This window comes from Ruminococcus sp. OA3, assembly GCF_022440845.1.
Lineage (GTDB): Bacteria > Bacillota > Clostridia > Lachnospirales > Lachnospiraceae > Ruminococcus_G.
This window is the reverse complement of the sequence record NZ_JAKNTO010000001.1, coordinates 3,688,969-3,745,399: the sequence shown is the minus strand read 5'-3', so window position 1 is coordinate 3,745,399 and position 56,431 is coordinate 3,688,969. Positions and strand designations below refer to the sequence as shown.

The following is a 56,431-nucleotide window of genomic DNA, read 5'->3' as shown; positions in this document are numbered from 1 at the left end:
ATCGATCATCTCCTTGTTGTGACATTTACCAGAGCAGCTGCCGGGGAGATGAAAGAAAGAATCCTGAAGGCGCTGGATGACAGACTGACGGAGGAGCCGGATAACGAACACCTGAAACGGCAGGTAGCCTACATTCACAATGCACAGATCAATACGATTGACGGATTTTGTGCCTATGTGATTCGAAATTATTTTCATCTGATAGATCTGGATCCAGGGTACAGGACTGCGGATGAAGGGGAACTGAAGCTCCTGAAATCTGATGTACTCGGGGAGATTCTGGAAGAGGCGTATGCTCTCGGAAGCGATGATTTTCACCGTCTTGTGGAGTGTTATGCCCCGGGAAAGACAGATGAAGTTCTGGAAGAGCTGATCCTTCAGCTGTATGAGCTCTCGACCAGTCATCCATGGCCGGAGGAATGGCTTGAATACTGCAGAAGCGTCTATGATGTGCAGACCAGGGAGGAGTTATTTGCCTCTCAGTGGATGGAACTTTTCTGGTCGGATGTTCGTCAGAAGATCGAGGAGGCAGTCTGCCAGGCTGCGGAAAATATAAAAACAGCACAGGCTGAGGAGGGGCCGTACGCCTATCTGCCGGCGCTCGAAGCAGACGCGGCATTACTTGACAGATTGATCAATACCGATGATTATGATGAGATTCATGCAGTATTGAAAGAACATAAATGGGAACGGCTTTCCTCAAAAAAAGATGCCGCGGTATCGGATGTGCTCAAAGAGCGCGCCAAGGCTGGCAGAGAGACGGTCAAAGAGATCGTGGGGGAGCTGCAGAGCCAGTACTTTATCATGTCCGGGGAAGACGTTTTTCAGTGCATGAGAAGCTGTTCACCCGTGATGGGCAGCCTCATTGACCTGACACTCGCGTTTTCTGAGAGATTTGCGCTGAAAAAAAGACAGAAGAATCTGCTGGATTTTACCGATATGGAACATCTGGCGCTGCAGATTCTTATTGAGAAAAAGGATGATGGAAGCTGTGTCCGTTCTCAGGCAGCGAGTGAACTTTCACAGCAGTTTGAAGAGATACTAATTGACGAATATCAGGACAGTAATTATGTTCAGGAAATGCTGCTGACGAGCGTGTCGAGGCATGAAGACGGGGTCTGCAACATCTTTATGGTGGGTGATGTCAAGCAGAGTATTTATCGTTTCCGTCTGGCAAATCCTCAGTTATTTCTGGAAAAGTATGAGACATACACCATAAAAGAGAGCAGCAGACAGCGGATAGACCTTCACAGGAATTTCAGAAGCCGTAAAGAAGTCCTTGGTTTTGTCAACCTGCTGTTTGAACAGCTGATGAGCCGTTCTTTTGGAGGGGTTACCTACGATGAGAGTGCGGCGCTGTATCCCGGAGCGGATTATCCGGAGGGGAACGATCCGGAATTCCCCAAAACAGAAGTCCTGATGCTGGAGTCGGACGGCGAGGATGTGAAAAAGGAAGGTATGTCAGGGGAGGCGAGGGAACTGGAGGCGCGTATCATTGGTCAGAGGATCCGCGAGATGGCAGGACGGGAACTGGTTTTTGACAGGCAGGCAAATACATACCGTCCAATGCGCTATTCAGATTGTGTCATACTGCTTAGAACCGTCAGTGGTTGGGGAGAGACCTTTGGGAAGATTCTTCAGGCGATGGGGATTCCTTCCTATGTGACCACGAGAACCGGTTACTTTACGGCAATTGAGATCGTAACGCTGCTTAATTATCTGCATATCTGCGATAATCCGCGGCAGGATATTCCGTTTGCTGCCGTTCTGCATTCGCCTGTCGCTTCGGTGTCTGCCCGGGAACTGGCAGACATTCGCAGAGCATTTCCGGAAGGAAAACTGTACGATGGATGCAGGCGCTATCTGGACCTCGGTGAGGACGACGTGCTCAAGGAGAAGCTGTGCAGGTTTTTCAGCGTGTATTCAGACATGAGAGGGCGTGTGCCGTATACGCCGATCCACGAACTGATTCTGGCGATCCTGAATGAGACGGGGTATGGACAGTATGTGCGGGCTATGCCGGCAGGAGAACAGCGGGCTGCAAATATCAGGATGCTGATAGAAAAAGCCAGGGACTATGAAAAAACAAGCTACCGGGGGTTATTTAATTTTATCCGCTATATCGAATATCTGCAGAAATACAACGTGGATTACGGGGAAGTGAATATTGCGGGGGAAAATGAGAATACCGTCCGCATTATGAGTATTCATAAAAGCAAGGGCCTGGAATTCCCTGTTGTATTTCTGGCTGGAATGGGAAAAAAATTTAATCTGAGAGATATCAATTCCGGGATTATCATACATCCGGACTACGGACTCGGTGTGGACTGTATCGATCCGGAACGGAGGATCAAGATGCCGACTCTTCTCAAAGGCGTTATCAGGCATCAGCTCCTGATGGAGAGTCTGGGAGAGGAAATGCGTGTACTGTATGTGGCTCTGACGAGGGCAAAGGAAAAGCTGATTCTTGTGGGGACCATCAGCCGTCTGGAAAAGAGGGTGAGGGAGTGTGCCGGGGTGCTGACACAGGAAGCACATGAGATATCCATGCGGATGAGGGAAAAAGGACGTGATTACTGGTCATGGGTATTGCCTTCGCTGGTACGGCACAGGGCATTTCTGCCAGTGCTGGAAGCGTATGGACTACCTGTCCATAACAGAAAGGAAATCCGGAAGGAGGATGTGGAGCTGGTTATTCAGATTCTGACGCTTCAGGAGCTGACGAAGAAAGAAGTCTGGCATCAGGCAGGCAGGCAGGCAGAAAAAAGACGTTTCCTGGAATGGAATGCGCAGAAAACTTATGATCCGCAGGTGAAACAGCTGCTGGATGAGAGATTCTCCTTTGTATATCCATATGAAAAACAACAGCATGTTCCAGTAAAGCTTACGGTATCTGAATTGAAGCAGCCGTATACGGAAGAGCCGGCAGAAGAGCTATACTTTCAGCCCGATATCATACCGCTTGTTCCGCAGTTTATTGAAAAGAGAGAAGAGGTTTTAAAAGGGGCAGACCGCGGTACAGCGTACCACCGGGTGTTCCAGCTGCTGGATTACAGCAGCGCAGACAGTGCAGCGGGTGTCAGACGTCAGCTTTCAGCGATGGAAGACGCGGGAAAGATTACAGAGACGATGAAGCTTTGTGTTGAACCGGAAGACATTGTATGTCTGGCCAAAAGTCCCTTGGGCAGTCGGATGAAAGCCGCGCAGCAGGAAGGACGCCTGTTTCTCGAGCAGCCGTTCGCCATGAGCATCCCCGCTTCTGAGAAAGATCCGGATTTTCTGGACAGCGATACCATTGTAGTACAGGGGATCATCGATGCCTTTTTCTATGAGGAGGATGTGATCATCCTGGTAGATTATAAAACAGACCAGGTGCAGTGTGAGCGGGAACTGGCTGATAAATATCACAGACAGCTGGACTATTACGCACAGGCACTTATGAGGACAACCGGAAAAACGGTGAAAGAGAAAATCATATATTCAGTTACGCTTGGCAGAGCAATTGTATGTGAATGAGGGAACGGGATATGATAAAAGACTTGACAAAGGGAAACCCAAACAGGCTGCTGTGGACGTTTACTCTGCCCATGCTGGGCAGCGTAATATTTCAACAGCTGTACAATATTGTGGACAGCGTGGTTGCTGGTAAGTTTATCGGAGATGAGGCGCTGGCAGCGGTCGGTGCGTCCTATCCGGTCACGATGATCTTTATGGCGGTAGCCATAGGAATGAATGTTGGATGCTCCGTGATCATTTCACAGCTGTTCGGTGCAGGACAGTACGGGAAGATGAAGACGGCGATTTTTACGTCGCTGATATCCTCTGCAGCGCTGAGCCTTGTGATGACCGCGGGAGGCATGATGTTCAGCGGTCGTCTGCTGCGTCTGCTGAACACGCCGGATAATATATTCGGGGATTCGGAAGTATATCTTATGATCTATACTGCAGGTCTTCTGTTTGTGTTCCTGTATAATATCTGTACCGGAACCTTTACAGCGCTCGGTGATTCAATGACGCCGCTCTGTTTTCTGATCGCCTCATCACTCGGTAATATTGCGCTGGACCTGTTTTTTGTGGTCGGTCTTGAGATGGGAGTGGGCGGTGTCGCGTGGGCGACCTTCATTGCACAGGGTACTGCAGCTGTTCTTGCTTTTGCCGTTCTGCTCAGAAGACTGGGGAAAATAGAGACTTCAGTGTATGAAAAATTTTCCATGCCGATGCTTGGCAGGATTGCACGTATGGCAGTGCCGAGTATTTTACAGCAGAGTTTTGTATCTGTGGGAAACCTGTTTGTACAGGGGGTTGTGAATGGATATGGTTCTACCGTTATTGCCGGCTATTCTGCTGCGATTAAGCTTAATACATTTACCATCACGTTGTTTACAACGCTGTCAAGCGCATTATCCAGCTTTTCTGCTCAGAACATAGGCGCAGGACTGATCCGGCGTGTCAGGCAGGGGATGCGCTCCGGTGTGAGAATCGCTCTGGCGGTATCGCTGCCGTTTACTGTGCTGTACCTGGTATTCGGCGGAAGTGTAATGCGAATTTTTGTAAGCTCTGAGAGTGCGGATGTAATAGCTGTCGGAAAAATGTTTTTGGGTATCGTAGCCCCGTTTTATTTTCCTGTCAGTATCAAGCTGGTCTGTGATGGAGTGCTGAGAGGCGGAGAGGCGATTGCGTGTTTTATGTTTACAACATTCTCGGATTTGATACTGAGAGTTATACTTGTTTTTATCCTTCCGCTGAAATTTGGGTCCACAGGCATCTGGATGGCATGGCCGCTGGGATGGATCGTCGCGATGATATTCTCGCTGTACTTTTATAAAACAGAAAAATGGAATCATATGAATCGCAACATGTCTGTGTGATAAAGTATTTACCAGCTGACAGGCGAAAAGAACGGCGGGCTGCAGGAAGGCAGGGGAGCATAAAGAAGTATTGCAAAAATACTGACTCATGCCAAATGAACGGGAAATAAGAAAACTCTATGTAAATGGACTAACCATTTGCATAGAGTTTTTCTTTTGCTTTTTCAAATTTTCAGCGTCCGAAGGATGCGTGGCCGTCACCGAAGGTGGCGATCCTGGGGGCTTGGGGGGGGGAATCCCTCAACAAGTATTTTGGACGGTGCGAAGTCAGTATTTCTTTTTTTCTCTCAAAATTGCAGGAATTGAAATCTTATAAATAGACAAAAGACTTTGTAAAATGGTTTCTTTATCCTGTGTCATCCTATTTTTAACCCATTCAATCAGAAGTCCGGCGGAAGCTTCTGTATAAAAAGCCGCTAAAAAGTTTTTGAACTGTGAATCCAAGGTTATCTGTAATTCTTCTTCCCCCTGTTCAACCGCTCCGTAAATAACGGAAAATAAATCATTGTAGAAAAATCGTTTGATTTCTTCATATCCCATAGAATCGAAAGCACCGTTTATAATGTGCTTATTCTCATCTGCATATTCCATAACAAACCGAAGGGCTTCTTCCGTATTGACCACCAAATTAAAATTCTTTACCACTTCAACAGCTTCCTGTTCCAGTGTCCATTTCAAAAGAGAATATATATCCTCAAAATGATAGTAAAATGTCTTTCTGTTTATCCGGCAAACAGCACACAACTCGCTGATGGTGATTTTAGAAAGCTTTTTGTGTTCCATTGCATTTTTCAGCGCCTGGGCAAGCGACTGTTTGGTTTTAAGAGACAATTCTTCATTTGTCATCGCCTTTACATCCTCCCCACATATCTTATAACTTATTATACACTTGCCCGGTAAATCTTTCTACGGACAATTGTGAAACTTTTGTCCGGTATCTTCTTCATCAAGTAACGGGGATTTGTCCCATATCTCTCATTTGACCATACTTTGACCGTTTTTTTCAGAAATCAAATCCTCTATATTAGAGTTTATGATGCAAGAAAGGAGCGAAAGTATATGTGGAATGTCAGCTATGATGTAATTATGCAGACCTCCATCGGGGTCAGATATGGAACGATGTCTGTCACTGTGGATAACAGTAAAATTAACGGGATACTGGATATTCTGAAGAAAGCCAATCCGTTTCACGGAAACATCAATGAAAAGGGCGCCTGCCAGATTAAAGGGGAGTTGACGACGCTGATGCGTACTATCCCCTATGACGCCGTAGGACGGATCACGAAAGAGACACTGGTATTAAGGCTAAACGGGGAACGGGAAAACTTTGAGATTACCGGTACGGCATCTGCTCCTTTCCCCGCAGAGGAAAAGGAGCAGACCACATGAGAAAATTTTATCAGATTATTGTTGACAACCCAAAGAAAATAATTATCTGTTTCCTTCTAATGGCAGCCATAGGCGCTGTCCTTTCGGGAATGGTCGGGGTCAACTACGACATGACGGACTATCTCCCGGAGGATACTGCCTCTACCGTTTCCCTGGAAGTCATGGAGAAAGAATTTGAAGGAGGTATTCCCAATGCCCGTGTGATGGTAAAGGATGTCACCATACCAGAGGCTTTAGACTACAAGGAAAAAATCTCGGCCTGCGAAGGGGTTAGAGATGTTATGTGGCTGGATGACGCCGCCGATATTCTGCGGCCCATCGAAACCATGGACCAGGACACCGTGGAAACCTATTATAAAGACAACGCCGCCCTCTTTACCGTGACCATCGAGGATGGAAAACAGGTGGAAGCCGTGGACGCTATCCGGGGGATCGTGGGAGAAGAAAATGCGCTTACCGGCGACGCAGTATCCACGGCGGTGGCCACCACAGGGACGGTCAGTGAAATCAATAAGATTACGGCATTTGCCATCCTGTTTGTTTTTGTCATGCTGATTCTAACTACCACCTCCTGGCTGGAGCCTGTTTTGGTCATGCTCGGATTAGGTGTGGCTGTCTTGATCAACTCCGGCACCAACCTGATTTTTGGGGAGATTTCCTTTGTGACCAATGCGGCTGGGACTATTTTGCAGGTGGCTGTATCCCTGGATTACTCGGTTTTTCTGATCCACCGCTTTGAAGAATGCAAAAAGGAAATATCGGATTCTAAGGAGGCTATGGTAGAAACTCTGTGCAAGTCCACCAGTTCCATTCTTTCCAGCGGACTGACTACGGTCATAGGTTTTCTGGCGCTGGTATTTATGCAGTTTCGGATTGGTCCTGACCTGGGTCTTGCGCTGGCAAAAGGCGTTGCCATCAGCCTGATTACTGTATTTACTTTTATGCCGGCCTTGATTCTGGAAACGCAGAAGTGGCTGCAAAAATCCCAGCACCGCAGCTTTTTGCCCAGCTTCAAAAGATTTGGCCGGGTTATCTACCGGGTCATGATTCCGTTGGTTTGCGTATTTGTGGTTTTGATCATTCCCAGCTATCTGGCTTCCAATGCCAATGATTTTTACTATGGTTCCTCTCAAATCTACGGAGCGGAAACCCAGCTTGGGCAAGACACGGCAGCCATTGAAGCGCTCTACGGAAAGAGCGACACCTATGTGGCTATGGTACCCCGGGGCGACTTGGCTACGGAACAGGAGCTGTCCAACTCACTCCACGACATCCCACAGGTAAAAAGCATCCTCTCCTATGTGGACACCGTAGGTGCGGAAATCCCCATGGAGTATTTGGATGCTGACACCTTTTCCCAGCTTGTGTCAGAAAATTGCAGCCGGTTTGTCATTACCGTGGATGCCGATTATGAGGGCGAGGAAACCTTTAGGCTGGTAGAAAACATCCGGAATACCGTCAATACCTACTACCCGGATTCCTATTACCTGGCAGGCAGCGGCGTCAGCACCTATGACCTGATGGATACCATTACAGCGGATACGGTAAAGGTCAACCTGATCGCTATTGGCGCGGTGTTCCTTGTACTTCTGCTAACCATGAAATCCCTCTCCCTGCCGGTGATTTTGGTGCTTGCCATTGAGACAGCCGTGTGGATTAACCTGGCAATCCTTTATTTCCAGGGCAGCACAGTTTTCTATATCTCCTACCTGATTATCAGCTCCATTCAGTTGGGGGCTACTGTGGATTACGCGATTTTGTTCACCGAGCGGTATGCCGAGTTCCGGGAACACATGGCCAAAAAGCAGGCGGTGATTGAAACCGTAGCGGCGGTGACGCCCTCTGTCATGACCTCCGGCATGGTTCTGGCAGTAGTGGGGTTCCTGCTGGGGTACCTTTCCAGCCACGGTATTCTGGCCCAGCTGGGACGGTTCTTGGGTATCGGCAGCCTACTCTCCCTGTCCATTGTCCTATTTGTACTGCCGGGGTTGCTGTACCTGCTGGATGGACTTGTCCAGCGCACAACATTACACTTGCATTTTTATAAACAATCCAAGGAGGGAATCACCAAATGAAAATCTTAAAGCGCATTTTACCGATGACGCTTGCGAGCTTGCTGGCCTTAAACTCTGCTGTTCCGGCTTTGGCTGCTGAAGCAACAGATGTGGCGCCGTCAGAAAAAGAAGAGGTCATCTATCTTACATTAGAGACTGATGGGAAACTGAAAAACAGCTATGTAGTCAACAGCTTTCCCGGCGGAAACATTACCGATTATGGCGACTATGCTTCAGTAAAAATGCTGAAAACCAGCGACTCCATTGAGCAGAATGGGGATACCATTACGTTTTCTACCTCTGCACGGAAAGCTTACTATCAAGGGGAATTGACGGATGCAGAAATACCGTGGAACATCTCCCTGCGTTATTATTTGGACGGGAAGGAATGCTCCGCCAATGAGACCGCAGGAAAAAGCGGGAAACTGAAAATTCGTTTCCAAATCACAGAGAACACCGCCTGTTCCGGTACCTTTTTTGATGATTACGCTCTGCAGGCCTCTTTCGCCTTGGACACGGAGCAGTGCAGCAATATTTCAGCCCCGGACGCAACCATTGCAAATGTAGGCAGCGACAAGCAGCTTACCTATACGGTTTTGCCCGGTGAGGGAATTGATACCACTATTACCGCAGATGTGACCGATTTTGAGATGGGTGCTGTTTCCATCAACGGCATTCACCTGAATCTCAATGTGGAAATCGACGATACGGAACTGAAAGATAAGGTAAATGAACTGATTGACGCGGTGGGACAGCTGGACGATGGCGCGGTGGAACTTTCCGATGGCTCCGCGGAGCTGTTGGATGGCGGTTCTGAATTGAAAGACGGGGCCTCTTCTCTGCAAAGCGGGGGCACCTCTTTGGATGAGGGCGTAGTCACGTTGCAAAATGGATTGACCACTGTACAGAGCGGGCTTGATACCTTAAATTCACAATCGGGGGCACTGACCGCTGGTTCTTCGGAATTTAAAGCAGCGCTGATCACAATCCAAACAGCGGTCAACTCTATTTCTGTAACCAATGAAGATTTGACCATGCTCACAGAGGCCTCCGATCAAATTAAGCAGGCCATCAGTGACCTTAATGATGGTGCGGCTACTTTGCAGGCAAACCTTGGTTATGCTCAATACAAGGCGCTGATGGCCCAGAACGGGCTGGATATTGATGCGCTGCCGGCTGGAAATGCCAGTGCGGTGGAGACAATCCAGAGTTATGAACTCCTGCTGGAACAGCTTTCTGCAATTCCGGGTATGGGTGATCTGGTGAACCAGTATAAATCCCAATTATTGACCGACTCGGAACAGATCAAGGGATTGCTGAACGCGAACAGCGCCGCCATTGGCGGGATGGAAAGCTACCTGAATGGTATCTCTGCTGAGTTGCCCGCGTTTACTGAGGGGCTGTCTGCGTTAAATATCCAGTATGAGACTTTTGATGCTTCGATCAGTCAGATTGTAAATACCCTCGGTAATATGACTGGAAATCTTTCTGCTTTGGCAGAGGGAATCAATCAGATTGTGACCAGCTATGAAGAACTGGATTCCGGGATCGATGACTACACCGGCGGTGTGGCCCAGATTGTAGCGGGATACAGCCAGGTAATGGATGGGGTATCTTCTTTGGCAGAAGGCAGCAAGGAATTGGTGTACGGTTCTGGAGAACTGTATGGCGGAACCGTGGAATTGTACGATGGCGTTGTATCCCTTTGCGATGGGGCCCGGGAAATGGCTGACGGAACCGGAGAATTCCGTACCGAAACAGCGGATATGAACGACCAAATTGATGAAGAAATCGACAGCCTGCTGAAATCCATTGGAGGCAGCATGGAGAATCCTGTTTCCTTTGTCTCTGAAAAGAATACCAATGTGGATTCGGTGCAGTTTGTCATTCAAACAGAAGCTATAGAAGTCGAAGAGGTTCGAGAGGTTCAAGAAACGATGGAAGAAGAACTTTCCCTTTGGCAGAAATTACTGCGATTGTTCGGAGTGTATTAATTGGATTTTCATCATTAAAATGCGGGGAGATGAGCAAATGGGAAATTAATCGTACTGGACTTGGTTTGGCAGGAGGATTACAGTTACTACTCCCGCAAGGCTGTTAACAACCCTGAGAAATGCCAGCATGGCTGTTTCAAGCCATGCTGGCATTTTTTGCGAAAACGCCTGTAAAAACACCCCTAAAACGGCCAATCAGGGGTGAAAAAGCTTTGATACTGTGGAACTTATAAATGTCGGTCAACAAGGTAGAGGGATAAATTCCTTATACCCACCCGAATCGAGCTTCTAATTGTCCGCATAGGGTTTTAACCTAAACGGGAATATCCATCTCCGACAGCCCGAATTTAGACGGTAGTTTCAGGGGTGTTCAAAATCTGTCGCCGGAATATTGGAGCGACGAGAATACACCGGCTGTACCGTAAACTTCAAAACCTATACCAAGTCCTTAAAATTCAAAAAGTGGATGGAAAATCTGGTTGAGAACCGGTGAGTTTTTGAGGACACCCAGCCCGTCATCATCGAGAAAGGCCAGTGGGGACGGTTCCTTATGGGACGCTGCCTGAATGTGGTCCGCTTTTTTGGTGCGTGAAAAAAGTCTTGTGTTACAAATAATATTGTTGACATATAATACTATATGACGTATAATATTAATAACAAAACAATATTAAGAAAAATATAATATTATAGAAAGACGGGTGATTGCATGGTCTTTAACACAGGCGCGGCGCTTTTGGATGCGATTGTGCTGGCGGTAGTGTCAACAGAGACGGAGGGAACGTATGGATACAGAATCACACAGGACGTGCGCCAGGTCCTGGAAGTGTCCGAGTCCACACTGTATCCCGTTCTGCGCAGGCTTCAGAAGGATGAATGTCTGATGGTTTATGACCGTGAATTTGCAGGGCGTAACAGGAGATACTATAAAATAACGGAAAAGGGCAGCGTACAGCTGCAGCTTTATCAGCAGGAGTGGAAAAGTTACTCATCAAAGATTACAAAACTTTTTGAAGGGGGAGCAGGTAAATGAGCAGAAAGGAATTTATGCAGCAGCTGAACCGGCTGCTGGCGGATATACCGGAAAGTGACCGGCAGGATGCCATCGCATATTATAATGATTATTTTGACGAAGCCGGCCCGGAGAATGAAGCAGACGTGATTCAGGAACTGGGCAGTCCGGGAAAGGTGGCAGCTACAATCAAGGCGGGTATGGGAACGGCACCCGGCCGCGGAGAATTCACGGAAAACGGATATCAGGACAGCCGGTTTAAAGACCGTACGCAGGTACCTGCTTATAAAGCGGAACAGGAAGGCAGACAGAGGAGAGGAACGGGCAGATGGGCACTGATTATTATTCTGCTGATCTTTGCTTCACCGCTGCTTCTGGGATTTGGAGGCGGGATACTCGGGCTTGTAGCTGGAATCTTTGCCGCCATCCTGGGGATCTATGTGGCGTTTGCCGCTGCGGGAATCGGTCTGGCAGCGGGAGGGATTGCAGCTTTTGCGGCAGGTGTGGCAAAATGTATTGTTTCACCGGCAAACGGGCTGATCTCCATCGGCACGGGTATGGTGCTGCTGGCCGCAGGACTTTTGCTTTTTGCAGTGTTTATCTGGCTGACCTTTAAAGTGACTCCAAGAGTTTTCCGGTCATTGATAAACTGGTTTTCAAGAATCATGCACCGCGGAAGGGGAGGTGAATCCGATGAAAAGGCTGTTTAAAGGGATTTTCATAGCGTGCGGTATCCTTATGATCGCCGGAATAGGGCTTGGACTGGCAGGATTTATCATGGGAGGCACATTTGAGGGAGTTTCTGTCCCGTTTTACTACAGGGGGATCTCGGGGCTAAGCGCCAATATTACGGGGGCAGCCAGCGCAGAGGCTGAAGGTATCCGCCGGATAAGGGTGGATATGAAGGCTGGAAAGTTTGAGATTGAACATGGGAATTTTGAAGAAATTCAGGTCGATGCTGATCAGTCCAGGACCAAAGTCAACGTGAGTACGGAAGGCGATACTCTTGTAGTGAGCAGCAAAGGCCGCTGGGGAAGTAAAGGCGGTGTTGCCAGAATCTATCTTCCTGATAACATGGAACTGAAAAGCGCGGAGCTGAACATCAAGGGCGGCAGCCTGGAAACGGACCGTCTGACCGCACAGGAAGTGACTGTGGATGCAGGCGGCGGAGAATTCGTGTGTGACGGACTCATTAAGGCGGAGGAAGCGAGTTTTGAAGTCGGAGCCGGAGCGATCAGCATTGCTCTGCTTGAGAGCAGTGAATCAGATTTTGACTGTTCAGCCGGACGTATCGAATGTACCATGACGGAAAGTATGGCTGATTATTATTTTTCAGGCGAGTGCAGCCTGGGGCGTCTCTCGTATGGGGACCAGGAATGGCATGTAAATGACGACATAGAGATTGGAAGTGAAGCAGCGAAAAGAACGATCGATGCGAAATGCAGCGTGGGTGATATCACGATTGACTTTGATAAATAGAAAAGGAGGAATCATAATGGAAAATAAGAGATTGTATCGTTCATCAACAAATTATATGCTTGCGGGTGTATGCGGCGGAATTGCAGAATATTTTAACATTGATCCTACACTTGTGAGACTCGGCTGGGTATTGTTCTCGTGCCTTGGCGGTTCCGGGATTCTGGCATATATTATAGCCGCAATTATTATTCCGAAATGAGAATAAAAGTAACCGTTTTGGACGGCGGGGAAATTGGTATGGAAAGTAACGTCAAGCTTACTTGTAAGTCGTTTTGCATATCAATTTCCACATCGGATGAACATCCGATGCTTCTTGACCGGTTTTTTTGATCGAGAAGATGCGCCGTTCTGAACTGTTACGAATAAAATAGAAAAAAAAGGTCATACTCCAAAGAGAAAAGGAGTGTGACTTTTTTATGAAGAAAAATAAGGATATTAACTTACATGAAATATCTCCGGAAGAGCAGCTGAAATATGAGATTGCTGAAGAACTTGGACTGCTGGACCGTGTACTGGAGAACGGCTGGAGGACTCTTTCAGCGAAAGAAACCGGAAGGATTGGCGGGCTGGTCACAAAGCGTAAGCGCGAGATGAATCAGGAGTGATGTGCTACAGAAGCGGTGCAGCACATGATAACCATGATGAGGCAAGCAGCCTGCTGCCCGCTTCTGAAAGATGAATGCCGTCTGTTGTCAGGCTTGTATTGCCGCGGGCATCATTTTGTGCATTCATCCGGTCGTGGAGCGGAAGAAAAACAGCGCCGAAGCGTGAAGCCAGGGACTGGAGGATTTCACTTTCCTGACGGATAAGCGGATGCCAAAGCAGGTACTCTGCCGGTGATGAGAAGATAAAGGGTTCCAGTAAAATGACAGAAGAGATACCGGATGATGTGATGCGTTCCAGAATACTCCGGCAGTACTGTGTGAATTCTGCAGGAATCCGTGGCCTGTCCGTATATAATTCAACAGGGATATCATTTACTCCGATGAGTATGGTGACGAGATCAGGCGTAAGAGCCAGACAGTCCCGCTCAAGACATCGGCATACGTCTTCGGACGTAAAGCCGTCATGGCCTCTGTTGGTGATCTCATATTTGTCTGTGGGCAGCATATCACGAACCATAGACACATATCCATCGCCCAGGTCACAGGAGGATTCTGTAAACAACCGATGGCTGTCTGTGATGCTGTCTCCAATAAAGAGAAAATTTTTCATTGAAATACTTGACGCCTTTCTTAAGTTATGGTAAGATTCACTTGTATAATTCCATATTACCACAGTAAGTGCATCGGAGAAACAAAGTTTTTTTGGTGAAGAGGGAATTGGGTGCGAATCCCAAGCGATCCGGTCACTGTATTTAGGGAGCGATATTTCATAATCCCATTGTACGAGAGTATGAGAAGGGGAAATAGAGTGATGATCTATAAGTCAGGAAACCTGCTTATTGTGTACAAGGTTGAAACTTCCGTGCAAAGTTTAACATCCTAATTTGTCGTGTGACAAATTTCGTGTCTACTTTCATTAACGGAGTAGGCATTTTTTTATGGAATGCCCAAAATAAATAAACGGCGAAAGACCTTAATAATACGGATTATGCAAAATTAAACGGCAGGGTGAATGCTTAGGTGATGTAACAGTTAAATTGAATTATTTTTCCTCCGCAACTAAAATAATTTCAATATTTCCTCTTAACTGTAAACGCTCGTGATTGTGCCGAAGCAGCCTCATCCACTTTAATGACATGCGAAACGCTGTGTGGGATAAAAACCACACAGCGTTTTGTATTGCCATAAAAGGTAAAAGTCATATGATAAACTGAACCGGCAGGTCGGGTGGTCGCGTACCACCCATATACGATTGCAAAGAAACTGATTAACAAGGGAGCTGTGCAGCGCTCAGAGCCGGACTTTATGTGTCACGCGCTGGTCAGTAAAGAGGAGGCACAGCTTAACTATATTCTGTTCCATGAATAAGAAAGCATCAATAACCGCAGTTGCTGCTGCATTGGCACTGGCAGCTGGGATTACCACTGCGTTTGCATCGAGTGCAGCCGCGCCAGAGGCGGTTAAGGCAGACGAAACGGAGATTTCGGGACTGGCTGTTTTCGTCGATGCCATGCCGGAACCGGAGGACAAAGAAGATTCGAAAACTGATCAGGTGGAAAGCGCGGCGGTAATATCTCGATGGACAGGTATTGAGTGGAACGATAACGCGGGATGGTAAAGAAAGAATCGTACACGATCTGCAGGAAACACAGGGGATACAGAAAGCAGAGACTGTACAGTAGGTGATAGCGGAATCTATTTTGCCGGAGGAACTTCCCGGAAAGTGTCAGAATCAGTTTCAACGCTTGACATTTCGCACGGATGATGCGTATACTTATTCCAGAACCGACCGGTCGGTCGGAAAAAAATAAGGGGAGCATCAGTATGTTATCAAAGTTCAGTGTTAAAAAACCGTATACCGTTGTGGTGGGCGTGGTTCTGATCCTGATCCTGGGGTTTGTATCGTTTACGAAAATGACCACGGATCTTCTTCCGAACATCAACCTTCCATACGCGATCGTCCTGACCACCTATCCGGGGGCAAGCCCGTCGGAGGTGGAGGAGACAGTGACAAAGCCGATCGAGGAAGCCATGGCGACGGTCAGCAATATTGAGAATATGCAGTCGGTTTCCAGGGAGAATCTTTCTCTGGTGATCCTCCAGTTTGCGCAGTCCACGAGCATGGACTCTGTCAGTCTGGAGATGCGGGAAAACCTGGATCAGATCGGTTCCTACTGGGACGACACCGTGGGAAGTCCCATCATCATGAAACTGAATCCGGAAATGATGCCGGTGATGGTGGCAGCGGTGGAAAAAGACGGGCTGGACAGCGTGGCGATCTCCGACCTGACGAATCAGCAGATCCTCTCGGATCTGGAGAGCCTGGAAGGAGTGGCTTCTGTTTCCACTTCGGGAACTGTCGAGGAGAGCATTCAGGTGGTGATTCGACAGGAAAAAATCGATGAGGTAAACGACAGAGTCAAAAATGCCGTGAGTGGAGAATTTGCTGAAGCACAGCAGAAACTGGATGATGCCAGAACGGAACTGGAGGAGTCCGAACGGAAAATGTCAGATGCGCAGGCCGAGATCGACAGCGGGCGTTCTCAGCTGGAAGCTGGTAAGGAGGAGCTGCTCAGTCAGCTTCCGCAGGCTCAGAGCCAGCTAAACAGTGCGCAGTCCGAACTCCTGAAAAATGAGACTGATCTGGAGAACGGTCTTACTATGGTGAATACAACTCTGCAGGTGCTGGAGGAATCGCTGAAGGAAGGCGGGCTTTTTGACCAGGCTCAGGACAGGATCGATGAGGCGGCGGCAGCTCTGGCGGCGGAAGAGATGACTGGACAGCTTCAGGCACAGAAAACGGCGCTGCAGGAGGGGATCGAACAGCTGCAGGGAGGTATTGCATCCATCGATGAGCAGCTGGAAGTGCTTCCGGACGGTGACCTGAAGACAGCCCAGAGAGAAGAGCTGGAAACACAGCTGGTCCAGGCGCAGGAAGCGTTGAATGCTGTGGACGGACAGATACTCCTGCTTGAGAGCAGTGCTAAAGAACTGGAAACACAGCGTCAGAATCTGGCGGATGCCAGAGCAAAACTGGAATCACAGAAAGCGGAACTCCTAGATACGAAGACCCTGCTGGAATCTTATCAGGAACAGCTGAATACAGGCAAACTGACGCTGGACGGTGCACTGGCCGAGCTGAACAGCCAGCAGATATCTGCAACGATAGAAATGTCGTCTGCCCAGGCACAGATGATTCTGGGCGAAGCGCAGCTGGAGCAGGGGAAAACCCAGATAACAGCAGGAAAAGAGCAGCTGGAAGACGGACAGGAAGAACTGGACGAACAGAAGAGTAAAGCGCTGAAGAGCGCAGATATAGCAAAAACGATCACTGCGGATATGGTATCACAGATACTTGCAGCGCAGAACTTCAGTATGCCTGCGGGGTATGTGACGGAGGATAATGCCAAATATCTGGTTCGCGTGGGTGATAAGTTTCAGGATGCTGATGAGATGAGGGATCTTGTACTCTTTGACATGGGAATTGCTGATCTCGAACCGGTCAGACTGTCCGATGTGGCGGATGTGATAAAGGTTGATAACTCTTCAGAAGTCTATGCATCTGTCAATGGACAGCCGGGAGTTCTGCTTACCATGCAGAAGCAGACGGGATATGCGACCAGTGAAGTCTCCGACCGTATTCTGGATTATTTTGAGGGTGCACAGGAGGCAGATAGCGGACTCCATTTTACCGTGCTGATGGACCAGGGGATCTACATCGATATGGTAGTGGCTTCTGTTCTGCAGAATCTGATGTATGGAGCCATTCTTGCTATCATTGTGCTGTATCTGTTTCTGCGGGATGTGCGCCCGACGTCGATCGTGGCATGCTCTATCCCGATCAGTGTGCTGACAGCGGTCATACTGATGTATTTCTCCGGTATCACGCTGAATATTATTTCTCTTTCAGGTCTGGCGCTCGGTGTTGGAATGCTGGTGGATAACTCTATCGTTGTCATAGAGAATATATACCGTCTGAGAAGCCTTGGATATACCAGGAAAAAAGCCGCTGTGGCAGGCGCGAGACAGGTAGCAGGTGCTATCATGGCTTCCACGCTTACCACAATCTGTGTATTTCTGCCGATTGTGTTTACGGAAGGGATCACGAGACAGCTGTTTGTGGATATGGGACTGACGATTGCGTATTCACTTCTTGCCAGTCTTTTCATAGCTCTGACGCTTGTGCCCATGATGTCGGCGGGGATGTTAAAGAACGTAAAGGAACAAAGGCAGCCTATGTTTGACAGGCTGCTGAGTGCTTACGGAAACGTGATGAAAAAAGTACTCCGTATCAAACCGGCAGTCCTTCTGGGGGCATTAGCACTTCTCGGAGTGAGCGCCTGGCTGTGTATTTCCAGAGGACTGGTGTACATGCCCGAAATGGAGAGCACGCAGGTCAATATCAATATAACAATGCCCGAAGGCGCAACTCTTGATGAGACAGGAAAAATGTCCGATGAGATTATGGAACGGCTCTCTGGTCTCCCTGATGTGGAGTCCATCGGAGCCATGGCGGGTTCGGATTCCGGCATGGCTCTTCTGGGAATGGGAAGTGGATCTGACACGGAGACGGCTACCATGTATCTGACGCTGAAGGAAGATATGGAGCTCTCAAATGACGAACTTGCGGAGGAGATTTTGTCGCGGACAGAGGATTTGAACTGTGAAGTGGAGGTATCAGCATCCAGCATGGACATGTCGGCTCTGGGAGGCAGCGGGATAAGTGTGGAGATCAAAGGAAAAGATCTGGACAAGCTGCAGGCTGTCGCCTCCGATGTGGCGGAGCTGGTGGAAAAGGTTCCGGGGACAACAGAAGTTTCCGACGGGCAGGAGGAGTCTGCCGAGGAGGAAAGAATTGTAGTAAATAAGGAAAAGGCGTCGGAATACAATCTTACAGTAGCACAGGTCTTTCAGCAGATTTCAGCAAAGCTGGCTGAGTCAAAGTCTGCGACTTCGATCGCTACAGATATTAAAGATTACGACGTTGACGTCATCGATGAGAATACAAAGACTTATACAAGAAGCGATGTGAAAAAATTCAGTCTGACGTATACTGACAAAGACGGTGAAGAGCAGGAAGTGGCTGTCACGAAGGTTGTGGATTTTGTGAACGCAAAAGGGATGACTGCAATATCGAGAGATGCACAGAGCCGTTATATCAGTGTTTCGGCATCCATCGCAGATGGTTATAATGTGACAAAGGTAGCGGCTGCGGTGGATAAAGAACTGAAATCATACGATGCGCCCGAGGGGTATACGATTGAAATGGCGGGAGAGGATGAGACGATCAGAGAATCGATGACAGAGCTGATGAAGATGCTGCTGCTGGCTGTTGCATTTATCTATTTGATCATGGTGGCACAGTTTCAGTCACTGCTGTCCCCGTTTATTGTCATGTTTACCATTCCGCTGGCATTTACAGGCGGTTTTCTGGGGCTGTTGCTGACGGGACAGGATCTGAGTATCATCGCCATGATCGGATTTATCATGCTGTCGGGTATCATTGTAAATAATGGAATCGTGCTGGTGGATTACATCAACCAGCTGCGCAGGGAAGGAACAGAGAAGAAAGAGGCCATTATCGAGGCAGGAAAAACGAGAATGCGCCCCATCATGATGACGGCTCTGACAACGATACTGGGACTGGCAACGATGGCTGTCGGTGTCGGAACGGGATCCGATATGATGCAGGGAATGGCGGTGGTTGTCATCGGAGGTCTGCTGTATGGCACACTGCTGACACTGTTTGTAGTGCCATGTATCTACGACGCACTGAACCGTAAAAAATACTGGTCCGAAGGAGAGGAGGAGCTGGATGAAATCTGAACATTTATTTCTTCCGCCGAAAAAGCAGGCGGTTTTTAAGGCAGTGATTGCATTCCTGGATAAAGGACTGGCGCCGGACAGCCTTAAAGTTTCTGAGATTGCAGCGGAGGCCGGGATCGGCAAAGGCACGGTTTATGAGTATTTTTCCAGCAAGGAAGAGATTATCACGCAGACGCTGGTCTATGAACTGGAAATGACGGCGGAGGAGATTCAGGTCATGATACAGTCTGCCGGCAGTTTCGAGGAGGTTATCAGAAAGCTTCTGGACTGGATTGAGGAAAATTATGAGAGGAAAACCTCTTTTATGCGTCTGTTGCAGCTGATGGAGCGGATGGATGAGCTCCCTGAATCGATTCGAAGGGAACTTAAGAGACAGGGACACTCTCCCTGTGACATCAATCATTATCTGCTGAGGCTGGCAAAGCGGGGACAGGAGACGGAAGAACTGTCCGCTGATATTCCCTGTTCGATGCTGGCGTCGTCCATACTGGCAGCTCTGGTCATGTATCTCTCCTATCTGAACTTCCCGGACGGGTACGGACGGATGGAAAGAGAGAGTGCGAAAGACTATGTCTGGGAGAGTATCCGGGCAATCTGCGGTAAAAAACCTTGACAAAAGCGGGAAAGATGATTATGATTAAGCAAGAAAAAGGTTGTGAGAAAGAGGAGTACATTTCAAGACCCTGACAGAGAGGAGCGGCCGCTGGCTGGAAGCCGCACCGGGGAAAGTGGAAATGGAAGGTAGCTTTTGAACCGGCCGGGTGAACGCCCTTTTCGGGCAGTAAGCCGGCACGCTGCGTTCGGCGTTATGGAACTTAAGAGATGGAGTGCTATACTCCGAACAAAGGTGGTACCGCGATCATTCGCCCTTTACACAGATTGTGTAAAGGGCGTTTTCAATTTAACGGAGGAAATTATGAGTAAAGAATTGGCAAAGACATACGATCCCAAAGGGATGGAAGACCGTATTTACCAGAACTGGATGGAGAAAGGATATTTTCATGCAAAGGTTAATCCGGATAAAAAACCGTTTACCATTGTTATGCCGCCGCCAAATGTTACAGGACAGCTGCATATGGGACACGCGCTTGACAATACCATGCAGGATATTCTGATCCGGTTTAAACGTATGCAGGGATATGAGGCGCTCTGGCAGCCGGGAACAGACCACGCCGCGATCGCGACCGAGGTTAAAGTCACTGAAAGCCTGAAGGAGCGCGGCATCGATAAAGATGAAATCGGAAGAGAAGAGTTTTTAAAATATGCCTGGGAATGGAAGGAAGAGTACGGCGGAAAAATTATCAACCAGCTCAAAAAGATGGGCTCTTCGGCGGACTGGGAGCGGGAACGTTTTACCATGGACGAAGGATGTTCCAAAGCAGTTGAGGAAGTTTTCCTGAAACTGTATGAGAAAGGTTACATTTACCGCGGAAGCAGGATCATCAACTGGTGCCCGGTGTGCCAGACATCGATATCGGATGCTGAGGTTGAGCATACTGAGCAGGCAGGGCATTTCTGGCATATCAGGTATCCCGTAGTGGGCGAGGAAGGGGAATTTGTGGAGATCGCGACGACACGTCCGGAAACCATGCTGGGAGATACGGCAGTTGCGGTAAACCCGAATGACGGGCGATATGCGCATCTGGTGGGCAAGATGCTGAAACTTCCGCTGACAGACCGTGAGATTCCGGTTATTGCAGATGAATACGTGGATCAGGAGTTCGGAACGGGATGCGTAAAGATTACCCCGGCACATGACCCGAATGACTTTGAAGTCGGAAAACGCCATGATCTGGAAGAAATTAATATCATGAATGACGATGCCACGATCAACGGGCGCGGCGGTAAATATGCCGGCATGAGCAGGTATGACGCCCGCAAGGCCATCGTCACAGATCTAAAAGAGCAGGGGCTGCTCGTAAAGGTGACAGAACATGCTCATAATGTGGGGACACATGACCGCTGTAAGACGACGGTAGAGCCCATGATCAAGCCGCAGTGGTTTGTGCGTATGAAAGAGATGGCGAAGGCGGCAATTGAAGTGCTGGATACAGAGGAACTGAATTTTGTTCCGGAACGTTTTGACAAAATTTATCTCCACTGGCTGGAAAATATTCGTGACTGGTGTATTTCCAGACAGCTCTGGTGGGGGCATCGGATCCCGGCGTATTACTGTGATCAGTGTGGTGAAGTGGTCGTTGACAGAAAAGTCCCGGATAAATGTCCGGAATGTGGATGTAAGCATCTGACACAGGACGAGGATACTCTGGATACCTGGTTTTCGTCAGCACTGTGGCCGTTTTCTACACTCGGCTGGCCCGAGAAAACTCCGGAACTGGAGTACTTTTATCCGACTAACGTCCTGGTTACAGGATACGATATCATTTTCTTCTGGGTTATCCGTATGGTGTTTTCAGGCTTGGAACAGACGGGCAAATCCCCGTTTGATCATGTACTGATCCATGGACTCGTGCGTGATTCCGAAGGGCGTAAGATGAGTAAATCTCTGGGCAACGGCATAGATCCGCTTGAGGTGATCGACCAGTATGGTGCAGATGCACTGCGTCTGACGCTCATTACGGGAAATGCACCGGGAAATGATATGCGTTTCTATTGGGAGCGTGTTGAGGCGAGCAGGAATTTTGCAAATAAAATCTGGAATGCATCACGTTTTATCATGATGAATCTGGAGAATACGGAAGTTGAAGAGCCGGAGCGCTTCCAGCTGAAGATTGCGGACCGCTGGATCCTGTCGAAACTGAATACACTGACTCAAGAAGTTACAGAAAATATGGAAAAATTCGAGCTGGGAATCGCAGTTCAGAAGATACACGATTTCCTGTGGGATGAGCTCTGCGACTGGTATATCGAGATTGCCAAACTGAGAATCTGGGCTGCGGAGCATGATCCCGACAGCAGCGAATATGCGCTGTGGACGCTGAAGACGGTGCTGTCCCGTGCATTAAAACTCCTGCATCCGTATATGCCGTTTATAACGGAGGAAATATATGGAACTCTCTGTCCGGAGGAAGAGTCGATTATGATCTCTGAATGGCCGGAATTTAAAGAAGAGTGGCAGTTCCCTTATGCGGAAGAGATGATAGACGATGTAAAGGCAATCGTCAGAGGAGTGCGGAACATCCGGGCTGAAATGAATGTGCCGCCGAGCAAAAAAACGCGAGTTTATATTGTGTCGGAGGACGAAGGGCTGTGCGAGCGCCTTGAGATGATGAAGGACTCCTACGTGAAATTTCTGAGTGCGAGCAGGGTGCGGATACAGATGACCAAGAAGAATATCAGTGATGATGCCGTTTCTATCGTTGTGCCAAATGCAGTTGTGTATCTGCCGTTTGAGGAACTGGTAGATAAAGAAAAAGAAAGAGAACGCCTTCAGAAAGAAGAAGGGCATTTGAAAAAAGAGATCTCACGCTGTGAGGGAATGCTCAGGAATGAAAAGTTCTTAAGCAAGGCGCCGGAATCAAAAGTTCTGGAAGAACGGGAAAAACTGGAAAAATATACCCGGATGCTGGAACAGGTGAAAGCAAGATTGGAGCAATTATAAAATAAAATGAAAAATTTCAAGGTCAATTGGGGGAAAGTGGTTAAAGTATGTAACTGGTTTTCGGTACCGCTGCAGTTTCTTGGGGTGTGCATATTGTATTTGATCGTCGAAGCAATATGCCGCCACTCGCTGTATGATGCCGTTCAATTTATGACGGGAAGCAAGCTTGTATTTCTGTACAATGCTTTTCTCATATTTGTGACGACGACGGTGGTTTATCTGACCAGGAGGAGGATTTTTGCACGGACAGTTATCTTCGTTGTCTGGCTGATTCTGGGAATCATCAACGGTGTTGTACTGGCGTGCAGAGTCACACCTTTTACGGGACCGGACCTGAAACTGATAACGGAAAGCCTCAGGATTTTGAATAAATATCTGTCGCTGGCAATGCTGATCATTGTACTGGCGCTGCTTGTACTTCTGATCTGCGGTCTTGTCTGGCTGGCAGTCAAAGCGCCTAAATATCAGGGGAAAATGTACTATCGGCTCAATATACCGCTCGTTCTTGCAGGTATAGGGGCATTTGTGATGGTGACAAATGTCGCACTTGAAAAGCGTGTGCTTTCCAGTTATTTTGGAAATATTGCATTTGCATATGAGGACTATGGATTTCCATACTGCCTGGGGACGACATTCTTTAATGTGGGAATTAACTGTCCTAATGGTTACGGGGAAGATCTGATGCATGAGATCGTACAGAGTGAGGGGACGATCGAGCGGACCAGGCTTAGCGAGCCGGCGACGAATATCATTTTTCTGCAGCTGGAGTCTTTTTTCGACCCTGAACTGGTTGAGTTCCTCAATATATCGGAGGATCCCATACCGAATTTCCGCAGGCTGATGAAGGAATATACCTCGGGCTATTTCAAAGTGCCCTCTGTGGGAGCGGGAACAGCCAATACAGAGTTTGAAGCGATTACCGGCATGAGTCTGCATTATTTTGGACCCGGAGAGTATCCTTACAAGACTATTTTAAAAGAGAAGACGTGTGAAAGTATTCCGTATGTGTTGAAGGGACTTGGGTATTCCACTCATGCAATACACAATAACGAGGCCAACTTCTATTCCAGAAAAAGTGTGTTTGCCAATCTGGGATTCGAGACCTTTACATCGGAAGAGTACATGCCGGATATTTCGGATACTACTGAGACGGGTTGGGTGAAGGATCACATTCTGACGGATGAGATCATGAAATGCCTTGAATCTACCGACAGTGCTGATTATATCTATACAATATCTGTGCAGGGACATGGGGATTATCCTGCGGAACCTATACTTGAGGATCCGCAGATTACTGTCACCGGTGCTGAGAAGCAGGAGAAAAATAATAATTCCTGGGAATATTACGTAAACCAGCTGAAAGAAATGGATGATTTTATTCAGGAGCTTGTGGAGACACTGGAGGACTATGATGAGCCGGTGGTCCTGGTGATGTACGGAGATCATCTGCCTACAATGGGACTTACAGCCGAGGATGTTGAAAACCGCTATCTGTTTCAGACAGAGTATGTCATGTGGGATAATATTGGCCTGGAGAAAAAAGATGTTAATCTTGCTGCCTATCAGATGGGTGCGGAGGTACTGGACCGCCTGAACATTCATGAGGGAACTATAGTTAATTATCACCAGAACCGCAGGAAGACTCAAAATTATCAGGTCGACCTTGAAGCCATGCAGTATGATATTCTGTATGGTGAGCAGTATGTTTATCAGGGTCAGGACCCTTTTATGCGAACGAAACTGAAACTGGGGGCTGTACCTGTAGTCTTTTCCGGAATAACGAAACTGTCGGACGGTACCTACTATATAACGGGAGAAAATTTTACGGCGTCCAGCAAGTTGGAAATCAATGAAGATCTGATAGAAGATACGTACTTTATCGGACCGAATACGCTGATGGTACGCGAGGTGGAGATCACTGACGGCGATGTGCTTGACGTTGCACAGCAGAGCAACAGTTCTACACACCGTGTGCTTAGCAGAACCGGTACAATCACATATGAAGAACCGAAAACTACCGGGACACTCCCGCCGGAAGAAGAGCAGCCGTAGATAAAGCGGCGGAGCATCAGTACAAAAAAAGAATCTGAAGATACAGCTGTTGCTGTGTCTGAAGATTCTTTTTTGTATTCAGAGGCGCTCAGTCTTTTCTGGGCGGAGCTGTCGTGCCGCGCAGGGAGAGCGAGGTGCCCAGATAGGTTCTCTGGATATCGTGAGTGCCGGAGGTCATCAGATGGTGCAGACGTTCGATGGAAAGTTCGCCCAGCCGTTCCGCATTAATGTGGACGGAAGACATAGCCGGGGAAGTCATATGGCAGACATTGGAATCGTCAAAGCCTACGACTGAGATATCTTCCGGGACTTTCAGCCCCTTTTGTATCAGGGCAAAGACAACAGCAGCAGCCATGATATCGTTGCCAGCGACGATGGCCGTTGGCAGAGAGGAACGCTGGCTCAGCAGTTCCAGAAAATTTTTCTGCAGGTCCTTCTGAAAGTAATCCAGATGATAGAGATGTTCTTTCTGGAAGGGAAGTTCGAGCTTTTCCAGCATGTGAATAAAATTGATTTCTGTATCCAGATGGGTCCCGTATTCCTGCTGACTGGTGACATATCCAATATTTGTATGACCGAGTTCTTTCAAATGGGATAGTGCCTGATAGCAACCCATCTCTCCGTCGACACTAAAACAGTTCACGGAGCAGCCGCTGAACACCCGGTCCACTACGACGAGAGGCACCGGGAAATTTTCAAAGCGTTGGTAATCTCTGTGTTTATATTCGGTACCAAGAAATACAATACCGTCGCAGCTTGTATTCTGGGCATCTTCCAGGACCCGGTTTAATGTTTCGTAACTGGCATTGGCGATGGACAGGGAGTACTGCTTTTGCCGGCATGCGTGCTCTACACCTTCCATCACGCGGGTACTGAATTCATTGCGCATATAAGGAGTCCAGGAAGGATCCCTGTAGTAAAGATAGAGAATACGTTTCGGAGCCGCTTCTTCTTTTTTGCGGATGGAATACCCATTCTGAAGCAACAGGTCAGTAATCTGGGCACGGAGTTCCGGCCGGACTCCGGGCTTGTCATTTAAAACCAGTGAGACAGCGGCTGGAGAGACGCCAGCAGCTTCGGCGATTTTCCTTACAGTCATTTTCATAGATTTCTGAAGCCTCCCATTTTGTTTATTCTTATTACACATCATAACATACAATTTGTTTGCAATCCATACTAAACGTTTAGAAAAATATAAAATTATATAAATGCAATATTTTGATGATTTTACGGAATCTGTGCAAGAATCTGAATTGACATGCATCTGCATCTGTATTACTCTAAAAATATCAAACAATCATCGGCGGTTTACTGGTGATGGTGTTTAGGGGTGTTTTTTAAACAAACATTAAGAGTATAGGAGGTATGAAGTGTTATGTATCTGAAGTATGGTATGATAGGCGGGGGTAATGGAGCATTTATCGGAGATGTGCACAGAAGAGGGGCATTTCTTGGAGGATTTGCCAAACTGACGGCTGGATGTTTTACAAGAAATCCGGAAAAAAATGCAGAAGCTGCGGAAGCGTGGAATGTGGAGGATAAGAGCCGCGTGTATGCCAGTTATAAGGAAATGGCAGAAATGGAAAGTTCCCGCGAGGATGGCATTGATTTTGTTGCAATTACGACACCGAACGATACGCACTATGACATTGCGAAAACGTTTCTTGAGAAAGGAATCCACGTAATATGTGACAAACCGGTCACATCGACGGTTGAACAGGCGAAGGAATTGGAAAAACTGGCAAAGGAAAACAATCTTTGTTTTGCGGTTACTTATTCATATCATGGATATGCGATGGTTCGCCAGGCCAGAGAGATGGTCGAAGCGGGAAAAATAGGAGATATCGTATACGTGACAACCGAGTATCCGCAGGATTGGCTGCTTCTGGGACTGCGCGATGAAGAGACCCGTAAAAAGATGTGGCGGATTGATCCTGAGAGAGCGAATGGCTCACTGTGTACAGTGGATATCGGGACACATCTGGAGTCCTTGATCCATGCAGCAACAGGGCTTGATATTACGAAAGTACTGGCCCGGTTTGACAATACAGTTGATGGATTGCCGCTTGAGACGAACAGTAATGTGATGCTGCAGCTCAGCAACGGGGCTTCTGGAAATCTCTGGTCTTCCATCGTAGCTATCGGTCATGATGCAGATGTTCGCATCCGTATCTACGGAACAGAAGGAAGTCTTGAGTGGTATCACGGCAAACAGGGACTGCTGAAATTTGCACGTCTTGGTGAGCCTGTTCAGTATCTGGCTATGAACCGTGATTACAATGGTGAACAGAGCCTCGGCATGTCACATTTGCCGGCTGGTCATCCAGAAGGATATTACGAGGCGTTTGGAAACATCTATGAGGCGTTCTGCCGGGATGTCATTGCAAGAAAAGATGGAGCAACAGAAAAGCAATACATTTATCCGGACATTGAGGACGGTATTAACGGTGTTCGCTTTGTTGATGCCTGTGTTGAGAGTAATGCAAACGGAAATGTATGGGTGGAGATCTGATCCTGTATGGGGTGTAAATGAGAGTAAAGGCCGTGCTGCTTTAAAAGTGCGGTCTTTTTTTGATGCCCGGGAATTTTTTGGGGAAACAGCAGAAAACTTTAATGAAATGCTTGTAAATATAATTGTTTTTTTGATGAAAAAAGATTAATATAGAACATGCAAAGGAAAAGAAGATAAGACACAAATAGTTGACAAAAAACATATTTGAAATAAACAGTTTAACGTATAATATGAATAAAGATGATAAAATTATTTGAAATGCATTGACATATAAGGTGGCAGTATAATATTATATATAAAGAATTGAAACACATGGTAATAAACAATTGATAGTTTAATAAACAAGCCTATTGACTAATTTACTCTATATAATTCTCATGTGCAAAAGACATCGGATCCTACACCGATGTCTTTTGTTTTTTAAAAATAAAACTGCGATTTTATGAGGGATTTAAAGGTGTAAAGTTAAAATGATGAAAAAAGTAGTGCTATTAAACAGTTTAATGTACATAATAAACAAATATGAAAAACCGGGTGTTTTAGTGTTGACTGATGGAGGGTTTAGTGGTATGTTCTAAATATAAGATAAACAAAACAAAAACATTAAATGAATGATTGGTGCATAAACCTAAACAGAAGGCGAAAGGCCTTAAAATTTTAATTTTATATTATGAGGAGGAACTGATTATGAAGGCGAGAACATTAGGTATGGCGATTGCAGGCGTTATTATGGCAGGGATGCTTACCGCATGCGGAACGGAAAGCGCTGCGAGCAATGAGGAAGTGAACGGTGTCATTGGTTATCTGTGTTATGACATGGATCAGGATACGGAAGCGTTTGCAGATGAGCTGAGAGCAGAAGCGGGCAGTCTGGGTTATGACTGCCGAATCGTAAGCCTGGACGGAAATGACAAAAAAATGGTATCAGAGTGTATCGGAATGTTGTCTGAAGATGTTGATGTGCTGGTCGTGACACCGGATAAATCCGTCGATGCACAGCCTGTAGCGGAAGCTGCACATGTAAACGATGTCTCCGTTGTGCTGAATGGATTTGGAAGCGGTGTAGTGGATTATGATAAGCTTGTCAGTACGACCGGAAACGCCGGAGGAAAGGCAGCGGCAAAATCTGCAGTTGAACTGATGACAGGCGGAAATTAATAGAAGAAAGTCAAAAGTTGCGACATAAACCACTTGCAAATAACCACCACTTATTATAATGTATAAGAGTCAAAAGTTTTTGACGGAATACATGTAAAGTGGTGGTTTTTTTGAATTATACAGAAGCAGTTACTTATATAGAACAGATTCCGCGATTTGCGATTAAAGAACCGCTTGCTCATGCAAAAGAACTTCTTCGCCGTGTGGGAGATCCGCAGAACACTATGAAGGTGATTCATGTGGCAGGGACGAATGGGAAAGGCAGCGTATGTGCTTATCTGGCATCGATGCTGCAGGAAGGTGGACTTTCCTGTGGTTTGTTTACGTCTCCGCATCTGGTGAGTATGAATGAACGTTTTCGCGTGAACGGCGAAATGATGGATAATGCGTCCTTTGTCAGATTGTTTGGCAGGGTAAAGCAGGTGATTGACGAATTTGTGGCAGAAGGACGGGAACATCCGAGCTACTTTGAGATCCTGTTTGCTGTAGGGATGCTTTATTTTCAGGAAAAACAGGTCGAGTATGCTGTGCTGGAGACCGGACTGGGCGGGAGGCTGGATGCGACGAACACGGTTTCGCATCCTCTTGCATGCATTATTACATCGATCAGCCTCGACCATACAGAATATCTGGGGGACACTGTGGATAAGATCGCCGCCGAAAAAGCCGGCATTATCAAGCCGGGAGTTCCCGTGATATTTGACGGGTGCAATCCGGATGCGGCAGCGGTGATAAAAAGACGTGCGGATGAACTTGGAAGCCCGGCATTTATGCTGGAGGAGTCCATGTATAAGGCGATCAGTAATACTCCGGAGGGAATCAGATTTCTATTTGATGGAGCGGATGAACTGGCGATTCCGTATGTGGCCGCATATCAGATGATGAATGCATCCCTGGCTTATTTTACGATGAAGGTCCTGAGTAATGTACATGGTCTGAAGGACGAGGTGCTCAGACGAGGAATTGCAGGCACAAGGTGGGAAGGCCGTATGGAAACGATACTTCCCGGAGTGATCGTGGACGGGGCCCATAATGAAGACGGTGTACGCAGGTTTGTGGAGACGGCAGTTCATTTTAAAAAGGATTATAAGATTACAATTTTATTTTCCGCAGTTGCAGACAAGCGGTACAGGGAAATGATCGCTGAAATCTGCCGGCAGATTCAGCCGGATGCTGTCGTTGCTGCTCAGATTGAAGGCGAACGCAGCGTACCTGCAGGGGCGCTTGCAGAGGAGTTTCGGAAGAACGGGTGCCGCAAGGTGCATGAACAGCCTGATATCGGCAAGGCGTTTGATGAGGCATGCACAATGCGGGGGGATGGTCTTTTGTTCTGCGTGGGGTCCCTGTATCTTGTGGGGGAGATCAAGAAGTGTCTAAGGAGATACGAAAATGATAAATTATGAAGAAGAACTGAAAAAATTCAAACCGAGTCTGGATGTAGATGAAGTGGAGAATGCCGTATACAACAGAGATCTGACTGACGTGATTGATATTCTGAAAGAAATGCTGGATGCGGGCGGACAGACGAAAACGAAGAAAGAGTGAGAGGAATACAGATGAATTGTATGAACTGCGGTGCTCTGTTGAATGAATCCTCACACTGCCCAAAGTGCGGGTTCGATGTAGTGGTGCAGAAAAAAGCATATCTTCTTTCGAATCTCTATTATAATCAGGGGCTTGAAAAGGCGGAAATCCGAGACTTGTCCGGAGCGATCGATCTGCTGAAACGGAGTTTGAAATTTAATAAACTGAATATACAGGCGAGAAATCTGCTTGGCCTGGTGTATTTCGAGACGGGAGAAGCTGTCTCTGCGCTGAGTGAATGGGTGATCAGCAAGAATATCATGCCGGAAGGGAATATAGCGGCAGAATATATTGACAGGCTGCAGGCAAACGCCAATAAGCTGGATGGAATCAATCAAACGATAAAAAAATATAATGAGGCGCTGGGTTGCTGCAGAAACGGCAGTTCTGATGTGGCGGTGATTCAGTTGAAAAAGATTCTGACACAGAATCCTAAACTGATCAAAGCATACCATCTGCTTGCGCTGAATTATATTCATGAGAAAGAATACGAGAAGGCCAGGCGGATTCTCAAAAAGGCAGCAAAAATTGATAAGACAAACTCCACAACGCTGCGCTTTCTCAGAGAAGTCGACGAACAGACCGGCACGCATACGAATCTGGAATCAAGATGGAATTTCAGGAGGAGTAAACGTGAAGAACGGGAAGAGCAGATGGGTGTAAATGATGTTATTCTGCCCCCTGCTTTCAGAGAGAGCTCTGTGTTTTCTACGGTCCTGAATATCGGTTTTGGCCTTGTTGTGGGGGCGTGTGTCGTATGGTTTCTGTTTGTTCCGGCAAGGGTACAGAGCATTAACCGTGAGGCGAATCATAAGGTTACGGAGTACAGCAATACGATGGCCAGCCAGGCGGCAGAGCTGTCTAAGATGGAAGATAAGATAAAGGAATCGGAAGAAACTGTAACATCCGCACAGGATCAGATTTCCCAGGCGGATGAGCGTGTGACCAGTTATGAAAACCTGATCAAAGCATGGAGTGCCTATCAGGAAGAAAATTATACGAACGCAGCAAACTCACTTGCTGAGGTGAACGTGGAGCTGTTGTCGGTAGACGCGAAGGCGATCTATGACAATATCTATGCGGATATAAGGTCCACACTGTTTTCAAAATTCAAATCGGCGGGAATTGAGGCGTTTGATCAGCAGGATTATGCGACAGCAATCACGCAGCTGATGCAGGCTCTGGAGATCGATAATACGGATTATGAAGTGCTGAATGTTTTGGCACATTGTTACCGTGAAAGCGGTGATACACAAAATGCATTGAAGTATTTCCAGGAGATCATTACACAGAATCCGGATACGCGGCGTGCATCGAGTGCACAGGCGTATATCGATGCCATCAACAGCGGCCAGGATATCCTGGATGCAGATGGAGATGGGGAAACGTCCGCCGGTGACGGTGAGGAAGACGAAGGAAGTCCGGAAGGGAATGAGGGCGAAGGGGATGGTTCCCCGACAGATTCCGGAAATGAAGGTGATACCGGGGACATTTACGAAGAATAGAGAAACCTCTAAAACGGGGATGCGCAGGAGACTGTGTATCCCCGTTTTGATTCTGGCGGGGTTAAGGGGAGAGTTTTATTAAAAAAAGTAACTGTTCTGGACGGCTCATAAGCCCGACCTTGTTTTATATCGATATTTCCGCCGCCATGAACAGTTGGAAAAAATTAAATAAGGGAGTATAAGATCGTATGGATGACATGTTTCGTGTAAGTGGGACGAGCCTTACAGTTTTCGTTCCGAAAGAATTAGATCATCATATTGCGGAAATGCTGAATCAGAAGACGGACTGGATTATGGAGCAAAAAAATATTCGGCGAATCATTTTTGACTTCAGGGAAACGGATTTTATGGACAGTTCAGGGATCGGAGTGATCATGGGGAGATATAGAAATATCAACCTGATCGGCGGGAATGTAGAGGCGGTGCATGTAAATGACCGGATTGATAAACTGCTCCATATGTCAGGAATATATAAACTGATATCGATCAGCAGGGAGAAAAAATGGAATATCAAGGGGAATCAGAAAGGGGAACAGTATGGAGAACACGAATGAAATGAGCATTGAATTTGACAGCCGCTCCTGCAATGAAGGGTTTGCCAGGGTGGCGGTTGCGGCATTCTGCACGCAGTTAAATCCCACACTCGAGGAGGTTGCAGATGTAAAAACAGCAGTATCGGAGGCGATCACAAATTCAATCATTCATGGATACGAGAGCGAAGTACATAAGATCAGAATTGAATGTAAAACGGTTGGTCATGAACTGTATCTTACAGTGATCGATCATGGAAAAGGAATCGAAGATGTAAAAAAGGCGATGGAACCTCTTTTTACAACAAAACCGGAGTGGAACAGATCCGGTATGGGATTTGCTTTTATGGAAGCCTTCATGGACGAGGTCGTTGTGGTATCGGAGCCCGGAAAAGGGACAGAAGTTCACATGAAAAAGACAGTCGGAAGCCGTATTGGTGAGTTTCCGGAATGAGAAGGAGGAAGTATGGAGCATACCCTTGCCCTGATTGAATTGGCGCACGAAGGGGATAAGGAAGCGAGAGATACGATTATTAATGAGAACATGGGTCTTGTCTGGAGTATCGTGAAGCGTTTTGCAAACCGCGGGGTCGATATGGAAGATTTGTTCCAGATAGGATGCATTGGACTGCTGAAAGCTGTAGATAAGTTTGATCTGAGTTATGAGGTCAGATTTTCAACGTATGCTGTTCCCATGATTGCGGGAGAGATGAAGCGTTTTCTACGGGATGACGGAATGATAAAGGTCAGCCGCTCGCTGAAAGAAACAGGACACAAAGCGTATGCGGCAAAAGAACAGCTGGAAAAACAGATGGGAAGAGAGCCGACGCTTTCTGAGATTGCTGCTGCGATTGAGGTGCCGGAGGAAGAGCTGGTGGAAGCAATGGATGCAGGGGCTCAGATTGAGTCTCTGCAGCAGACCATTTATCAGAGCGAAGGCAACAGTATTGAGCTGATGGACAAGCTGAAAGAGGAAGGAAACAGCCAGGAAACGGCGCTGGACAGGATTGTCCTCACAGAAGTTCTCGGAACTCTGAACGCAAAAGAACGTGAACTGATTTATAAAAGATATTTTCAGGATATGACACAGACAGCCATTGCAAAAGAAATGGGAATGACGCAGGTGCAGGTATCCAGAATGGAAAAAAAGATTTTATTGGGATTACGGGGAAAGTTGTTATGACTTTCTCCGTATATTTTTTTGTAAAACTTCAATACTAATTGAAGTACAAATAGAATGCGCAGAAAGAAGGGAAAGTATGACACGGAAACGGATGGTAGTTTGGCTGGCAGTGCTCGTTCTGACGTGCGCGGCTTTGGTTGGCTGTTATCTATGGCAGCGGGGAAATGAAAAAGAAAAGTCCGGAGGCATGCTGGTGGAACGGATTATGGATGAGGATGTGGCTATATGAGTACGATGCTTTATTTGCAGACAGATAAAAATATCAGGGTGAGCAGTCCGGATGTTTACCTTAAGGATATTGCGAACCTCTCGTGCAGTGATCCGGCAGTGCTTGCCAAAATGCAGGCGCTGAAAATACGGACCATCAAGGAGGAGCAGTACGGACGGTATCCTATAGCCGTGACCGATATCGTGAAAAAGATACAGGTACTGGACTCTAATGTGGATGTGACTCATATTGGAGAACCTAATTTTATCATTACATTTGAAGACCCGTCGAAAAAGCATCGGCTGATGAGCGTGATAAAAATTATTTTTGTGTGTATTGTAACCTTTATCGGCACGGCATTTTCGATTATGACGTTCAACTCTGATGTGGATATACCCAAGCTTTTTGAGGAAATTTACGTGCAGTTTACCGGACTTGAATACACGGGCTTTACAGTGCTTGAGATATCGTATTCTATCGGCATCGGTCTTGGCGCCGTGTTCTTTTTTAATCATTTTGGCAAACGAAAGCTTACGCAGGACCCGACGCCGATGGAGGTTGAAATGCGTACCTATGAAGATTCGGTGGATACTACGATCATCGAGCAGGAGGAGCGGAAAGGGAAGGAATAGCAGGATATGTATGTGGTGCTGTGTTTTTTGGGGCTGTGTTTTGGGGGTGTGATCGCAAGCGGAGTCGTGGCTTTTATCATCAGTCTTGGGATTGTACCGCGTTATGCGGGGATCACGAGGACGGCTGAACACATCATGCTGTATGAAAATATGGCTATTCTGGGAGCGGTGGTCGGGAATGTGATGTGCTTTCTGCCGGTGGGGATTCCTCTTGGCTGGATCGGCCTGCTGGTGTTCGGTACATTTTCCGGAATTTTTCTGGGGAGCTGGATTGTGGCACTCGGTGAAGTAGTGGATATCTATGCGATCCTGTTTCGGAGAACCGGAATTGTCAAAGGTGTTGCGTTTGTGATTGTCAGTATGGCACTTGGAAAAGTGCTCGGTTCATTGTGGTTTTTCTATAAAGGATGGTGATGTCATGGAAAGTCTGAAAACAGAAGCAAGTAAAAAAGAATATGAAAAGTATGTCAAAGAAGTAACACCGGTGCACAGCCTGCCTGCCAACATGCTGAAGGCGTTTATTGTGGGAGGGCTGATCTGCGTGCTCGGACAGTTTCTGCTGAATATGGCTCAGGGGCAGGGACTTGACAAAGAGAAAGCAGCAGCCTGGTGTTCCCTGATTCTGGTGCTTTTGAGTGCGGTGTTGACGGGATTCAATATTTATCCTAAACTTGCAAAGTTCGCGGGTGCGGGAGCCCTTGTACCGATTACGGGATTTGCCAATTCCGTAGCTGCGGCAGCGATCGAATACCAGACAGAAGGGGAGGTCTTTGGAAAGGGCGCCAAGATTTTTTCGATCGCGGGACCGGTCATCTTATATGGGATCACAAGCTCGTGGATCATCGGCCTGATTTACTGGATATTGAAAATCTGCGGTGTGGTGGGCTGATACAGGTAATATTTGGTTCAATACGGGAGTCCGGTTTGCCGGACTCTTTGTTCTGTTAAGAAATATGTGATTGCAGGTAGTTATATTAAGATAAATTTGATACAATAATAGTGTTTTAACAGACTGATCTACAGGAGGATAAAGAATATGCAGCTGGCAGTCATTACGGCGTTTGGTGTAGGAGGAGCCACCATTGTCGGAGTTTTGATCGGGTTTTTATTTCGCGGGATACCACATCGCTTCAATGATATTATACTGAGCTATGCAGCCGGGATCATGCTTGGGGCAGCAGTGCTTGGACTGATCGTTCCCTCTCTGGAAGAGGGCAATGTCTGGATTTCGCTTCTGGGGATACTGACGGGGGCGGTGTTTTTAAATTTTGCAGACCGGCTCACCCCGCATCTTCACCGCATTACGGGAATGGACCAGGAAGCACATGCTGACAGGCAGAGCCAGCTGAATAAAGTCATGCTTTTCGTGATGGCGATTGCTATTCATAATCTGCCGGAGGGGATCGCTGCCGGGGTTGGCTTTGGCACGGAAAATATAGGGAATGCGATAACGGTGGCTATCGGTATTGCGCTTCAGAATATCCCGGAGGGGATGGTGATCGTGTCTCCTCTTATTATGGCTGGAGTGCCCAGATTCCGCGTGTTTGTCATAGCGTGTTTTACCGGAGTAATAGAAATTATCGGAACAATGATTGGTTTTGGCGCGGTAACTGTCGCGAGCGCGATACTTCCTTTTGCGCTTGCATTTGCTGGAGGAACGATGATCTACGTGGTGAGCGATGAGATGATCCCGGAGACTCACAGTCATGGGTATGAGCGGCAGGCAACATACGCGTTGCTTTTCGGGTTCATGACGATGATTCTGATGGACTGGTATATTTAAGGTGACAGCCTCAACAGGCGGTGAATAAAAGATGAGGAGAATAATATGGAACAGGTATTTATTATGGATCATCCGTTGATCCAACACAAGATCTCACGGCTGCGTGATGAGACAACGGGAACGAATGAATTTCGTAAATTAGTGGAAGAGATCGGCATGCTGATGGGATATGAGGCGCTGAGGGATCTGAAAATGGAAAAAATCACTGTAAAAACGCCGATAGAGGAGTGTGAATCTCCTGTTATCGCCGGAAAAAAACTGGCGATCGTACCGATTCTGCGTGCGGGGCTTGGCATGGTGAATGGTATTCTGGCACTGGTTCCGTCGGCAAAGGTGGGCCATGTCGGGCTTTACCGTGATCATGCGACTCACGAACCGCATGAGTATTACTGTAAATTACCCGATCCCATCGAGGAGAGAGTGATCGTCGTTCTGGATCCAATGCTCGCGACGGGAGGATCAGCGGAGGCTGCGATTAATTTTGTGAAGCAGCATGGCGGGAAGAAGATTAAATTCATGTGTATTATTGCTGCTCCGGAAGGAGTGCGGCGCCTGCAGAAGGCACATCCGGATGTGCAGATCTACTGTGGATGTGTGGACCGGGAACTGAATGAAGATGCGTACATATGCCCGGGTCTTGGAGATGCCGGTGACCGTATCTTTGGGACAAAATAGATTGTACTGTATGATTCTGCCGGAAATGAGAGATACTAATTCCAGAACAGGAATTAAAGGCAGGGTTGAATATGAAACAGACAATTGGAAAACAAAGCATTGAATTAAAGAAAGAGGTATACGTACTGAGCGGTGCTTCCATTGTGGGCAGTAAAGAGAAGGAAGGGCCGCTTGGCCTGTGTTTTGACTGCGCAAAAGAAGACCCCATGCTTGGGATGAACAGCTGGGAAGAGGCTGAGAGCACGCTCCAGAAAGAGGCGGCGCAACTTGCGGTTCAAAAGGCCGGGATGCAGAACAGCCAGATACGCATGATTTTTGCTGGGGACCTGCTGGCACAGTCGATTGCCTCAAGTTTTGGGATCGTCACTCTCGGGATACCGCTGTACGGTCTGTACGGGGCCTGCTCCACTATGGGGGAGGCTCTGTCTCTTGGCTCGATGGCGGTGGCGGGAGAATATGCAGATTACGTGCTGGCACTTACATCGAGTCATTTCGGAAGTGCAGAGAAAGAATTTCGCTTTCCGCTTGAGTACGGGAATCAGAGGCCTCTTTCAGCAGCCTGGACGGTCACGGGAAGCGGCGCATGCGTACTTGGCACAAAAAGAAGCAGGGTAAAGATAACGGGGATCACGACAGGTAAGATCGTTGATTATGGACTTAAGGACTCACAAAACATGGGAGCCTGCATGGCGCCGGCGGCATGCGATACCATATTCTGTAATCTGAAGGACTTTATCAGAAAACCGGAAGACTATGATCATATCATAACAGGAGATCTCGGATATGTCGGACAGAGAATCCTGCTGGATCTGCTGAAAGAAAAAGGGTGTGATATCCACAGGCAGCATCTGGACTGCGGCATGCTTATCTATGATCAGGAGAATCAGGATACACATGCGGGAGGGAGCGGCTGTGGCTGTGCTGCCACTGTGTTTGCTTCTTATATTTTGCCGAGACTTGAGAGCGGTGAGTGGAAGCGGATTCTGTTTGTTCCGACAGGAGCATTGCTGTCTAAAGTCAGTTTTTATGAAGGGCAAAGTGTTCCTGGTATCGCGCACGGTGTTGTACTGGAACATGTAGAAGCGTAAAGGAGGCCAAAAGATGGATTATATCAATGCATTTTGGGTAGGGGGGCTGATCTGTGCACTTGTACAGATTTTGCTGGACCGTACAAAGCTGATGCCCGGCCGTATCATGGTACTGCTCGTGTGCACCGGGGCATTTCTGGGAGCCATAGGCGTATATGGACCGTTTCAGGAATTTGCCGGCGGAGGGGCGAGTGTACCGCTCCTCGGATTTGGCAATGTGCTTTGGAAAGGGATTAAAGAAGCCGTGGATGCGGACGGGTTTATAGGATTATTTATGGGTGGCTTTAAGGCAGGAGCGGTGGGAACATCGGCCGCCCTGATCTTTGGATATCTGGTCAGTCTGGTGTGCAAACCCAAAATGAAGTCTTAAATATGATGCAGCCGGCTTGTCCGGTTGCATTTTTTATAAAGAGTATGGTATGATAACCGAAAAGAGCCGGGATTGTGACGGTATACGAAAAGAAGAAGAGAGGACATGATATTGCAGCAGGAGCTTTCCAGAACAGAGGTTTTAATAGGGAGCGAAGGGATACGGCAGCTTAGCAGGGTGAAAGTAGCTGTCTTTGGCCTGGGGGGAGTCGGGTCATACGTTGTTGAGGCTTTGGCGAGGTGCGGGATTGGATCGCTGACTTTGGTAGATCACGATGTGATTTCTGTGACCAACATGAACCGTCAGCTGTTTGCACTGCATTCGACGATCGGAAAATTTAAAACAGAGGTGGCGAAAGACAGGGTGCGTGATATAGATCCTGATATGCTGGTGCATACATATCAGACGTTCTATAATGAAGAGACCGCCGGACTGTTTGATCTTCAGTCGTTTGACTACGTTGTCGATGCGATTGATACGGTAACGTCTAAGCTTTTATTGATTGAAAATGCGAAAAAAGCGGGAACGCCGATTATATGTTCTATGGGAACGGGCAATAAACTGGATCCGGGACGATTTGAGATTACAGATATTTCTAAGACCAGTGTCTGCCCGCTGGCCAAAGTGATGCGCCAGGAACTTCGAAAACGCAGAATTAAAAAGGTGAAGGTTCTTTATTCCAAAGAGGTTCCCGTGAAGAGAAGAGCAGATACGGATGAGAGGAAAGGCAATACGACACATCCTGTCCCGGGAAGTATATCATTTGTTCCGTCGGCGGCAGGGCTGATACTGGCAGGTGAAGTCATTCGCGATTTACTGAGTCAAAAAAGCATAAAATAACAGTACTGAAGATAAAGTATATAGAGGACAGCGGAGAATAAAAAACAGTGGAAGGCAGAGGAAACGATTTGAAGGAATCGATATATGAAAAATTATGTGCGGTTGTCGGTGAGGATTTTGTGCAGCAGGAGGAGCCCATGAAAAATCATACGACATTCCGTATCGGAGGACCGGCAGATTATTTTGTAAGTCCGCGGAATGCCGGGCAGACAGCTGATGTACTGAGGCTGTGCAGGGATGAGAAGATACCCGGCTGCATTATTGGAAATGGAAGCAACCTTCTCGTCAGTGATGACGGGTATCGGGGAGTGATTATTCAGCTCTATAGAAATATGAGTGGCATTACGGTTGAAGGTATACGGATCAGGGCTCAGGCGGGGGCTCTTCTCTCGCAGATTGGCAGCAGGGCGCTGGAGCACGGACTTACCGGCATGGAATTTGCCGCGGGGATACCGGGGACAGCCGGCGGTGCGGTTGTAATGAATGCGGGTGCTTATGGCGGTGAGATGAAAGATATCCTTGCGGAAGTAACCGTACTGAAACAGGATGGGGAGATCCTTGTGATACCGGCAGACAGGCTGGAACTGGGGTATCGCACCAGCATCATTAAAAGAGAACATTATATTGTTTTGGAAGCTGTGTTTGAACTTGAAAAGGGTGATATTTCCGCAATCCGTGAGAGGATGGATGAGCTGAAAAGACAGAGGTGTGAGAAACAGCCGCTTGAATTTCCGAGTGCGGGAAGCACGTTTAAGAGACCACAGGGATATTTTGCAGGCAAACTGATCATGGATGCCGGGCTCCGGGGGTACCGTGTCGGAGGCGCCATGATATCGGAAAAACATTGTGGATTCGTCGTAAATGTGCAGGATGCTACGGCGCGGGACGTACGAAATCTGATGGAACATGTGAGAAAAGAAGTAAAAGCACGGTTTGGAGTGGAATTGGAACCGGAAGTTAAGTTTTTGGGAGAATTTCATTAAAAGAGGAGAGCGTATGCGCTTTGTGATTGTGACCGGTATGTCGGGGGCTGGTAAAAGTACGGCATTGAAAATGCTGGAGGATGCAGGATATTTTTGTGTGGATAACCTTCCGATCGCGCTTATGGAAAAATTTGCACAATTTGCTGTAGAGAGTGTTCCGGATGGAATACAAAAGGTTGCATTGGGGGTGGATATCCGCAGCGGAGAATCACTTGATGCACTGGAAAAGATACTGGAAAATATGGCGATGAATCATCTGAACTATGAAATTCTGTATCTGGATGCAGATGATGATGTCCTGATCAAAAGGTATAAGGAGACGCGCCGCAGCCATCCTTTGGCGGGCACCGGGCGTGTGGAGACGGGGATCAGCAGAGAACGCAGCAAACTGCAGTTTCTCAAGACTCACGCAGATTATATACTGGATACGAGCAGGTTGCTTACAAGAGAACTGAAAGCTGAGCTTGATAAGATATTTGTAAGGGATCAGAAATTTAAAAGCCTGATGATCACGATCCTGTCATTTGGATTTAAATATGGGATACCGGAAGATGCTGATCTCGTATTCGATGTACGGTTTCTTCCGAATCCGTATTATCTGGAGGAACTGCGGCCTTTAAGCGGGAATGATGCACCGGTGAAGGATTATGTGCTGGGATTTGAAGTCGCGGTACAGTTTCTGAAAAAGCTTGATGACATGATAAGATTTCTGATTCCGAATTATATAGTAGAAGGAAAAAATCAGCTGGTCATCGCTGTGGGATGTACCGGCGGAAAACACCGTTCTGTAACACTGGCAAACGAGTTGTTTTACCGGCTGTCAGGCGAAGAGGAATACGGGCTGAAAATAGAGCACCGGGACATAGGAAAGGATATTGTGACAAAGCCTCTGTGAACGTGGTGCGGCATTTGGAAAGAGGGTAGAACATGTCTTTTTCGGGGGATGTAAAGGAAGAATTATCAAAACAATTCAATGCGGCGAGGCATTGCCAGATTGCTGAGATCGCGGCCATCATCAGCATGTGCGGCGAAGTTCTGATCTCGGAGGAAGACCGGTATTCAATAAAAATACATACGGAAAATGTAGCTGTTGCGAGAAAATGCTTTACAATCTTGAAAAAAGGATTTAAGATAGATACTGAAATTGTGATTCGGCGCAATCAGTATTTGAAGAAAAGTAATGTATATCTGCTTACGGTATCATCGCATGAAGAGTCGGTTCGGCTTTTGAAAGCCGCGAAATTTTTGGGCGGAGACGGTATGCCGGCGGAAGATATTGCGCTCGTCAATCATCTGGTAGTACAGCGGAACTGCTGTAAAAGGGCATTTGTAAGAGGTGCATTTCTGGCATCCGGCTCATTGAGTGCGCCTGAAAAGTTTTATCATCTGGAAATCGTATGTACAGCTATGGACAGGGCGGCACAGCTTCAGGAGATCATCATGAGCCTTGGGATTGAGGCAAAGATTGTGAGTCGCAAGAAATATTATGTTGTTTATATAAAGGAGGGTGCCCAGATTGTTGACTTCCTAGGCTTGATGGAAGCAAATGTTTCCCTGATGAATCTGGAAAACATCAGGATTCTGAAAGAGATGCGGAATAACGTAAATCGAAAAGTGAACTGTGAAACTGCGAATATCAATAAAACAGTTTCCGCAGCTGTTAAACAGATAGAAGATATTGAATATATCCGGGATACGGCAGGGCTTAACAGCCTGGCAGAGGGTCTGGAGGAAATAGCGGTTTTGAGATTAGAATATCCGGAGGCAACCCTGAAAGAGCTTGGTACGATGCTGACACCTGAGGTTGGAAAATCCGGGGTGAACCACAGGCTGAGAAAATTAAGTGAGATTGCTTCTAAGCTTAAGGAGAACAAGGAGGAGTTTTATTATGATTAAGAAACCAATTACGATTCAGCTGGCGAATGGACTGGAAGCTCGTCCCGTGGCGATGCTTGTTCAGGTTGCAAGCCAATTTGAAAGTGAGATTCAAATTGAGAGCGGAGTGCGAAAAGTTAACGCGAAGAGCATCATGGGAATGATGACTCTGGGGCTGTCAACGGGGGAAAGTGTCGTTGTATATGCAAACGGCAAAGACGAAGAGGAAGCAATTCAGGGAATTGAGAAGTATCTGTCATCCCGTAAATAACAGATATAAAATGAGAATTTAAAGAAGGCACCGAAAGCTGTGAACACACAGTCTTTTGATGCCTTCTTTTTACTGTGATGGAACTTCTGCTTTGTGTTACGCTTATGCGCGGAGGCCGCGCTGAGCAGAGTTTTTGATTTTCTGAAAAAGATATGGGTATAAGGCGATGACCCAGAAAACAACGATCAGATAGCGCAGTATGCTTCCATAGAAAGAATCACCAAGAAGGGGTTTTAGCCCCTGCTGGAACGCGAGAGTGGTCAGGAGACCGACTGAAAACTGCAGCAGCCTTTCCCTGAAGGTGTCCGGGTAAGTGAATTTGATCCAGCGTCTTTCCACAAAGAAACCGGCTGCGAAGCCCAGGCCGGCTCCGCCGGCTTTAAAGCAATCAGCAGCTTCGGAGGCCGGGAGAACTCCTGTATGGTATAAGGTAAAATTGTAAATGATAAGTATACAGGATACAAGGATCATCAGCAGGCTGACGGTGAGATCGTATCTTGTACTGTCAAGCAGAGGGCGCCCGTATTTCCATACAAGTGCTGAGATTGCAAATGTTACAGCCATCGAAACCAGGACGTCTTTTGGAGTGTGCACACCAAGATAAAGCCTGGAAAAACCGATCAGTACAATCATGGAAAAATACAGGAACCGGGTCACGGTTTTTTTTGAGGAAAAACCAAGTGTTGAAAACAGAGCAGTACCGCTCTGGGTATGGCCGCTTGGGAATGAATAGCCTGTCGCAGCGGGAACGGCGGATTTTACAGGAGAAAAGTCCGGGTCCAGCACCCAGGGCCGCGGTATCCGGAAAGTAACTTTCAGTCCCTGGATGGTAAGTCCGGAGAGAAAGTAGGTGAACCCAAGCGTGTAAGCCAGATTTTTATCACGTCCCCAGTAATACCAGCAAATGACTGCCACGACAAATGTTTCCTGTGCGAACAGAGTGATAAACTGAAAAAGCGCATCGAGCGGCAGCGTGCGGTGTTCAGCCAGTAATCGTAAGAAATCCATATGTTAAATACTCCTTTTATAGTTATATCTATATTATATTGTCAATGCAGAGGAAGAATACGGAACCAGTATGTATAGAGGGGTTCGTATCCGAAGGAACGGTAAAGCATTTCGGCCGGTTTGTTGCCGGAGACTACCTGAAGATAGGAGCGTGATGCGCCCTGCTTTATTCCCTCGTGTAAAATTGCACTGCAGATTGCGCGGGCATATCCGCGCCCCCGGCAGGCAGGATGGACGTGAATGGCATACAGGCCGATAAATTCCCGGTCCATGATGCCGAGTCCGGTTGCGGCGATTTTTCCGTCTGTGATAATTGATGCGGCAATCGTATCTTTGGGTATTGCGCGGTACATCGAGGGGACGATCTGGCGGTGTGTTGCATTGGTGGTGCCTTTTAATTCGAACAGTCCGCTGATCCACCGGGGTGATATCGTCTGCTCTAAAATAACCTCGGAAACGTTACGGCAGGGACTGAACTGTTTTAGGTCCAGTGTCATGACGTCTGTTGTATGCTCTGTTGTATAACCGCGGCGTTCCAGTTCTCTGTCGAAGATCCTGTCTACGAGGGGGCTTATTTTAAATATGGAAGGGGTTCCCCACTTTCGGTAGACCTGCTCACAGTATTCGATTTTATCATCAATGGGAATGGTGGAAAGGCCAATCTGTTCCACACTGTTTGTACGGTGTGTATAAAAATAGGAAAACCGAAGCAGCCAGCCGTCGTATATCTGTATCTGGTGTGAAGGCCAGGCATTTAATGAGAGGTCTTCGATGGTTTTGATGTCAGAATTCATAATAGATATTACCTCCAATTGAAGCTATTATAATTCATAATCATGTGTGGGGCAAGGTGCTTTCGGGCGGGAATGGCTGTCCGGGGTGTGCGGAAGCAAATATTTTATATATTTTTTTGTGTACAGATTCCAAATCTGATGTTAGAATAAAAAGTAATGGGAATTTAAATACAAGGAGAGAATAAGAATGGCAAGATTTTTAAAATGGATTGTAAACATTATTCTGCTGCTTTCCATTGTGGTTGCGGGAGCTCTGCTGATTCCGCCTCTGGCAGGGGTGACGACAGTAATCATCGATGAAGTGGATATGGATACGAACCTTGGCAAAGGATCCGTGACTTATGCGATAGATGATAAAGTTACAGAACTTGAAATTGGTGACGATGTACTTGTGTCTGAAAGTGACAGCAATTATGTATATCGTGTCAAAAGCATAGATACCAGTGATGGCGCATGTGTGCTCGAAGACACAAAAAATCCGAATTCAGAGCCGGTTACGAAAACATTTCGTTCAAATGTACCGAAAGTGGTCTTGAGCGTTCCGTTTATCGGATATATTTCGATGGCGATGAAAAGTACGGAAGGGTTGATCATCATAGGTCTGGCTGTTGTGTTTGTCGTGATTCTTTTTGTTCTGGCAGAACTCTGGCGTCCTGATGACGACGAGGAAGACGAGGATGATGAGGATGCTGAGGAGGAGTATGAAACAGAACGGCCGGTGAGACGTCCGGTTCATGTCGATATGTCCTCGCAGATCATGGAAGAGGCCAGCAATGCGATCGCGTCAGCCGTATCAAGTGTTGTTGAGCAGGAAAGACTTCAGGGCGGGAGGTCAGAGACACCGTACGCTGAGGAAAATATACTGGCAGATGCCTTTGAGACGGAAGAGCTGGAAATCATTCCGGAAGAGCCTGAGTTTAAGCCTGAGGCAGAACCGGTAGAAGAAGCGGAAGATGTCCTTGAGATAGAGCAGCTTCTGCGGCAGGAGGAGGCACTTGTGTCAGGTGGTCATGGCGGGGACGTTCAGGAGTCCGGTACTGAGCCGGAAGCAGATGATGATCTTCGCGTTCTGCTGCAGGAATTTGAAACGACTGATGAAGGAGATCTGTGGGAGGAACCGGAGGAGGAAGAGTCAGCGGAGACTGCAGAATCGGCAGAAGAAGAGGCTGAGGAAACAGAAGAGCCGGAAACAGAAGAAGAACAGATGGAAGAAAAGACACTTGCCATGCCTGTCTGCACAGCGGAAGAATTGCTGAGAAGAGCAAAAGAAGAAGGTGAGGAGCCGGGTGTGGTAAAAGATGAAGACAGCGGTGTGACGATTCTTGACTATTCGGATTTGCTTTAATCGAAACATGAAAAAAAATCTAGAAAATGAAAAAAACCCCTTGCATTTGCGAGGGGTTTCGTTTATAATGATTCATGTTGTGACATTGATAGCTGTGAAGCGCGAGGTTGCTGCAGAAACTGCAGGTTTTCCGTGGAGCGAATGTCAAGTTAGAAAACTGGCGACAAGTCACTGTACAAGTTAAAAAAGTCCATGGTAAGAATGGAATGCCGCGTGTGATTTTAGGACACACCCGGGGATGTGTACAGTCACCGCTTGTCGTACTCGAAAAGTGCGAAAAGGAGGCGACTTTTTTTATGGCAAGTCAAGTAATGAGAATCACATTGAAAGCTTATGATCATCAGCTGGTTGATGCATCTGCAAGCAAAATTATCGAAACTGTAAAAAAGAATGGAGCAGTAGTGAGTGGACCGGTCCCACTTCCGACTAAGAAAGAGGTAGTTACAATTCTTAGAGCGGTTCATAAGTACAAAGATTCCAGAGAACAGTTTGAGCAGAGAACTCATAAAAGACTGATCGATATCGTTACACCGACCCAGAGAACGGTTGATGCATTATCCAGACTGGAAATGCCGGCAGGTGTATACATTGATATCAAAATGAAAAACAAAAAATAATGAAATGAAGTAAATTATCCTACAGGTTAATATAATGATTACATCGTGTATTGACTTTCTGTCTAGGATGATTGCACAACACAGTGTAATCCGCTGTAGATTAAGCAGGAGGTAAAGAAATGAAGAAAGCGATTTTAGCAACAAAGATCGGTATGACACAGATCTTCAACGAAGATGGAGTATTAACTCCGGTAACTGTGCTGCAGGCTGGACCTTGTGTGGTAACACAGGTAAAAACTGTCGACAATGACGGATACAGTGCAGTACAGGTTGGTTATGTTGACAAGAGAGAAAAACTTGTGAATAAACCAATGAAAGGACAGTTTGAAAAAGCAGGCGTTTCGTATAAGAGATTCGTCAGAGAGTTTAAACTCGATGATGCGGAAAGTTTTGAATTAGGACAGGAAATCAAGGCTGATATCTTTGAAGCAGGTGACAAAGTTGATGCGACAGCAATTTCCAAAGGTAAAGGCTTTCAGGGTGCCATCAAGAGACATGGACAGTCCAGAGGACCTATGACTCATGGTTCCAAATATCACCGTCATGCAGGTTCCAACGGTGCTGCGTCCGATCCGAGTAAAGTATTCAAGGGTAAGAAAATGCCGGGTCAGATGGGGAACAAGAAAATTACGATCCAGAACCTGGAGATCGTAAGCGTAGATGCAGAGAACAACCTGCTGCTGGTAAAAGGTGCTGTACCAGGACCTAAAAAATCTTTGGTAACGATTAAAGAAACCGTTAAAACTATAAAATAATTTTTTTGTAGGAAACACCTAAAGGTGTACCATGATGCCATGCGGCAGACATGAGGAAAGGAGGAACACACAGATGGCAAACGTATCTGTTTATAATATGGAAGGCAATGAAGTTGGCACAATGGAGCTGAACGATGCAGTGTTCGGTGTTAATGTGAATGAACACCTCGTGCATATGGCTGTTGTACGTCAGCTTGCAAATAATCGTCAGGGAACACAGAAAGCAAAAACACGCTCTGAAGTCAGAGGCGGTGGAAGAAAGCCATGGAGACAGAAAGGTACCGGTCACGCAAGACAGGGTTCAACGAGATCTCCACAGTGGACAGGCGGCGGTGTTGTATTTGCTCCGACTCCAAGAGACTACTCTTTCAAAATGAATAAAAAAGAGAGAAGACTGGCTCTGAAGTCCGCACTTACATCTCGTGTGCAGGAAAACAAACTGATTGTACTGGATGATCTGAAACTGGATGCAATCAAAACAAAGGATATGAAAAAGGTTCTCGATAACCTGAAAGTAAATAAAGCATTAGTTGTTTTGAATGGTGATAACAATAATATTACGCTGTCCGCAAGAAATATTCCGGATGTGATGACGGCTTCCACAAACACAATTAATGTTTACGATATCTTAAAATACAACACAGTGATCGTGACGAAAGCTGCTGTTGCTTCAATTGAGGAGGTGTACGCATAATGGCTAACATTCAATATTATGATGTAATCCTTAAACCAGTCGTAACGGAAAAAAGTATGAATGCAATGGGAGAAAAGAAATATACATTCCTTGTTCACCCGGAAGCAAACAAGACTATGATTAAAGAAGCAGTTGAAAAAATGTTCGAAGGAACAGAAGTAAAGAGCGTTAACACCATGAACATGGATGGTAAGAAAAAACGCCGCGGCATGAAAGTCGGAAGAACTGCCAAAACGAAAAAAGCAATTGTTGCTCTGACAGCAGACAGCAAAGACATTGAGATTTTCGAGGGGCTGTAGACTAAGCCCGAGCACTTAATGAGCACAAGTCGACAGACGCAGGGTGAATTTAGTGCGAAGCTTGTTTGAAAGAACTTAGTGAATCGAACTTCCTCAGCAAGCATAGATTGCACAGTCACACATGTGACAACTTATACGCAGGTAAAGCGTGATAATAAACATCGAAAGGAGAAACAACAATGGGAATTAAGACATTTAACCCATATACACCTTCCAGAAGACATATGACCGGTTCTGATTTCTCTGAAATCACAAAGACAGCACCGGAAAAATCTCTGGTAGTGTCCCTGAAGAAGAATTCTGGCCGTAACAACCAGGGTAAAATTACTGTGAGACACCGCGGAGGCGGAAGCAGAAGAAAATATAGGATCATCGATTTCAAGAGAAGAAAAGATGATGTTGCAGCAAAAGTAATCGGTATCGAGTACGATCCGAACAGAACAGCAAATATCGCACTGATCTGCTATGAGGACGGCGAAAAAGCATACATCCTGGCTCCGGAAGGGCTCAAGGTTGGCATGAAGATTATGAACGGACCTCACGCAGAAGTAAGACCGGGCAATTGCCTGCCTCTTATTGACATTCCTGTTGGTACCATGGTACACAACATTGAATTATATCCTGGCAAGGGTGGACAGTTAGTTCGTTCCGCTGGAAACGGCGCTCAGTTAATGGCTAAAGAAGGTAAATACGCTACCTTGAGATTACCATCTGGTGAGATGAGAATGGTTCCGATTGTCTGCAGAGCATCCATCGGTGTTGTTGGAAATGGTGATCATAACCTGATCAACATCGGTAAAGCAGGGCGTAAACGTAACATGGGAATCCGTCCTACCGTACGTGGTTCTGTTATGAACCCGAATGACCATCCACACGGTGGTGGTGAAGGTAAGACCGGTATCGGCCGTCCGGGTCCGTGTACTCCATGGGGTAAACCTGCTCTTGGTCTGAAGACAAGAAAGAAACATAAACAGTCAAACAAATATATTGTAAGAAGAAGAGATGGTAAAGCATTAGCTAAATAAGGAGGGAAAGCGAATGGCTCGTTCACTGAAAAAAGGACCTTTTGCAGATAAAAGCTTACTCAAAGCAGTAGAAGCTCTGAATGCATCTGGCAATAAAACAGTTATTAAAACCTGGTCACGTCGTTCCACAATCTTCCCGCAGTTCGTTGGACATACAATTGCTGTCCATGATGGAAGAAAACATGTGCCGGTATATGTTACAGAGGATATGGTTGGACACAAACTCGGTGAGTTCGTGGCAACCAGAACTTACAGAGGACATGGAAAAGACGAAAAGAGATCAGGAGTTCGTTAATCGTTAGGATATTGAAAGGAGGCTTTTCTCGTGGCAAAAGGACACAGAAGTCAAATTAAGAGAGCAAGAAATGAAAATAAAGACACAAGACCATCTGCGAAATTATCCTACGCAAGAATGTCCGTACAGAAAGCATGTTATGTACTGGATGTAATCCGCGGCAAGGATGTGAAAACAGCACTTGGTATCTTGACATACAATCCCAGATACGCTTCCAGCGTTATCAAGAAACTGTTAGAATCCGCAATCGCAAATGCAGAGAACAACAATGGCATGAGTGCTGACAACCTTTACATTGCTGAGTGCTATGCAAACAAAGCACCTACGATGAAGAGAATTAAACCGAGAGCACAGGGCAGAGCATACAGAATCGAAAAAAGAACGAGTCATATCTCTGTCGTGTTGGATGAAAGATAAGGAGGGCAATCATGGGACAGAAAGTTAACCCACATGGACTTAGAGTCGGAGTTATCAAAGACTGGGATTCCAGATGGTATGCAGAAAGCGATTTTGCAGATTACTTAGTGGAAGACTATAATATCAGAACATTTCTGAAGAAAAAACTGTACAGCGCCGGTGTTTCCAGAATTGAAATCGAAAGAGCATCAGAAGTTGTTAAAGTTATCATTTATACAGCAAAACCGGGTATCGTGATCGGTAAGGGCGGTTCTGAAATTGAAAAAGTAAAAGCTGAACTTCAGAAACAGGTTACAGGAAAGAAACTGATCGTAGATATTAAAGAAGTGAAAAGACCGGATAAAGATGCACAGCTTGTCGCTGAAAATATCGCATTGCAGCTGGAAAACCGTATTTCATTCAGACGTGCGATGAAATCAACCATGTCCAGAACAATGAAAGCCGGAGCTAAAGGAATCAAAACATCAGTGTCAGGACGTCTTGGTGGAGCAGATATGGCTCGTACAGAGTTCTACAGCGAAGGAAATATCCCGCTTCAGACTTTAAGAGCAGATATCGACTATGGTTTCGCAGAAGCAGATACCACATACGGCAAAGTTGGCGTAAAAGCGTGGATCTACAATGGCGAAGTACTTCCAACCAAAGGAGCTAAGGAAGGGAGCGATAAATAATTATGTTAATGCCAAAGAGAGTAAAACGTCGTAAACAATTCCGCGGATCCATGAAAGGAAAAGCATTAAGAGGAAATAAAATCAATTATGGTGAATTCGGTATCGTTGCAACCGAACCATGTTGGATTAAGTCAAACCAGATTGAGGCAGCCCGTGTTGCGATGACCCGTTATATCAAACGTGGTGGTAAAGTCTGGATTAAAATTTTTCCAGATAAACCAGTAACAGCGAAACCAGCAGAAACACGTATGGGTTCCGGTAAAGGTGCCCTGGAATACTGGGTAGCAGTTGTAAAACCAGGCCGCGTAATGTTCGAAATCGCAGGAGTTCCGGAAGAGGTTGCCCGCGAAGCGTTGCGTCTTGCTATGCATAAGTTACCATGTAAATGTAAAATCGTTTCTCGTGCAGACTTAGAAGGCGGTGATAACAGTGAAAATTAAAAATTATGTAGAAGATTTAAAGACAAAATCAGCTGCAGAATTACAGGAAGAATTAGTAGCTGCTAAAAAAGAACTCTTTAATTTGAGATTTCAGAATGCAACCAATCAATTGGACAATACAAGCAGAATCAAAGAGGTTCGTAAAAATATTGCCAGAATCCAGACGGTGATTGCCCAAAAGGCAAATGCAGCACAGTAGGCAGATAACACTTAGCGAGGTTTTTTCGAGCTTAGTATTATCGCCGTTCTTAGAGCGAAGCGAGAAGAACTTCCGGCAATGAAAGGAGTATATTAGATCGTGGAAAGAAATCTTAGAAAAACACGTGTTGGTAAAGTAGTCAGCAACAAAATGGATAAAACTGTTGTTGTAGCTATCGAAGACCATGTGAAACATCCGCTTTACAAAAAGATCGTAAAGAGAACGTATAAATTGAAAGCTCATGATGAGAACAATGAGTGTAATATAGGTGATACAGTTAAGGTTATGGAGACAAGACCGTTATCCAAAGATAAAAGATGGAGACTGGTTGAGGTCGTAGAAAAAGTTAAATAGGAGGATACCAGCATGATTCAACAGGAGAGTAGACTTAGAGTCGCTGATAACACTGGTGCTAAAGAAATTCTGTGTATCCGTGTTCTGGGCGGTTCAACAAGAAGATATGCAAACATCGGTGATATCATCGTTGCGACCGTTAAAGATGCAACACCAGGCGGAGTTGTAAAAAAAGGTGATGTTGTTAAAGCTGTAGTTGTTCGTACTGTAAAAGGCGCACGTCGTAAAGACGGTTCTTATATTAAATTCGACGAGAACGCTGCTGTTATTATTAAAGATGATAAGACACCAAGAGGAACGCGTATCTTTGGGCCAGTAGCGAGAGAGCTTCGTGAAAAACAGTTTATGAAAATTGTATCCCTGGCTCCGGAAGTATTATAAGGAGGTACCTATGTCAGCGTTAAAAATTAAAAAGGGTGATACCGTAAAGGTGATTGCCGGTAAAGATAAAGATAAAGAAGGTAAAGTACTTGCTGTCAAAGACGGAAGAATCATCGTTGAAGGCGTGAACATGATTGTAAAACATGAGAAACCTTCCATGGCTAATCAGCAGGGCGGAATTGTCAATAAGGAAGCTCCAGTTGATATTTCCAACGTTATGTATGTTCACAAAGGAACTGCAACAAGAGTAGGTTTCAAAGTGGAAGACGGTAAAAAAGTACGTGTTGCAAAATCAACAGGCGAAGTGATCGACTAATTAAGAGAGGAGGCTCCATAAAGTGAGTAGATTAAGAGAAACTTACAAGAACGAGATCGTAGATGCTATGATCAAAAAGTTTGGATATAAAAACATCATGGAAGTGCCAAAACTCGAGAAGATCGTGATCAACATGGGTGTTGGTGAGGCCAAAGATAACGCAAAACTGCTTGACGCAGCTGTCAGTGATCTGGAAACGATCGCAGGACAGAAGGCTGTCCTTACAAGAGCAAAGAACTCCATTGCTAACTTCAAACTCAGAGAGGGTATGGCAATCGGATGTAAAGTAACATTGAGAGGCGAGAAGATGTATGAATTCGCTGATCGTCTGATTAACCTTGCTCTTCCTCGTGTACGTGACTTCCGTGGCGTTAACCCGAATGCATTTGACGGAAGAGGAAATTATGCGCTTGGTATCAAAGAGCAGTTGATTTTCCCAGAAATCGAATATGATAAAGTCGATAAAGTAAGAGGTATGGACGTAATTTTTGTTACCACTGCTAAGAGCGACGAAGAAGCTCGTGAATTATTGACACAGTTCAATATGCCGTTTGCAAAGTAATATTAGGAGGGAAAATTCATGGCTAAGACAGCAATGAAAATTAAACAGCAGCGTAAACCTAAATTCTCCACAAGAGAATACAATCGCTGCAGAATCTGTGGACGTCCACATGCATACCTGAGAAAATACGGAATCTGCAGGATCTGCTTCCGTGAACTGGCATACAAAGGCCAGATCCCAGGCGTGAAAAAGGCGAGCTGGTAGCCGAAAGCAACTTAGTGAAGTCCAGCCGCCAGGTGAAGGCTGAACTTAGTGCGAGGCTCGTACCGAACCTTAACGAAGCGGAGCCAAAGGCGATAGCTGAGTTTAGTTGAGGGACGTGTGGTGGCTTAAACACATAGTGAGAAGGACTTCGCATGCCAGCCTATATAAACTTAAGAAATTATTGACAAACCACATGTAAAGTCTAACAATAAGGAGGAAACTTACATGACAATGAGTGATCCGATAGCAGATATGCTTACGAGAATTCGTAATGCCAATACTGCAAAACATGACACTGTTGATATTCCGGCATCCAAAATGAAGATTGCAATTGCTGATATTTTGTTAAAAGAAGGTTATATTGTAAAATATGATCTGATCGAAGACGGCAGTTTCAAAACAATCCGTGTGACATTGAAATATGGTGCTGATAAAAACGAAAAAATCATCACAGGCCTTAAGAGAATCTCAAAACCAGGTCTGCGTGTCTATGCAAATAAAGAAGAGCTGCCGAAGGTACTGGGTGGTCTTGGAATCGCAATCCTGTCCACAAACCAGGGTGTGATTACAGACAAAGAAGCCAGAAAACTTCAGGTGGGCGGAGAAGTATTAGCTTTCGTTTGGTGACACTGAGCACTTAATGAGCATGAGTCGTAGACGAAGTGCGAATTTAGTGCGAAGGTCGTTCTTTTGAGCATAGCGAGAAAGAACTTCATATGCCAGCGTAGTGAGATGCAAGGAAACACCGTCGACACTAAGCTCGAAAAGACCTCGCCAAGTGTCAAGGTGTGCGTTCGCACTAGGCTCGGGAGTACCTCGCTAAGTGCAGACAGGAAACACCATTGTCACTAGGCTCGAAAAGACCTCGCCAAGTGTCAAGGTGTGCGTTCGCACTAGGCTCGGGAGTACCTCGCTAAGTGCAGACAGGAAACACCGTCGACACTAAGCTCGAAAAGACCTCGCCAAGTGTCGAGGTGTGCGTTCGCACTAGGCTCGGAAATACCTCGCCAAGTGCTCACAGCAAGTGCTCACAGTAGCTGAAAACAGAGGGGAAGCATATAAGAGTCCCTTCCGAAAATTTAAGTTAGGAGGAAAATGGTATGTCACGTATTGGAAGACTGCCTGTAGTTGTTCCGTCAGGTGTGGAAGTTAAGATCACTGAGAACAACGAAGTAACCGTAAAAGGTCCTAAGGGAACACTTGAAAAAGCGCTTCCTCAGGAAATGGATATTAAACTGGAGGATGGTCAGGTTGTTGTAACAAGACCAAACGATCTGAAGAAGATGAAATCTCTGCATGGTTTAACCAGAACTCTGGTACAGAACATGGTAACAGGCGTAGCAGAAGGTTACGAAAAAGTTCTGGAAGTAAACGGCGTAGGATATAAAGTAGCAAAACAGGGTAAAAAATTAGTACTATCCCTTGGTTATTCACATCCGGTTGAGATGGAAGATCCGGAAGGATTGGAATCCGTTGTAGATGGTAACAAAATCACTGTCAAAGGGATTGACAAAGAAAGAGTTGGCCAGTACGCAGCTGAAATCAGAGATAAGAGAAGACCTGAGCCGTATAAGGGCAAGGGTATCAAATATGCTGATGAAGTGATCAGACGTAAAGTTGGTAAGACCGGTAAAAAATAATTAAGGAGAGTGTGAAAATGATTAGTAAAGTATCAAGAGCGAAAGTTCGCCAGAAAAAACATAAAAGATTACGTAATCATCTCGTTGGTACAGCGGCAAGACCGCGTCTGGCTGTGTTCAGAAGTAATAATCACATGTATGCGCAGATTATTGATGACACAGTTGGAAATACGCTGGTTTCAGCTTCTACTCTTCAGAAAGATGTAAAAGCGGAACTGGAAAAAACCAACGATGTTGCAGCAGCAGCATATTTAGGAACTGTCATCGGTAAGAAAGCAGTTGAAAAAGGGATTACAGAAGTGATCTTTGACAGAGGCGGCTTTATTTATCAGGGTAAAATCAAAGCATTAGCCGATGCAGCAAGAGAAGCAGGACTTCAATTCTAGAAAGGGAGGAAAAGAACGCATGAAGCATAGTATTATTGATGCTAGCCAGCTTGAGTTAGAAGAAAAAGTAGTATCAATCAAACGTGTTACTAAGGTTGTTAAAGGTGGTCGTAACTTCCGTTTCACTGCTTTAGTAGTTGTCGGCGATGGCAATGGACATGTTGGTGCCGGATTAGGAAAGGCAACAGAGATTCCTGAAGCAATCCGTAAGGGTAAAGAAGACGCAATGAAGAAACTGATTACGGTTGCCAGAGATGACAATGACAGTATCACACATGATTTCATTGGAAAATTCGGAAGCGCTGAGGTATTATTAAAGAGAGCTCCGGATGGTACTGGTGTTATCGCAGGCGGTCCTGCACGTGCAGTGATCGAGCTTGCGGGTATCAAAAACATTCGTACCAAGTCTTTGGGTTCTAATAACAAGCAAAATGTTGTACTTGCTACCATCGAAGGGTTAAGACAGTTAAAGACTCCGGAAGAAGTGGCAAAACTTCGCGGCAAATCCGTTGAAGAGATCTTTGCTTAAGGAGGAACGGAGAAATGGCAGAAAAATTAAAAATCACATTAGTTAAATCTACGATCGGTGCAATTCCGAAACACAGAAAAACAGTGGAAGCATTAGGCCTTAACAAGCTCAACAAAACGGTTGAGATGCCGGACAATTCCGCAGTGCGCGGCATGGCAAAACAGGTTGCTCATCTGGTGAAAGTAGAAGAAGTTTAATTCAGAGAAAAGGAGGTACCACAATGGATTTATCAAATTTAAAACCAGCAGACGGTTCCAGACAAAGTGATAATTTCCGCAGAGGCCGTGGACATGGTTCGGGAAACGGTAAAACAGCCGGCAAAGGCCACAAAGGACAGAAAGCCCGTTCAGGAGCTCCAAGACCTGGGTTCGAAGGTGGACAGATGCCTTTATACAGACGTATCCCGAAAAGAGGTTTCACAAACAGAAACTCTAAGGATATTGTTGCGATCAATGTAAGTGTTCTTGAGAGATTTGAGGATGGTTCTGATGTGACAGTGGAAACACTGCTGCAGACCGGAGCAATCTCCAATCCGAAAGATGGTGTTAAGATTCTGGGTTATGGTGAACTGACAAAGAAACTTAATGTAAAGGTCAATGCAGTAAGTGAAAGTGCAAAGACTAAAATTGAAGCCGCAGGTGGAACAGTAGAGGTGATCTAATGCTAAAGACTCTCAAAAATGCTTTTAAAGTTCAAGACGTAAGGCGGAGAATCTTTTATGTATTCCTGATGCTGGTAGTTGTGCGTTTGGGCACGCAGGTACCGGTACCGGGCATGAACGGTGAGTATTTTAAAGAGTGGTTCTCGAGCCAGACCGGAGACGCATTCAATTTCCTGGATGCGTTTACGGGAGGTTCGTTCTCTTCAATGTCAATTTTTGCGTTGAATATCACTCCGTATATTACTTCATCCATTATTATGCAGCTTCTGACCATTGCTATCCCGAAGCTAGAGGAAATGCAGAAGGACGGCGAAATGGGCCGGAAGAAAATTACTGCAATTACGAGATACCTGACGGTAGGCCTGGCTTTGTTTGAATCTACCGCAATGGCAATCGGATTCGGAAACAAGGGATTGATTCCGGATATGAATTTTGCAAAAGTCGTCGTTGCTGTTGTTGCATTGACGGCAGGATCCGCATTTCTTATGTGGGTCGGGGAACGGATCAATGAGAAAGGTGTCGGTAACGGTATTTCTGTTGTCCTGGCTATCAATATCATTTCCAGAATCCCAAGTGATATGGTGAATCTGTACGAATCTTTCGTAAAAGGGAAATCCATTGCGAAGGCAGGGCTGGCAGCGATCATCATTATTGCGATCATTCTGGCAGTCGTGTTGCTGGTTCTGATCCTGAACGGAGCGATGAGGAAAATTCCGGTTCAGTATTCAAAGAAAATGCAGGGAAGAAAAATGGTGGGCGGTCAGTCATCCCATATCCCGCTTAAAGTGAATACATCCGGCGTTA

General features: G+C 46.4%; 64 protein-coding genes, 1 riboswitch and 1 other annotated feature (2 of these 66 running past the window's edge). Of the genes, 59 read left to right on the top strand and 5 right to left on the bottom strand.

The genetic code is table 11. The features are described from left to right. Together addA and MCG98_RS17195 are read left to right on the top strand one after the other, a co-directional pair. Positions 1 to 3,516 carry the 3' portion of a helicase-exonuclease AddAB subunit AddA gene (gene addA, locus MCG98_RS17200; RefSeq protein WP_240303078.1) on the top strand. It extends 150 nt beyond the left edge of the window, so only the last 3,516 of its 3,666 coding nucleotides appear in the window; its start codon lies off the left edge, out of view; the stop codon is at positions 3,514 to 3,516. 11 nt (positions 3,517 to 3,527) lie between these two features. Next, the gene (locus MCG98_RS17195; RefSeq protein ID WP_240303077.1) at positions 3,528 to 4,868 is read left to right on the top strand and encodes an MATE family efflux transporter; all 1,341 of its coding nucleotides are present in this window, start codon (positions 3,528 to 3,530) and stop codon (positions 4,866 to 4,868) included. 267 nt (positions 4,869 to 5,135) lie between these two features. On the opposite strand, the gene MCG98_RS17190 is transcribed toward MCG98_RS17195, so the two are convergent. Continuing rightward, positions 5,136 to 5,714 carry a TetR/AcrR family transcriptional regulator C-terminal domain-containing protein gene (locus MCG98_RS17190; protein WP_240303076.1) on the bottom strand — a complete coding sequence of 193 codons (579 nt, stop codon included), beginning with the start codon at positions 5,712 to 5,714 and terminating at the stop codon, positions 5,136 to 5,138. 213 nt (positions 5,715 to 5,927) lie between these two features. Between MCG98_RS17190 and MCG98_RS17185 the strand changes: the two genes are divergently transcribed. From MCG98_RS17185 to MCG98_RS17150, 8 genes are all read left to right on the top strand, one after another. Then, entirely contained in the window at positions 5,928 to 6,257 is a 330-nt protein-coding gene (locus tag MCG98_RS17185; RefSeq protein ID WP_240303075.1) for a hypothetical protein, read from the top strand. Then, a complete protein-coding gene (locus tag MCG98_RS17180; RefSeq protein WP_240303074.1) occupies positions 6,254 to 8,332 on the top strand; it encodes an MMPL family transporter in 2,079 nt (692 codons plus the stop codon). Before MCG98_RS17185 ends, MCG98_RS17180 begins: the two co-directional genes overlap by 4 nt. Then, complete coding sequence (locus MCG98_RS17175; protein ID WP_240303073.1) at positions 8,329 to 10,305, top strand: hypothetical protein; 1,977 nt, start codon at positions 8,329 to 8,331, stop codon at positions 10,303 to 10,305. Before MCG98_RS17180 ends, MCG98_RS17175 begins: the two co-directional genes overlap by 4 nt. 706 nt (positions 10,306 to 11,011) lie before the next feature. After that, positions 11,012 to 11,335, top strand: a complete 324-nt coding sequence (locus MCG98_RS17170) for a PadR family transcriptional regulator (RefSeq protein WP_240303072.1) — start codon at positions 11,012 to 11,014, stop codon at positions 11,333 to 11,335. Then, positions 11,332 to 12,024, top strand: coding sequence for a DUF1700 domain-containing protein (locus MCG98_RS17165; protein WP_240303071.1), 693 nt, complete (start codon positions 11,332 to 11,334; stop codon positions 12,022 to 12,024). Before MCG98_RS17170 ends, MCG98_RS17165 begins: the two co-directional genes overlap by 4 nt. Then, positions 12,008 to 12,793, top strand: coding sequence for a DUF4097 family beta strand repeat-containing protein (locus tag MCG98_RS17160; protein WP_240303070.1), 786 nt, complete (start codon positions 12,008 to 12,010; stop codon positions 12,791 to 12,793). The genes MCG98_RS17165 and MCG98_RS17160 overlap by 17 nt, the downstream gene beginning before the upstream one ends. 16 nt (positions 12,794 to 12,809) lie before the next feature. Next, the gene (locus tag MCG98_RS17155; protein ID WP_028528674.1) at positions 12,810 to 12,992 is read left to right on the top strand and encodes a PspC domain-containing protein; all 183 of its coding nucleotides are present in this window, start codon (positions 12,810 to 12,812) and stop codon (positions 12,990 to 12,992) included. 217 nt (positions 12,993 to 13,209) lie between these two features. After that, positions 13,210 to 13,398: a small, acid-soluble spore protein, alpha/beta type gene (locus tag MCG98_RS17150; RefSeq protein WP_240303069.1), complete on the top strand. Its 189-nt coding sequence runs from the start codon at positions 13,210 to 13,212 to the stop codon at positions 13,396 to 13,398. Between the two features lie 4 nt (positions 13,399 to 13,402). On the opposite strand, the gene MCG98_RS17145 is transcribed toward MCG98_RS17150, so the two are convergent. Next, positions 13,403 to 14,008, bottom strand: coding sequence for a GDSL-type esterase/lipase family protein (locus tag MCG98_RS17145; protein ID WP_240303068.1), 606 nt, complete (start codon positions 14,006 to 14,008; stop codon positions 13,403 to 13,405). 49 nt (positions 14,009 to 14,057) lie between these two features. Then, a riboswitch (cobalamin riboswitch) is annotated at positions 14,058 to 14,253 on the top strand. A 505-nt stretch (positions 14,254 to 14,758) separates the two neighbouring features. Between MCG98_RS17145 and MCG98_RS17140 the strand changes: the two genes are divergently transcribed. From MCG98_RS17140 to MCG98_RS17120, 5 genes are all read left to right on the top strand, one after another. Beyond that, positions 14,759 to 15,016 (top strand): hypothetical protein, encoded by a 258-nt coding sequence (locus MCG98_RS17140; RefSeq protein WP_240303067.1) that lies wholly within the window; start codon positions 14,759 to 14,761, stop codon positions 15,014 to 15,016. A gap of 206 nt (positions 15,017 to 15,222) precedes the next feature. Continuing rightward, a complete protein-coding gene (locus tag MCG98_RS17135; RefSeq protein ID WP_240303066.1) occupies positions 15,223 to 19,224 on the top strand; it encodes an efflux RND transporter permease subunit in 4,002 nt (1,333 codons plus the stop codon). Next, entirely contained in the window at positions 19,214 to 19,837 is a 624-nt protein-coding gene (locus MCG98_RS17130) for a TetR/AcrR family transcriptional regulator (RefSeq protein WP_240303065.1), read from the top strand. The genes MCG98_RS17135 and MCG98_RS17130 overlap by 11 nt, the downstream gene beginning before the upstream one ends. Positions 19,838 to 19,870: 33 nt before the next feature. Next, positions 19,871 to 20,098 (top strand) — a binding site (T-box leader). A gap of 42 nt (positions 20,099 to 20,140) precedes the next feature. Next, positions 20,141 to 22,786 (top strand): valine--tRNA ligase, encoded by a 2,646-nt coding sequence (locus MCG98_RS17125; protein ID WP_240303063.1) that lies wholly within the window; start codon positions 20,141 to 20,143, stop codon positions 22,784 to 22,786. A gap of 36 nt (positions 22,787 to 22,822) precedes the next feature. After that, positions 22,823 to 24,838, top strand: a complete 2,016-nt coding sequence (locus MCG98_RS17120; RefSeq protein ID WP_345891695.1) for an LTA synthase family protein — start codon at positions 22,823 to 22,825, stop codon at positions 24,836 to 24,838. A gap of 88 nt (positions 24,839 to 24,926) precedes the next feature. Here MCG98_RS17120 and MCG98_RS17115 read toward each other — a convergent pair whose 3' ends face one another. After that, positions 24,927 to 25,943: a LacI family DNA-binding transcriptional regulator gene (locus MCG98_RS17115; RefSeq protein ID WP_240303060.1), complete on the bottom strand. Its 1,017-nt coding sequence runs from the start codon at positions 25,941 to 25,943 to the stop codon at positions 24,927 to 24,929. Positions 25,944 to 26,213: 270 nt separating this feature from the next. Between MCG98_RS17115 and MCG98_RS17110 the strand changes: the two genes are divergently transcribed. From MCG98_RS17110 to MCG98_RS17010, 21 genes are all read left to right on the top strand, one after another. Next, positions 26,214 to 27,350, top strand: a complete 1,137-nt coding sequence (locus MCG98_RS17110; protein WP_240303059.1) for a Gfo/Idh/MocA family oxidoreductase — start codon at positions 26,214 to 26,216, stop codon at positions 27,348 to 27,350. A gap of 687 nt (positions 27,351 to 28,037) precedes the next feature. Continuing rightward, positions 28,038 to 28,508 carry a hypothetical protein gene (locus MCG98_RS17105; protein ID WP_240303058.1) on the top strand — a complete coding sequence of 157 codons (471 nt, stop codon included), beginning with the start codon at positions 28,038 to 28,040 and terminating at the stop codon, positions 28,506 to 28,508. A gap of 110 nt (positions 28,509 to 28,618) precedes the next feature. After that, on the top strand, positions 28,619 to 29,911 hold the full coding sequence (locus tag MCG98_RS17100; RefSeq protein WP_240303057.1) for a folylpolyglutamate synthase/dihydrofolate synthase family protein: 1,293 nt from the start codon (positions 28,619 to 28,621) through the stop codon (positions 29,909 to 29,911). Next, complete coding sequence (locus tag MCG98_RS17095) at positions 29,898 to 30,053, top strand: hypothetical protein (RefSeq protein ID WP_044983252.1); 156 nt, start codon at positions 29,898 to 29,900, stop codon at positions 30,051 to 30,053. The genes MCG98_RS17100 and MCG98_RS17095 overlap by 14 nt, the downstream gene beginning before the upstream one ends. Before the next feature lie 11 nt (positions 30,054 to 30,064). Further along, on the top strand, positions 30,065 to 31,597 hold the full coding sequence (locus MCG98_RS17090) for a tetratricopeptide repeat protein (RefSeq protein WP_240303056.1): 1,533 nt from the start codon (positions 30,065 to 30,067) through the stop codon (positions 31,595 to 31,597). A gap of 188 nt (positions 31,598 to 31,785) precedes the next feature. Then, positions 31,786 to 32,151 carry an anti-sigma factor antagonist gene (locus MCG98_RS17085; protein WP_240303055.1) on the top strand — a complete coding sequence of 122 codons (366 nt, stop codon included), beginning with the start codon at positions 31,786 to 31,788 and terminating at the stop codon, positions 32,149 to 32,151. Next, on the top strand, positions 32,135 to 32,581 hold the full coding sequence (spoIIAB, locus tag MCG98_RS17080) for an anti-sigma F factor (RefSeq protein WP_240303054.1): 447 nt from the start codon (positions 32,135 to 32,137) through the stop codon (positions 32,579 to 32,581). The genes MCG98_RS17085 and spoIIAB overlap by 17 nt, the downstream gene beginning before the upstream one ends. A 12-nt stretch (positions 32,582 to 32,593) precedes the next feature. Then, entirely contained in the window at positions 32,594 to 33,310 is a 717-nt protein-coding gene (sigF, locus tag MCG98_RS17075) for an RNA polymerase sporulation sigma factor SigF (protein WP_240303053.1), read from the top strand. Between the two features lie 76 nt (positions 33,311 to 33,386). Next, complete coding sequence (locus tag MCG98_RS17070) at positions 33,387 to 33,539, top strand: hypothetical protein (protein WP_240303052.1); 153 nt, start codon at positions 33,387 to 33,389, stop codon at positions 33,537 to 33,539. Continuing rightward, a complete protein-coding gene (locus tag MCG98_RS17065; protein ID WP_240303051.1) occupies positions 33,536 to 34,150 on the top strand; it encodes a stage V sporulation protein AA in 615 nt (204 codons plus the stop codon). The genes MCG98_RS17070 and MCG98_RS17065 overlap by 4 nt, the downstream gene beginning before the upstream one ends. A gap of 6 nt (positions 34,151 to 34,156) precedes the next feature. Next, the gene (locus tag MCG98_RS17060) at positions 34,157 to 34,564 is read left to right on the top strand and encodes a stage V sporulation protein AB (RefSeq protein ID WP_240303050.1); all 408 of its coding nucleotides are present in this window, start codon (positions 34,157 to 34,159) and stop codon (positions 34,562 to 34,564) included. A 4-nt stretch (positions 34,565 to 34,568) separates the two neighbouring features. Further along, positions 34,569 to 35,039: a SpoVA/SpoVAEb family sporulation membrane protein gene (locus MCG98_RS17055; protein ID WP_240303049.1), complete on the top strand. Its 471-nt coding sequence runs from the start codon at positions 34,569 to 34,571 to the stop codon at positions 35,037 to 35,039. A gap of 147 nt (positions 35,040 to 35,186) precedes the next feature. After that, the gene (locus MCG98_RS17050; protein WP_240303048.1) at positions 35,187 to 35,933 is read left to right on the top strand and encodes a ZIP family metal transporter; all 747 of its coding nucleotides are present in this window, start codon (positions 35,187 to 35,189) and stop codon (positions 35,931 to 35,933) included. Between the two features lie 45 nt (positions 35,934 to 35,978). Then, on the top strand, positions 35,979 to 36,608 hold the full coding sequence (gene upp, locus MCG98_RS17045; protein ID WP_240303047.1) for a uracil phosphoribosyltransferase: 630 nt from the start codon (positions 35,979 to 35,981) through the stop codon (positions 36,606 to 36,608). Positions 36,609 to 36,679: 71 nt separating this feature from the next. Further along, positions 36,680 to 37,696, top strand: a complete 1,017-nt coding sequence (gene spoVAD, locus MCG98_RS17040; RefSeq protein WP_240303046.1) for a stage V sporulation protein AD — start codon at positions 36,680 to 36,682, stop codon at positions 37,694 to 37,696. 13 nt (positions 37,697 to 37,709) lie between these two features. Beyond that, positions 37,710 to 38,066, top strand: a complete 357-nt coding sequence (locus MCG98_RS17035; RefSeq protein ID WP_240303045.1) for a SpoVA/SpoVAEb family sporulation membrane protein — start codon at positions 37,710 to 37,712, stop codon at positions 38,064 to 38,066. A gap of 111 nt (positions 38,067 to 38,177) precedes the next feature. After that, positions 38,178 to 38,906, top strand: coding sequence for a tRNA threonylcarbamoyladenosine dehydratase (locus MCG98_RS17030; protein WP_240303474.1), 729 nt, complete (start codon positions 38,178 to 38,180; stop codon positions 38,904 to 38,906). A 68-nt stretch (positions 38,907 to 38,974) separates the two neighbouring features. Further along, positions 38,975 to 39,889, top strand: a complete 915-nt coding sequence (murB, locus tag MCG98_RS17025; RefSeq protein WP_240303044.1) for a UDP-N-acetylmuramate dehydrogenase — start codon at positions 38,975 to 38,977, stop codon at positions 39,887 to 39,889. Between the two features lie 13 nt (positions 39,890 to 39,902). Continuing rightward, positions 39,903 to 40,784: an RNase adapter RapZ gene (rapZ, locus tag MCG98_RS17020; protein ID WP_240303043.1), complete on the top strand. Its 882-nt coding sequence runs from the start codon at positions 39,903 to 39,905 to the stop codon at positions 40,782 to 40,784. A gap of 32 nt (positions 40,785 to 40,816) precedes the next feature. Continuing rightward, complete coding sequence (gene whiA, locus MCG98_RS17015; RefSeq protein WP_240303042.1) at positions 40,817 to 41,785, top strand: DNA-binding protein WhiA; 969 nt, start codon at positions 40,817 to 40,819, stop codon at positions 41,783 to 41,785. Beyond that, on the top strand, positions 41,778 to 42,035 hold the full coding sequence (locus MCG98_RS17010; protein WP_240303041.1) for an HPr family phosphocarrier protein: 258 nt from the start codon (positions 41,778 to 41,780) through the stop codon (positions 42,033 to 42,035). The genes whiA and MCG98_RS17010 overlap by 8 nt, the downstream gene beginning before the upstream one ends. A 102-nt stretch (positions 42,036 to 42,137) precedes the next feature. Here MCG98_RS17010 and MCG98_RS17005 read toward each other — a convergent pair whose 3' ends face one another. Next, positions 42,138 to 43,043, bottom strand: a complete 906-nt coding sequence (locus MCG98_RS17005; protein ID WP_240303040.1) for a phosphatase PAP2 family protein — start codon at positions 43,041 to 43,043, stop codon at positions 42,138 to 42,140. Between the two features lie 41 nt (positions 43,044 to 43,084). Then, a complete protein-coding gene (locus MCG98_RS17000) occupies positions 43,085 to 43,837 on the bottom strand; it encodes a GNAT family N-acetyltransferase (RefSeq protein ID WP_240303039.1) in 753 nt (250 codons plus the stop codon). A gap of 187 nt (positions 43,838 to 44,024) precedes the next feature. On the opposite strand from MCG98_RS17000, the gene MCG98_RS16995 reads away from it, so the two are divergent. From MCG98_RS16995 to secY, 23 genes are all read left to right on the top strand, one after another. Next, positions 44,025 to 45,182: a hypothetical protein gene (locus tag MCG98_RS16995; protein WP_240303038.1), complete on the top strand. Its 1,158-nt coding sequence runs from the start codon at positions 44,025 to 44,027 to the stop codon at positions 45,180 to 45,182. A gap of 296 nt (positions 45,183 to 45,478) precedes the next feature. Continuing rightward, on the top strand, positions 45,479 to 45,799 hold the full coding sequence (rpsJ, locus tag MCG98_RS16990) for a 30S ribosomal protein S10 (RefSeq protein ID WP_240303037.1): 321 nt from the start codon (positions 45,479 to 45,481) through the stop codon (positions 45,797 to 45,799). 119 nt (positions 45,800 to 45,918) lie between these two features. Next, a complete protein-coding gene (gene rplC / locus MCG98_RS16985; protein WP_028528644.1) occupies positions 45,919 to 46,554 on the top strand; it encodes a 50S ribosomal protein L3 in 636 nt (211 codons plus the stop codon). 73 nt (positions 46,555 to 46,627) lie between these two features. Continuing rightward, entirely contained in the window at positions 46,628 to 47,248 is a 621-nt protein-coding gene (gene rplD, locus MCG98_RS16980) for a 50S ribosomal protein L4 (RefSeq protein WP_240303036.1), read from the top strand. Further along, complete coding sequence (gene rplW, locus MCG98_RS16975; protein ID WP_028528642.1) at positions 47,248 to 47,547, top strand: 50S ribosomal protein L23; 300 nt, start codon at positions 47,248 to 47,250, stop codon at positions 47,545 to 47,547. Before rplD ends, rplW begins: the two co-directional genes overlap by 1 nt. Before the next feature lie 179 nt (positions 47,548 to 47,726). Next, positions 47,727 to 48,572, top strand: a complete 846-nt coding sequence (rplB, locus tag MCG98_RS16970; RefSeq protein WP_240303035.1) for a 50S ribosomal protein L2 — start codon at positions 47,727 to 47,729, stop codon at positions 48,570 to 48,572. A 13-nt stretch (positions 48,573 to 48,585) separates the two neighbouring features. Beyond that, positions 48,586 to 48,867 (top strand): 30S ribosomal protein S19, encoded by a 282-nt coding sequence (gene rpsS / locus MCG98_RS16965; protein WP_240303034.1) that lies wholly within the window; start codon positions 48,586 to 48,588, stop codon positions 48,865 to 48,867. 30 nt (positions 48,868 to 48,897) lie between these two features. Beyond that, positions 48,898 to 49,284 (top strand): 50S ribosomal protein L22, encoded by a 387-nt coding sequence (gene rplV, locus MCG98_RS16960; protein WP_240303033.1) that lies wholly within the window; start codon positions 48,898 to 48,900, stop codon positions 49,282 to 49,284. Between the two features lie 11 nt (positions 49,285 to 49,295). Beyond that, entirely contained in the window at positions 49,296 to 49,955 is a 660-nt protein-coding gene (rpsC, locus tag MCG98_RS16955; protein ID WP_028528638.1) for a 30S ribosomal protein S3, read from the top strand. Between the two features lie 2 nt (positions 49,956 to 49,957). After that, positions 49,958 to 50,395, top strand: coding sequence for a 50S ribosomal protein L16 (gene rplP, locus MCG98_RS16950; RefSeq protein ID WP_240303032.1), 438 nt, complete (start codon positions 49,958 to 49,960; stop codon positions 50,393 to 50,395). Next, positions 50,385 to 50,594, top strand: coding sequence for a 50S ribosomal protein L29 (gene rpmC / locus MCG98_RS16945; protein WP_028528636.1), 210 nt, complete (start codon positions 50,385 to 50,387; stop codon positions 50,592 to 50,594). The genes rplP and rpmC overlap by 11 nt, the downstream gene beginning before the upstream one ends. Before the next feature lie 96 nt (positions 50,595 to 50,690). Further along, positions 50,691 to 50,948 carry a 30S ribosomal protein S17 gene (gene rpsQ / locus MCG98_RS16940; RefSeq protein WP_240303473.1) on the top strand — a complete coding sequence of 86 codons (258 nt, stop codon included), beginning with the start codon at positions 50,691 to 50,693 and terminating at the stop codon, positions 50,946 to 50,948. A 12-nt stretch (positions 50,949 to 50,960) separates the two neighbouring features. Next, entirely contained in the window at positions 50,961 to 51,329 is a 369-nt protein-coding gene (gene rplN / locus MCG98_RS16935; RefSeq protein ID WP_028528634.1) for a 50S ribosomal protein L14, read from the top strand. Between the two features lie 10 nt (positions 51,330 to 51,339). After that, positions 51,340 to 51,645, top strand: coding sequence for a 50S ribosomal protein L24 (rplX, locus tag MCG98_RS16930; RefSeq protein ID WP_240303031.1), 306 nt, complete (start codon positions 51,340 to 51,342; stop codon positions 51,643 to 51,645). A gap of 22 nt (positions 51,646 to 51,667) precedes the next feature. Next, positions 51,668 to 52,207, top strand: a complete 540-nt coding sequence (gene rplE, locus MCG98_RS16925) for a 50S ribosomal protein L5 (RefSeq protein ID WP_240303030.1) — start codon at positions 51,668 to 51,670, stop codon at positions 52,205 to 52,207. A gap of 18 nt (positions 52,208 to 52,225) precedes the next feature. Further along, positions 52,226 to 52,411 carry a type Z 30S ribosomal protein S14 gene (locus MCG98_RS16920; protein WP_072849226.1) on the top strand — a complete coding sequence of 62 codons (186 nt, stop codon included), beginning with the start codon at positions 52,226 to 52,228 and terminating at the stop codon, positions 52,409 to 52,411. Between the two features lie 225 nt (positions 52,412 to 52,636). Beyond that, on the top strand, positions 52,637 to 53,038 hold the full coding sequence (gene rpsH / locus MCG98_RS16915; RefSeq protein ID WP_240303029.1) for a 30S ribosomal protein S8: 402 nt from the start codon (positions 52,637 to 52,639) through the stop codon (positions 53,036 to 53,038). A gap of 473 nt (positions 53,039 to 53,511) precedes the next feature. After that, the gene (rplF, locus tag MCG98_RS16910; protein WP_028528630.1) at positions 53,512 to 54,051 is read left to right on the top strand and encodes a 50S ribosomal protein L6; all 540 of its coding nucleotides are present in this window, start codon (positions 53,512 to 53,514) and stop codon (positions 54,049 to 54,051) included. Between the two features lie 17 nt (positions 54,052 to 54,068). Continuing rightward, positions 54,069 to 54,437, top strand: a complete 369-nt coding sequence (gene rplR, locus MCG98_RS16905) for a 50S ribosomal protein L18 (RefSeq protein WP_240303028.1) — start codon at positions 54,069 to 54,071, stop codon at positions 54,435 to 54,437. Positions 54,438 to 54,456: 19 nt separating this feature from the next. Further along, the gene (gene rpsE, locus MCG98_RS16900) at positions 54,457 to 54,966 is read left to right on the top strand and encodes a 30S ribosomal protein S5 (RefSeq protein ID WP_028528628.1); all 510 of its coding nucleotides are present in this window, start codon (positions 54,457 to 54,459) and stop codon (positions 54,964 to 54,966) included. A gap of 14 nt (positions 54,967 to 54,980) precedes the next feature. Beyond that, positions 54,981 to 55,163, top strand: coding sequence for a 50S ribosomal protein L30 (rpmD, locus tag MCG98_RS16895; protein WP_240303027.1), 183 nt, complete (start codon positions 54,981 to 54,983; stop codon positions 55,161 to 55,163). A 23-nt stretch (positions 55,164 to 55,186) separates the two neighbouring features. Next, on the top strand, positions 55,187 to 55,627 hold the full coding sequence (gene rplO, locus MCG98_RS16890; RefSeq protein ID WP_240303026.1) for a 50S ribosomal protein L15: 441 nt from the start codon (positions 55,187 to 55,189) through the stop codon (positions 55,625 to 55,627). After that, on the top strand, positions 55,627 to 56,431 hold the 5' portion of the coding sequence (gene secY, locus MCG98_RS16885; protein WP_240303025.1) for a preprotein translocase subunit SecY. Its footprint extends 512 nt past the window's final position; only the first 805 of its 1,317 coding nucleotides appear in the window; its start codon is at positions 55,627 to 55,629; the stop codon falls past the right edge of the window. Before rplO ends, secY begins: the two co-directional genes overlap by 1 nt.

Bases quoted from the DNA above. Each gene is read 5' to 3' on its own strand.
- MCG98_RS17050 (WP_240303048.1), top strand. From the start codon at position 35,187: ATGCAGCTGGCAGTCATTACGGCGTTTGGTGTAGGAGGAGCCACCATT.
- sigF (WP_240303053.1), top strand. From the start codon at position 32,594: ATGGAGCATACCCTTGCCCTGATTGAATTGGCGCACGAAGGGGATAAG.
- upp (WP_240303047.1), top strand. From the start codon at position 35,979: ATGGAACAGGTATTTATTATGGATCATCCGTTGATCCAACACAAGATC.
- rpmD (WP_240303027.1), top strand. From the start codon at position 54,981: ATGGCAGAAAAATTAAAAATCACATTAGTTAAATCTACGATCGGTGCA.
- rapZ (WP_240303043.1), top strand. From the start codon at position 39,903: ATGCGCTTTGTGATTGTGACCGGTATGTCGGGGGCTGGTAAAAGTACG.
- MCG98_RS17150 (WP_240303069.1), top strand. From the start codon at position 13,210: ATGAAGAAAAATAAGGATATTAACTTACATGAAATATCTCCGGAAGAG.
- rplW (WP_028528642.1), top strand. From the start codon at position 47,248: ATGGCTAACATTCAATATTATGATGTAATCCTTAAACCAGTCGTAACG.
- MCG98_RS17055 (WP_240303049.1), top strand. From the start codon at position 34,569: ATGGAAAGTCTGAAAACAGAAGCAAGTAAAAAAGAATATGAAAAGTAT.
- rplB (WP_240303035.1), top strand. From the start codon at position 47,727: ATGGGAATTAAGACATTTAACCCATATACACCTTCCAGAAGACATATG.
- rplF (WP_028528630.1), top strand. From the start codon at position 53,512: ATGTCACGTATTGGAAGACTGCCTGTAGTTGTTCCGTCAGGTGTGGAA.
- MCG98_RS17090 (WP_240303056.1), top strand. From the start codon at position 30,065: ATGAATTGTATGAACTGCGGTGCTCTGTTGAATGAATCCTCACACTGC.
- rplP (WP_240303032.1), top strand. From the start codon at position 49,958: ATGTTAATGCCAAAGAGAGTAAAACGTCGTAAACAATTCCGCGGATCC.
- MCG98_RS17160 (WP_240303070.1), top strand. From the start codon at position 12,008: ATGAAAAGGCTGTTTAAAGGGATTTTCATAGCGTGCGGTATCCTTATG.
- rplN (WP_028528634.1), top strand. From the start codon at position 50,961: ATGATTCAACAGGAGAGTAGACTTAGAGTCGCTGATAACACTGGTGCT.
- MCG98_RS17110 (WP_240303059.1), top strand. From the start codon at position 26,214: ATGTATCTGAAGTATGGTATGATAGGCGGGGGTAATGGAGCATTTATC.
- MCG98_RS17180 (WP_240303074.1), top strand. From the start codon at position 6,254: ATGAGAAAATTTTATCAGATTATTGTTGACAACCCAAAGAAAATAATT.
- MCG98_RS16920 (WP_072849226.1), top strand. From the start codon at position 52,226: ATGGCTAAGACAGCAATGAAAATTAAACAGCAGCGTAAACCTAAATTC.
- MCG98_RS17185 (WP_240303075.1), top strand. From the start codon at position 5,928: ATGTGGAATGTCAGCTATGATGTAATTATGCAGACCTCCATCGGGGTC.
- MCG98_RS17135 (WP_240303066.1), top strand. From the start codon at position 15,223: ATGTTATCAAAGTTCAGTGTTAAAAAACCGTATACCGTTGTGGTGGGC.
- MCG98_RS17140 (WP_240303067.1), top strand. From the start codon at position 14,759: ATGAATAAGAAAGCATCAATAACCGCAGTTGCTGCTGCATTGGCACTG.
- MCG98_RS17065 (WP_240303051.1), top strand. From the start codon at position 33,536: ATGAGTACGATGCTTTATTTGCAGACAGATAAAAATATCAGGGTGAGC.
- rplC (WP_028528644.1), top strand. From the start codon at position 45,919: ATGAAGAAAGCGATTTTAGCAACAAAGATCGGTATGACACAGATCTTC.
- MCG98_RS17095 (WP_044983252.1), top strand. From the start codon at position 29,898: ATGATAAATTATGAAGAAGAACTGAAAAAATTCAAACCGAGTCTGGAT.
- MCG98_RS17115 (WP_240303060.1), bottom strand. From the start codon at position 25,943: ATGAAAATGACTGTAAGGAAAATCGCCGAAGCTGCTGGCGTCTCTCCA.
- MCG98_RS17170 (WP_240303072.1), top strand. From the start codon at position 11,012: ATGGTCTTTAACACAGGCGCGGCGCTTTTGGATGCGATTGTGCTGGCG.
- MCG98_RS17060 (WP_240303050.1), top strand. From the start codon at position 34,157: ATGTATGTGGTGCTGTGTTTTTTGGGGCTGTGTTTTGGGGGTGTGATC.
- MCG98_RS17010 (WP_240303041.1), top strand. From the start codon at position 41,778: ATGATTAAGAAACCAATTACGATTCAGCTGGCGAATGGACTGGAAGCT.
- MCG98_RS17130 (WP_240303065.1), top strand. From the start codon at position 19,214: ATGAAATCTGAACATTTATTTCTTCCGCCGAAAAAGCAGGCGGTTTTT.
- MCG98_RS17105 (WP_240303058.1), top strand. From the start codon at position 28,038: ATGAAGGCGAGAACATTAGGTATGGCGATTGCAGGCGTTATTATGGCA.
- rpsJ (WP_240303037.1), top strand. From the start codon at position 45,479: ATGGCAAGTCAAGTAATGAGAATCACATTGAAAGCTTATGATCATCAG.
- rpsH (WP_240303029.1), top strand. From the start codon at position 52,637: ATGACAATGAGTGATCCGATAGCAGATATGCTTACGAGAATTCGTAAT.
- rplD (WP_240303036.1), top strand. From the start codon at position 46,628: ATGGCAAACGTATCTGTTTATAATATGGAAGGCAATGAAGTTGGCACA.
- MCG98_RS17155 (WP_028528674.1), top strand. From the start codon at position 12,810: ATGGAAAATAAGAGATTGTATCGTTCATCAACAAATTATATGCTTGCG.
- rpsC (WP_028528638.1), top strand. From the start codon at position 49,296: ATGGGACAGAAAGTTAACCCACATGGACTTAGAGTCGGAGTTATCAAA.
- MCG98_RS17190 (WP_240303076.1), bottom strand. From the start codon at position 5,714: ATGACAAATGAAGAATTGTCTCTTAAAACCAAACAGTCGCTTGCCCAG.
- MCG98_RS17195 (WP_240303077.1), top strand. From the start codon at position 3,528: ATGATAAAAGACTTGACAAAGGGAAACCCAAACAGGCTGCTGTGGACG.
- spoVAD (WP_240303046.1), top strand. From the start codon at position 36,680: ATGAAACAGACAATTGGAAAACAAAGCATTGAATTAAAGAAAGAGGTA.
- rplO (WP_240303026.1), top strand. From the start codon at position 55,187: ATGGATTTATCAAATTTAAAACCAGCAGACGGTTCCAGACAAAGTGAT.
- rpsS (WP_240303034.1), top strand. From the start codon at position 48,586: ATGGCTCGTTCACTGAAAAAAGGACCTTTTGCAGATAAAAGCTTACTC.
- MCG98_RS17175 (WP_240303073.1), top strand. From the start codon at position 8,329: ATGAAAATCTTAAAGCGCATTTTACCGATGACGCTTGCGAGCTTGCTG.
- MCG98_RS17005 (WP_240303040.1), bottom strand. From the start codon at position 43,043: ATGGATTTCTTACGATTACTGGCTGAACACCGCACGCTGCCGCTCGAT.
- MCG98_RS17145 (WP_240303068.1), bottom strand. From the start codon at position 14,008: ATGAAAAATTTTCTCTTTATTGGAGACAGCATCACAGACAGCCATCGG.
- MCG98_RS17070 (WP_240303052.1), top strand. From the start codon at position 33,387: ATGACACGGAAACGGATGGTAGTTTGGCTGGCAGTGCTCGTTCTGACG.
- MCG98_RS17000 (WP_240303039.1), bottom strand. From the start codon at position 43,837: ATGAATTCTGACATCAAAACCATCGAAGACCTCTCATTAAATGCCTGG.
- MCG98_RS16995 (WP_240303038.1), top strand. From the start codon at position 44,025: ATGGCAAGATTTTTAAAATGGATTGTAAACATTATTCTGCTGCTTTCC.
- MCG98_RS17125 (WP_240303063.1), top strand. From the start codon at position 20,141: ATGAGTAAAGAATTGGCAAAGACATACGATCCCAAAGGGATGGAAGAC.
- MCG98_RS17085 (WP_240303055.1), top strand. From the start codon at position 31,786: ATGGATGACATGTTTCGTGTAAGTGGGACGAGCCTTACAGTTTTCGTT.
- rpsE (WP_028528628.1), top strand. From the start codon at position 54,457: ATGAAGCATAGTATTATTGATGCTAGCCAGCTTGAGTTAGAAGAAAAA.
- rplR (WP_240303028.1), top strand. From the start codon at position 54,069: ATGATTAGTAAAGTATCAAGAGCGAAAGTTCGCCAGAAAAAACATAAA.
- MCG98_RS17035 (WP_240303045.1), top strand. From the start codon at position 37,710: ATGGATTATATCAATGCATTTTGGGTAGGGGGGCTGATCTGTGCACTT.
- MCG98_RS17165 (WP_240303071.1), top strand. From the start codon at position 11,332: ATGAGCAGAAAGGAATTTATGCAGCAGCTGAACCGGCTGCTGGCGGAT.
- spoIIAB (WP_240303054.1), top strand. From the start codon at position 32,135: ATGGAGAACACGAATGAAATGAGCATTGAATTTGACAGCCGCTCCTGC.
- whiA (WP_240303042.1), top strand. From the start codon at position 40,817: ATGTCTTTTTCGGGGGATGTAAAGGAAGAATTATCAAAACAATTCAAT.
- rplX (WP_240303031.1), top strand. From the start codon at position 51,340: ATGTCAGCGTTAAAAATTAAAAAGGGTGATACCGTAAAGGTGATTGCC.